Source organism: Psychrobacter sp. N25K4-3-2 (assembly GCF_015351755.1).
In the GTDB taxonomy this organism is placed as follows: domain Bacteria; phylum Pseudomonadota; class Gammaproteobacteria; order Pseudomonadales; family Moraxellaceae; genus Psychrobacter; species Psychrobacter glaciei.
The window spans coordinates 403,701-461,371 of record NZ_JADKLX010000001.1 but is presented as its reverse complement, the minus strand read 5'-3'; the positions used below and the strand labels follow the sequence as shown (position 1 = coordinate 461,371).

Here is a 57,671-nt window from a genome sequence, read left to right as displayed (position 1 = left end):
ATGCCGATGTATTTTTATATTTTCAATAAGTGGAAAGCCATCATCTGCATTCATCTTTTACGTAAATGATTGCTTCAGTGCTACACGGTTAAAGTATAGTCAGTGAAAAGTAATATCGATATATCAGCAGTATCGTAGCGTTGTTGAGGTATTTTGACTATAGTTTAAAGTGAGCACAAGGCAACTGAGCATAGGTAGATTGCTGATAGACAACGCACGCAAATAAAAATAGCGCACTCAGGTGATGAGTACGCTATTGGTTTGTCAGTCAGATATAAGCTAAAGTCATACTAAGCTGTATTTATCTTGAGATTAGTATGCGCCTTCGCTATAGATAAGCTCATAGCTGTGGCTATAAATCTCAACGATGTTGCCAAACGGGTCTTCCATATAAATCATGCGATATGGCTTTTCACCAGGGTAGTAGTAGCGTGGTTTTTCCATACGTTTCTTACCGCCTGCTGCAACCATACGCTCAGCCAACTCTTCAACATTTGGATCTTGAACGCAGAAGTGGAAGATACCAGTTTTCCAGTATTCAAAGTTATTTTCAGGGTCTTCTTGATTTTTGAATTCAAAAATCTCGACGCCGATACGGTCACCAGTAGATAGATGAGCGATACGAAAGCTGCCCCAACCAGCACCAAATACTTCGGTACACATTTCACCAATGGCACTGTCATCTTCGACAATCTCAGTAGGTTCCATGATGGTGTACCAACCCATTACTTCAGTATAAAATTTTACGGCGGCATCTAGGTCAGGGACTGAAAGACCGATGTGCGAAAAGCTTCTTGGATAAACGTTGTTCATATTATGCTCCTGTTTGATGTGCATTTTCTTTAACGTGGAGCCAGTATACAAATGCACCGTCATTATGTAAAATTATCAAATATTATATAAATAATTATGAAACGTAATGATAAATATCACATGGTTACGCACCTTTTGCACGCTTGCTGAAGTTGGGCACTTTACTCGTACGGCTGAACGTCTATATATGACGCAGTCCGGTGTCAGCCAACACATAAGTAAGCTAGAGGAGCAGCTAGAGATTGACTTGCTGATTCGACAAGGAAAGCAGTTCTCATTGACCAATGCAGGTGAGCAGCTCTATAAAGAAGCAGGCGAGATATTGCAGCGCTTATCAAATCTAGAGCAGCGTATCGGTGAGGATCCACCTTATGAAGGGTTAGTGCGACTGATGTCACCGGGTAGCGTGGGGCTTAAGCTGTATCCGCAGCTGTTGACACTACAGCAGCAGCATCCGAATCTAGTGATTGATTATCGCTTTGCACCCAATGCTGATATCGAACGAGCACTGGCAAATCACGAGATTGATATTGGTTTTATGACGGATATCTCAGGGGATGAGACAGTTAGTTGTAAGCCAGTGGCTCAAGAAGCATTAATACTAGTAACACCTGCGGCTACAGTAGAGCCAAGTTGGGAGCAGCTCATCGAGCTTGGATTTATTGATCATCCAGATGGTGCACATCATGCAGGCATGCTACTGACTGCTAACTATGAGCAATTCCAACATATTAATGACTTTAAGAAAAAAGGCTTTTCTAATCAAATAGGTCTGATTTTAGAGCCAGTCAGTAGGGGAATAGGCTTTACCGTGCTGCCTGCACACGCAGTGGCTGCTTATCCAAAGCCTGGGCTTATTCACAGTCATTATTTGCCCGTTGCTGTTAGCGAGACGCTATATCTTGCCATAAGACGACAGCAGGCACTCTCTAATAGAATGCATACTGTCATTGATGAAGTAAAAAAATGGTTATAGAAATAGAGCAAGGTCAACATAGTATTAATGGATACATGCGCTGACTATAAATCTGCATTATGCCATTGACTGACCTAATTTGATGGCTGCCGCAACATTGGCTGCTGTCGTTTCCATATTGTCATAAGCCTGACTCAGCACATTATCGAGAGTATCTATCTTTTGTATACTGGGCATGATGACATCGAATTGGCTGGTTTGCGCAGGTTTTAGACCGTCTACACTACCGCAGATGGCGATGACAGGCGTATTATTGGCTTTAGCGATATGACTGATACCGCCTGCCACTTTACCCATGGCAGTCTGCACGTCTAGTTTGCCTTCACCTGTGATGACCAGATCAGCCTCAGCGATATGCTCTGACAAATGAGCCACTTCGGCGACGGTGTTAAACCCTGATTTTAACTGCGCGTTAAAAAACGTCATCATCGCATAGCCAAGACCACCAGCGGCTCCTGCGCCTTCGACATTTTGACACTCATCATAGCCTTGCTGGTCGCACACAGCCGCAAAGTGACTGAGTGCCTTATCCAGTTCGTTGACTTGCTCTGGATAAGCGCCTTTTTGCGGCCCGAACACGGCGCTCGCGCCCAATAGTCCGCATAATGGGTTGGTCACATCACAAGCGACCTCAAATACCGTATCGAGAACCTTTAAATTAAGATGACGATTATCAATCCTGTGCAGCTGGGCAAGTGCGCCACCACCATGAGTGAGCAAGCTGTCATTGACATCATGAAATGTCATACCCAATGCCATGAGCATACCAAGCCCTGCGTCATTGGTTCCGCTACCACCCAGACCGATAATAATACGCTTGGCGCCTTCGTCCAAAGCATCCGCAATTAATTCACCAACACCATAACTACTGGTAGTAACAGGATTACGTTCTGTTGCCTTTAACAAATGTAATCCGCAAGCTTGAGCAATCTCGATAACGGCAGTATTATCCGGTAATAGCAAGTATTTAGCCGTAATCGGTCGCATTAAAGGATCATGTACTCTAACGTCTTTCCAGCGTCCGCCCAATACATAAGACAATACCGCAGAGGTGCCTTCACCGCCATCTGCCATCGGCAATAACGTATAGTCAGCATCAGGATATACCTGACTAAAACCAGCTTGAATGGCGCGGCAAACATCCAGTGCTTCTAAGCTTTCTTTGAACGAGTCGGGGGCGATTAAAATCTTCATGAATGTCTCTCTGGGTATTTTTGAACGTCTTTTTGGGTATTTCAGCTAATGCGTTAAATGAACACTGTTAAATAAATACTAAGGTTAACAGCCAGATAAACACAATGCTGGTCACACCTTGAATACCCGTCGCCATTGAATGGGCTTTATATGCTTGTGATACACTCATACGGCTAAACTGACTGACAATCCAAAAGAAGCTGTCGTTGGCGTGTGAGATAGTCATAGCACCTGCACCAATGGCCATCACACAAAATACGCGACCCAGTTCACTGTCTAGACCAATTTGATCCAATAACGGTGCAACCATCGCAGAGGTAGTGACTAGCGCTACGGTGGTCGAGCCTTGCGCAGTCTTTAGTGCAGCAGAGACGATGAATGGCATAAAGATACCAAGTCCTAATGCAGACAATGTCGTACCTAAATAGTCACCGATTGGTGTCACTTTTAACATGGCACCAAACGCACCACCAGCGCCAGTGATCAATAAGATAGGAGCGGCTACGACCAGACCTTGAGAGATGCTGTCACTGATCTGCTGTGTTTTTTGCTCGGTATTGATGAGTAAGAATGATAGAAAAAGACCAATGAGCAGTGCCGTTAGTGGATTACCAATGAATACTAAGATATCTGTCAACGTACCACTACCAAACGGTGCGCTTGGGAAGTTGGCAACAGACGATAAGCAAATTAATACGATAGGTACGATAATAGGTAAGAATGCCATCGTTGCTGACGGCATATTGTTATAGTCGTCACGTGTTTTCATGTTTTCAGGCAATGTCGCGGCTGGTGCATCCAGCGCATCTATATTGTCAGGCGTCACATTTAGAAAACGATTAGACCACCACCAGCCAGCCAATACAGCAACGGCTGTCACGACCACACCGACCATGATGACCAAACCTAGATTAGATTCTAATCCCAAGTTGCCTGCCGCTGCAATCGGACCTGGTGTGGGTGGTACGAAAGTATGTGTTGCGTACAAGCCCGTGGCTAAGGCAATACTCATCGCCACACTAGATACTTTTAAACGCTCGGCCAATGTCTCTTTTAAAGAGTTTAAGATGATGTAGCCTGAGTCACAAAATACAGGTACTGACACGACTGCACCGACGATAGACATGGTCAGAGTAGGGAAGCGTGGCCCCAAAACTTTGATAACGGTTTCTGCCATCACAATAGCCGCACCAGTTTTTTCAAGGATCAAGCCGATAATGGTACCGAATACAATCACTAGACCGATATAACCTAAGATACCACCAAAGCCATCAGAGATCGTTTTGGCGACAGTATTAAGCGGTACTTGGTAAAAAAGTGCAACCAAGAAAGCGGACAAAATCAACACTAAAAAAGGATGCCACTTTAGTTTTGCGGTCGCGAAAATAATAAAAAGAATGGTCAGCACAAGCCAAAATACAATCATCACTGTCTCAATATGGTTTATATCTTAATTGATTACCAATGCAGATACAGTCAACCCTGTATAAATTAGATACAGCGTCAGGCTCGCTTAGCCTACTAGTTGTAGCACTATTACTCGCCTTTCTTGTCTCTAAGTTATTTTGAGCCAACTATGTGCATCAATAACGATACGAATTTTTAAAGGGGCACATTCTATAGTAAAATAGACGTTACTAGGAAATAAATTTTAGGAAGAGAAACGGTCATTGGTCATTTTCCAAGAGTATCTGACGCTCTATGTGAGATCATTCTATATTCTACGTTATTATTTCTATCACTCTTAAACCAAAAAAACTGGCCATTTTAAATGACCAGTCGTTGTGCACAGCATGTTCAAAGCAGTATTTAGTTGGTACTTATGCGATTTTATCGAATCGTGCTTTGTCACCTTCTGCTACTATCGAGTCGAAACTCACACAGATACCTTCTTTATCCAATGTTGCGTACCAATGATCATCGTTGCTACCGGTTAGCAACTGAAAATACTTATTGTTAACGATTCTACCTACAGTATAGACTTCGCCTTCTAAATAAAAGTCATTACCTTGTGTGCAGAGTAATTTATCGTCAGTGCTTATCATATAGTTCTATCTCATTTATAAAAAGATAAAATGATAATACCAACTTAATTAGTAATAATAAAGAGGCTTTAATAAGGAGTATCTTATTGTTAAGTATATGTTTTTTAGCTTATTTGTTGCTGAAACATATCATTATGAAATTGGGTGCAATAGTAAGTGATTGAGCATACACACTTAAGCATATAGGGGTCTCTATGCTATCTGATTTTTAATAGTAAACGATTGGTTTTCATAAATAAAAGTTGTCTACACCGCAAATTTTTTCGCGCCGAGCACACAAGCTAATGCTCCCAATGTACTTATTACCATGCCAAGACTAACGGTCTCATGTAGTAATCCTGCCGCTAGCATAAGACCCATAAAAGGCTGTAGCAACTGTAATTGCCCAACAGCAGCAATACCCCCTAATGCCAGTCCACGATACCAAAACAAAAATCCGATAAACATGCTGCATAACCTAGAGCACAAGCGATGACAGCGCCTAGCATTAGTAAGCCTCCCAACAAAGGCGTATGACTACTGCTCATAGCCGCGTAACCAGCGACAAAGGTGCTACCTAACAGGGCAAATAACCAAAATAAAGCGGGTGGGCGTTTATCACCGCGCCAAACGGCAAATATAGCAGTAAATAGCGGTAATATTCCTAAAAATACAATGGCGTGTGCCGAGGTGACATGCTGTAAAGCCAACGCGCTTAACAAAGGAAAGCCAATGACCACACCTAGAGCGACAACACTTAGAGCGGGTAGGTCAGCCTTGGTTGGTGGGTGCTGTTTGAATATTACTAAGACTACGATAGCGAGCAACACGGCTAACGTCGCACGCGTTCCAGTCAAAAATAGAGGATCAAAATCCATGACTGCTAAGCGGGTAGCTGGTAAAGAGCCTGCAAAGATAACGACACCGATAAATCCATTCATCCAACCTTGAGTTGTGTTTTTCATAAACCTACCACTGTATTTTTGATACGTTGATTAAAGCAAATGTTTGGGAGGTTATCTACGTACAATACAGTACAATTATACTGAACTGTTTGGTGTCAATGGCCCATACAGTATGAAGCGTATTTACTAAAGGTAGGCTGGTATTACTATGTTTCATCATTGAAACCAGATAAATGCTATTTTAGATTTATCTGACTTTGAGCCAACTCATGGTAGCCAAGCATAATAAATTTTTCGGCGAAGCATGACTTGGTAAAGCATAAATAATGGTATGGTAAGGAATAGAGAATTATGAAAATTGGATCGACTCGTATTGAGATGGTAATAGCGGATGTAAAAGCAAAGATTACTACTGTCATCTACATGCCCGGTACACGTTTACCCTCAGTACGCGCTGCTGCTAAAAATCACGGTTTTTCACCGTCGACAGTCGTAGAAGCTTATGAGCGGTTGCAAGCTGATGGGATTATATACTCGCGTCCAGGTGCTGGCTTTTACGTTGCCGAGTCTACGCCACCACTATCCTTGGCAGATATTGCTCCAAAGCTTGATCGAGCCGTAGATCCGTTATGGGTGTCGAGGCAATCGCTTGAAACTTCTGATAATGCTTTGAAGCCAGGATGTGGCTGGTTACCGCCTGACTGGCTATATGAAGAAGGTATGCGTCGCGGATTGCGTAGTGTGGCAAAGGGCAGTGCGAGTGTGATGAGCGAGTATGCCACGCCATTGGGATTATTAGAATTGCGCCAACTACTTACTAGGCGTATGGTAGGTTTGGGGATAAACGCGGAACCGTCGCAGGTCATGTTGACCGAATCTGGTACACAGGCAATAGATTTGATTTGTCGTTTTTTATTGACACCAGGTGATACTGTAGTCGTAGATGATCCTTGTTACTTTAATTTTCATGCGTTATTAAAAGCACATCGGGTAAAGGTGGTAGGAGTATCTTACACCTCTACTGGGCCGGATGTTGATGTATTCGCTGCAGTATTAGATGAGCATAAGCCGCGCCTTTATATAACCAATGCCGCTATACATAACCCTACGGGCGCTACATTGTCACCAGCCACAGCCTATAAAGTGTTGCAACTGGCACAATCCGCTGGGTTATATATCATTGAAGATGACATTTTTGCTGACTTTGAGATTACTCCAGCAACTAGGTTGGCAGCATTAGATGGTTTATCGCAAGTATTCTATATCGGTAGCTTTTCTAAAACCTTATCTGCATCATTGCGCTGCGGTTATATTGCGGCACCAACTGCTTGGGTAGAGAGCTTATTAGACTTAAAAATAGCCACAGGTTTCGGTGGTGGGCAGTTGGCGGCAGCAGTGGTTCTATCTGCACTGACAGATAGTGGTTACCGAAAACATATGAATACTATTCATCTACGCTTGGCAAAAGCACGCTCGCAAACGTTACCACGCTTGGCTAAATTGGGTATAGCGCCCTGTCTATTACCACAAGCTGGCATGTTTCTTTGGTGTCAGCTACCTGATGGCAACAACGCGGCTGAATTAGCAAACGCTTGCTTAGCAAAGGGCGTGTTATTGGCTCCGGGTAATGTCTTTAGTCAAGCTCAGAACGCTGAGCATTTTATGCGTTTCAATGTCGCACAAGCATCAGATGCTAGGATCTATGAAGTGTTGGCTGAGTCATTGGATTGACTGGTTATATATATGTATTAGAGATGGCGGGAGTTGAACCTGCATTCAGGAAACAAAGAAAGCCAGCAACACAAGGTTGCTGGCTTTTTATAGACTGAGTCTAACTATTCTAAAGATTACTCTTCAGAATAATCGTCATTCTCGTCTGTAGCTTCTTCTTCAGCTGTATCTTGGTCATCGCCATCTTCAGATAGGATAGTGACTAAGATGCTAGCAGTAACGTCATGATGTAGTTGAATATCAACATTATATTCGCCCACTTGACGTAGTGTGCCTTCAGGTAGCTTGATTTCAGCACGGTCTACTTCTAGACCTGAGTTAGTCAATGCTTCAGCGATATCGCGAGTACCGATAGAGCCGAATAGCTTGCCTTCGTCACCTGATTTAGCGCGCATGATAACATTAACGTCAGTCAATGCATCAGCACGTTCTTGAGCAACAGCTACTTCTTTCGCTTCTTCAGCTTCAAGTTCGGCACGACGTGTTTCGAACTTTTCAATGTTAGCTTTATTAGCAGGTAGAGCTTTGCCCAATGGGATAAGAAAGTTACGTCCGTAACCTGGTTTTACATCGACAGTTTCACCGAGTTTACCAAGGTTGACGATACGCTGTAACAAAATAATTTGCATGAGTCATTCCTAGTTAACGGTTAACCCTGATGGTTATCAGTGTATGGAAGTAGCGATAAATAACGAGCTTGCTTAATAGCAGTAGCTAGTTGACGCTGATATTTAGTAGATGTACCGGTAATGCGGCTTGGTACGATTTTACCATTATCACTGATATACTGTTTTAGCAATTCAACATCTTTATAATCGATGTGAGTGATGCCTTCAGCAGTGAAACGGCAGAATTTGCGACGGCGATAGAAACGTGCCATGAGTATTCTCCTTTAATTAGTCTTCACTGTTGTCGTTGTCGTCATTATCGTTTTCACGACTGTCTGGACGACGAGTAGTTGCTTTGCGTGCGCGTTTTTCATCGGCATTCTTGGCTAACTGCGACTCTTCAGTGACAGCGTCGTCACGGCGCATAACTAGACTACGAATGATCGCGTCGTTATAACGGAATAATTCTTCAAGCTCAGCTAAAGTCTCACCGTCAGTTTCAATGTTGAAAAGAACGTAATGAGCTTTGTGAATCTTGTTGATTGGGTAAGCCAGTTGACGACGGCCCCAATCTTCTAAACGATGAATAACACCGTTGTTGTCTTGAACTAACTTGATATAGCGTTCAACCATGCCGACCACTTGGTCGCTTTGGTCTGGGTGTACAATTAACACCAGTTCGTAATGTCGCATTATGACTCCTTACGGATTAGTAGCTATTAACCCTATGTTAATAGCAAGGAGATTTATAAGGTAAGCTGTATTCCCATCAAATATAACAAAATATAATAGGAAAAAAGCTTAGTTTATAAAGCGCCGTATTATAACAGTACGCAACGATTAACACAAAGGTTAATCGTTGCGTAGCTGCCAATAAAAACATGAAAACAGTAAATTTCTCTGTATCAATTATCTGTATTAATAAAAAGCCACGATGAAACGCTACTTTTTTAACATCATCTAAGACTTAGTTTTGATAAAACGCTCAAAACGTTGCTATTTTACTTTGGGCTGTTTTACCAATTGACTGCTATCTGCTTTTACCACCAATGTTTTGGCAAGCTTGTCATGCCAGCCGATATTTTGCGGGCTTTTTGAGGCCATATAATAATGAATGGCGACAATCACAAAACCTAAAAAGCTGGTGAATGAAAACAGTAAGTTGTAGATAATGAACAATAGCAAAGTACGTGTGCCGATAAGCTTAATAAAAGAAGGCAGACGATGCGTGGTTTGATCCACGACGCGAATACCTGTAATCAGCTTGCCCAGTGATTGACCACGCATGGTGATAAATACTAACTGTAAAGCAAACAAGCCAAAAACCATGACTTGCGATATCATCAATGTGCTACTTGGAAGGCTCTCCATCAGCGTCATTGAATATTGATAAGCGGCGTCCATGTCTTGGATATTTTGAAACTTGCTATAGTCCACATCCATTTTGGTTAACGCTAATCCAAGTGGAAAGATGGCTAGCAAGTACAATAAGCCATTGAGCGCAGTTGCCAATATGCGTGACATGATCGGGGCTAGTACTACATCGCCAACGACTTTATCTTTGGCTGTGATATTCTTATTAGCAGCCGTTTTATTTAATGACACATTATTATGCGGTGTGTGATGACGGTTGCTGGTCATATCTGTTTTGGCATTGTCTTTTGGACGTTCAGGCTTACCATATAGTCTGTCTAACGACACGCTTTTTCCGTCTTTAGTGCTACTGGTTTCAGTATCTTCGGGGAACACGGTGACATTATTGACAATAGAGTCATTAACCTCAGGGCTGCTAATGCTAGTAGGTCGATAAACCCCTTGATTGTTCGTCAAGTTACCAACTCGCTGCCATTGGTCTAAGCCGTCGTGCCAGATCAAATCATCCAGTAAAACTTCACCAGACGTCAGCATAATATTGAGCTGATCCAAATTATATGGACCGGCTTGTACGTTATTTCGAGCTAAGAAAATCTGCATAATTGCCTGCATAGTTAGTCATATATTAAGTCGCTACTGTAAGACATAGTATTAGGGTCTATTCAAGATTTTTCAAATAGACCCTAATGGTTGTATCTTCAATGACTGTGTGAATTACCGCTGTGACTTAAATTACGGCTTACTTTGCTTCTTCACCAGCTAAGAAGAACCACGTATCTAGTACTGAGTCAGGGTTCAATGACACTGAACTGATACCTTGCTCCATGAGCCAGAACGCAAGATCTGGATGGTCTGAAGGACCTTGACCACAGATACCGACATACTTGCCCGCTTTGCGGCAAGCATCAATCGCCATAGACAGTAACTTCTTAACAGCAGGGTCACGCTCATCAAATAGATGTGAGACGATACCTGAGTCACGGTCAAGACCAAGCGTTAGCTGAGTCAAATCGTTAGAGCCGATAGAGAAGCCATCGAAGTGTTCTAAGAACTCTTCTGCTAATAGCGCGTTGGTTGGTAGCTCACACATCATGATGATGCGTAGGCCGTTCTCACCACGTTTGAGACCGTTTTTCTCGAGTAACTCAATCACTTGAGCGGCTTCGTCAACGGTACGGACGAATGGAATCATAATTTCGACGTTGGTCAGACCCATCTCATCACGTACGCGCTTTAGGGCTTTACACTCAAGCTCGAAGCAATCACGGAAATTATCAGAGACATAACGACTGGCACCACGGAAGCCCAACATTGGGTTTTCTTCTGACGGCTCGTATAATTTACCACCAAGCAAGTTAGCGTATTCGTTTGATTTAAAATCTGACATACGAACGATAACTGGCTGATCCATAAAGGCAACCGCTAGTGTTGAGATGCCTTCGACCAATTTATCAACATAAAAGTCAACAGGTGAAGCATAACCAGCGATACGCTCTTGGATTGCTTGTGATATCTCACGTGGCAAGCTGTTCATGTTTAGCAAGGCTTTTGGATGCACACCGATCATACGGTTGATGATGAATTCAAGACGTGCAAGACCAATACCTTCGTTCGGCATTTGGGTGAAAGAGAAGGCGCGATCTGGATTACCAACATTCATCATAATCTTGAAGGCAAGATCTGGCATAGATTCAACAGAGTTGGTCTGTATTTCAAAGTCAATTTGGCTTTCATAAATGAAACCAGTATCACCTTCGGCACAAGAAACAGTGACATCTTGACCATCAACCAACAGCTCAGTGGCATTACCACAACCGACGATAGCCGGTACGCCAAGCTCACGGGCAATAATAGCTGCATGACAGGTACGACCACCACGGTTAGTGATGATGGCAGAGGCACGCTTCATGACTGGTTCCCAATCAGGATCGGTCATGTCTGATACGAGGACGTCGCCGTCTTGTACTTTGTCCATCTCGTTTAGGTTGCTAACGATACGTACTTTACCCGCACCAATGCGTTGACCAATTGAGCGGCCTTCGCACAAGATTTTTGCATCAGTTGTATTGATGATATAACGTTCCATGACATTGCTGTCTTGGCGGCTTTTTACGGTTTCTGGACGGGCTTGAACGATAAATATTTCATTGGTGTCGCCGTCTTTTGCCCATTCGATATCCATCGCTTGACCGTAATGCTTCTCAATGGTCATCGCTTGCTTGGCAAGTGAGGTCAGCTCTTCGGTAGATAGCGAGAACTGCATGCGATCTTGTTTTTCGACATCAACAGTTTTGACAGACTTAGTCGTGCTGCCTTCATCACCGTAGATCATTTTCTTATGCTTGCTGCCTAGGTTACGGCGAATAACCGAAGGCTTGCCATTGGCTAGCAATTGCTTAGAGATATAGAATTCATCTGGGTTAACCGCACCCTGTACGACCATTTCACCTAGGCCATAGCTTGAGGTGATGAAAACCACTTGATCAAAACCACTTTCGGTATCTAGCGTGAACATCACACCAGCAGCACCCGTCTCTGAGCGTACCATGCGCTGTACAGCAGCAGACAATGCAACGCCTTCGTGCTCAAAACCTTTGTGTACACGATAAGAGATAGCACGGTCGTTATAAAGAGAGGCAAATACTTCTTTAATGGCAATCAGAACGTTATCAATACCGCGAATGTTTAGGAAAGTCTCTTGCTGACCGGCAAATGATGCATCTGGCAAATCTTCGGCAGTCGCAGAAGAACGGACAGCAACCGCGATGTCATCGCCGCCACTCATGGTTTCAAATGACTGACGCACTTCTTGCTCTAGATCGCTTGGCAGCTCTTGCTCAATAATCCACGTACGAATTTTTTTACCCGTTTCTGCAAGTTTTTTTACATCATTAACATCTAATGTTTTTAGCTCGCTGTTGATTTTGTCAAGCAAGCCAGTTTCGTTCAAAAAACGGTTAAATGCATTTGAAGTGGTGGCAAATCCGCCTGGAACACTAACACCCAAATCAGACAAATGGCTGATCATTTCACCTAATGAGGCGTTCTTACCGCCGACCATCTCAATGTCGTCTTTTCCTAGCTGATCAAGATTGATTACAAGTGCTGTAGATTGCGCTGCCATGATAACTCCAGAAAATAAGGTTATTTAGTAAAGATTATAACGGTCAATTATACCCCTATATTTGGATAATTTCGAGACCTAGAACCAAAAAATTCGTCAAAAAGATACAAATTGTCGGGTTTGCTACATAATTTACGTCAGCTGCCTGACGGTTTTACTTTTAAGACCGAGCCAAAATGTCAATGCTACCGAAATAACAGGGTGCCATAATTGTCATCAAAACCCCTAAATATGAGTAAAATCTGTCCAAAAATACTCCTAGGATTTTTACTACTATATATAGAACATAATATTGGGACTTATATTGGGGACTTATTATGGATACTTATATAGTCAATAAAACGAAATTGTGCAGGACAATATCGACAGAAAGAGCCGGGTGTTTGTGGTCGCTTGTCGACAACATTGATTTCTATTGAGCTTCTATTATGCGTATAATGAAAAGTGAAACGCCCTGCGCGAATAATTGAATCAACCATTAAAATATGATGACTGATCAAAAGACAGTCAAAAAAATAAGCCAGTCACAGGCCAATATTAGGGTTTCAACCGAGGTATCAAAGTTATGTACTCAAGCAATCTATCTGAACAAAATAAGCCGACGATACAAAATCATGATGCGTTGAACTTAGACAATTCGCAAACTATAAGAAGTGCATTTTTTATCTCTGATGGTACGGCTATTACGGCTGAGACTCTTGGACGTGCTATTTTAAGTCAGTTTGCTTCCGTTCCTTTTGAGACGCGCGTACTGCCTTATGTCGATAGTTTAGAGCGCGCCGAAGACGCTGTTGAGCAAATTAACATGGCTTATCAACGCGATGGTGTGTTGCCTTTGGTATTCGATACCATTGTTAACTCTGAAATTCGCGAAAAAATCAACTCAGCGACCAGCTGTAACTTAGATATGTACGAGGGTTTGATTGGTCGTGTTGCCGAAGAGACTGGGGTGGAGCCAGACGGACACTCAGGTCATGCACACGATGATGTCGATTCCGAAACCTATAAGGAACGTATTGACGCGGTTCATTTTGCCTTGGACAATGACGATGGCGCACGCACACGTCATTATGACGCGGCCGATATTATTCTGGTTGGAGTCTCACGCTCGGGCAAAACCCCAACGTCATTATATCTAGCCTTACAATTCGGTATCCGTGCGGCCAACTATCCTTTGACCGAAGATGATTTGTACGACAATCAGTTACCAAAAGCGTTGCGTGAGCACAAAGACAAATTGTTTGGCTTGCTCATTGATACCGATCGCTTGGTCAAAATTCGTCAAGAACGCCGTGCAGGCAGTCGTTATTCAAGCTATCAGCAATGCCAGCAAGAGCAGCGGGCGATACAAGGTATTTATATCACGCACGGTATTCCTAGCTTAGACGTCTCAGAGATGTCGGTTGAAGAAATTGCCACACGTATCTTACAGATGACGGGTCTTAAACGCCGTATTGGTTAATGCTAGTGGCTAATAAGACGTTAGCGTTGACAAAAATAATTTGTACCATTTTATATAGAACAATTTCACTTAAAACAATGCCTTTACCATATAGAGAATATTATGAGTTCATCTTATAAGTCTAGAAAGACACCTTTATTACTTACTAGCCTGTTATTAAGCGCGGCGACTTTGCTTAGTGCTTGTCAGACGTCGCCATTTGCACGTGAGCCGGTACCTGAGCCCCGTTATGTTCCAACAATTGTGTTGGGTGAAGCGCAAACGCTTACTGTGATGCCAAATCGTGTGGCGTGCGCTTCAGCGTTACCGATGCAGTGCTTGTTGGCCAAATCGAGCAAAGATGGCAGCGTGTTTCAGATTCCTTATGATTGGATCGATGACTTTAAACCGAGCCTTGGCACCGAGTATATAATTAGTGCACGTCCACAAATAGATGAAGGCAAACAAAGTTTGACAGGGTATTGGACATTGCAAAACATCCTATCACAACGTATGGTGGGCACTCCTTAGCAGCATGACCCTGACGCATCTTTGCATTGATTCATTCATAGCCTAAAGACAGACAAACAAAGAAATAAAGAGGACACAATGGGAAGCAAAAATACTAGCGATGCTACCAATGACACTGGTGAAGACATTCATACCGAAGTATCTAATAAAAAAAGCGGCGCCGCGCCAAATCCTGAACATACGGAAGACAAAAATAAAAAAGAAAAAATCGAACAAACACATGAGCAAGTCACCGACGACATCATGCACCACCCTGACTTGGTCAATCCGCTAGATGATACACGTATTGATGTAAAGTCAGGATTTACTAGAGACTCTGAGCGTATCAAGGGTGACAAGCATCAGTTTGAATATGATGCGGTGGTGTTGGGCGCGGGTCCCGCTGGTGAAGCGGCCGCCATGAAGCTTGCTAAATCAGGCAAGAAAGTCGTGGTTATCGATCCGCGTGAGCAAGTCGGGGGCAACTCTACTCATGTCGGCACGATTCCGAGTAAAGCGTTACGCCAATCGGTATTTAACTTGATTAACTTTCGCCGTGATCCTATGTTTACCAAGGCGATGGAGTATCACCAAGTACCACTAAACAAGGTGCTTGCGAATGCTCGTAAAGTGATACGCAATCAAGTTAGCACCCATACTCGCTTTTATGAGCGCAATCAGATTGAAGTGATTCATGGCTGGGCAAGCTTTACCGATGCGCATACCATTCGTGTTGAGCTTGATGAAAATGTCTTTGAAACCGTTACCTTTAACAAAGCCATCATCACTGTTGGTAGCCGCCCTTATCGTCCTGAGATTTTAGACTTTAATCATCCGCGCGTTTTTGATTCGGATAAAATTCTGCAAATGGATTATGTGGTCAAAAAAATCATCATTTATGGTGCTGGGGTGATTGGCTGCGAGTACGCCTCTATCTTTACTGGTCTGGGCTATAAAGTCGACTTGATCAACAATCAGGGTAAGCTGCTCAGCTACTTAGATAGTGAAATCAGTGATGCGCTAGCGCATGACTTTAGACAGTTTGGCGTCCTTATCCGCAATAACGAAGAGATTGATCATCTTGAGACTCATGATGACTGTGTGATTTTGCATTTAAAGAGTGGTAAAAAAATCAAGTCTGATGCGATTCTTTGGTCTAATGGTCGCTCAGGTAATACGGAAGGCTTAAACTTGGAGGCCATCGGCTTAGAAGCCAATAGTCGTGGTCAACTGAAAGTGGATGATACCTACCGTACTGATATCGAAAATATCTATGCAGCTGGCGATGTGATTGGCTGGCCATCTTTGGCTTCTGCTGCTTATGACCAAGGTCGCTGTGCAGCAGCCTTTATGGTTGGTGATAGCGACGCAGAGCCAGTATCGAGCGTTCCTACAGGTATTTATACCATTCCAGAAATCTCCAGTATCGGTAAGACCGAGCAGGAGCTAACGGATGAACAAGTACCTTATGAAGTGGGACAAGCCTTCTTTAAGCATCTCGCTCGCGCCCAGATCATCGGTGAGCGTACAGGGGTATTAAAGATATTATTCCACCGTGAGACGCTTGAGATATTGGGGATTCATTGCTACGGCAACCATGCCTCAGAGATTATTCATATTGGACAAGCGGTCATGAAGTGTAACAATACGCTTGAGTACTTCGTAAATACGACCTTTAATTATCCAACGATGGCAGAAGCCTATCGCGTTGCGGCGCTAAATGGTCTTAACCGCGTATTTTAAACGGTTGTAAATATTGAAATAATAAAAAAGCGCCTAACGATATCGTTAGGCGCTTTTTTATTGTGTATTCCATCCTAAAATGAATTCACCAAAAAGTTTTTTTAACTCTGTTTTAGAACGAGACTAAAAAACAATCACTTAAAAAATCACTCAGAAAACAATCACTTAAACAGTCTGAGTTTTAATAGTCTCAAGATAGCTTCTGATATTGCTAACGTAGTGCATCGCTTGCCCATAACGGCTGTTGGACGCTCTGTTTTCAGCAAGGTAAGCATAGATATTTGCCCAGCTTTTGTCATCAATACCCTGAGCTCTCAGTTTACGTTGAATGCTTTTTACGGCATTCGGACCCATATTATAGCCAGCAAGGGCAAACCAAATACGGTCAGTTTTGGGTACATCGGCAAAGTCTGACTTCATTTGCTCTAAATAACGTGCGCCACCACCAATGCTTTGATAAGGGTCGACGCGATCTGAGACGCCCATGGCTTTTGCTGTATTGTTGGTCAGCATCATTAGCCCGCGTACACCTGTTGGCGATACCGCATTGGCGTCCAAATGTGACTCTTGATAACCCATGGCCACCAGCAATTCCCAGTCGTGATTGTAGTTGCGCGCTTGCTCTTCAAACGAAGATTGATAATCAGGCAGTTTTTCCGTAAGCGTTCTTTGGAAGTGATCCTGACTATAAGCATCTTTTAGCAAGTTTTGATTATAAAAAGCCGCTAGCTTTTGGGTGTTTTCAAGCTTGATACTGTCGCATAAAAAGTAACTGGCTTTTTGCGATAGCGGATCATTGGCTGAATTGAAAGTCCAGCTGACCTTGGGATGTAGACCATTTTTGGTCAAGCTGGCATCATAACCGCAGCTGACATTGACAGAAGACAAATTTAGCTGGCTTTTGAGTTGGGTGCTGGCGGTCGTCAACGCCATATCAGCATTACCTGATTTCACCGCTCTGAGAGCAGCTTTTTCACTGGCATAGGCTTTTAGATTGACATCTACGCCTAGCTCATCAGCATAGGTACGTACCAAGTCATAACCGAAGCCGTGCTGAAAACCATCCGTCGCAAAATAAGTGCTATCTCCAGGGACAGCGGCGATGGTTAAGGTATTCTCCAGCATGACATGATCATAAGTTGGCACTTGTGAATCCATGGTAGTAAAACTCTCAGCTGGTAAAGAGAGCAGGGCAATACTAGAAACTTGTGCCAGTTTTTTGGTTCTGGCAAAACGACTTGAAGTAACAGGGTTAACGGATGTAACGAGGTTACTTTTAGTGTTCAGTAGGCGTTTAGATGGACGCAGTAAATATGAGATACGGCGTTTGGCCCCTTGCGCAGATACTTTTACACGATAAGTAATACGCTGCATGGATGTCTCCTAGTTTTAGCCATCCTTCTTACCGCAAAAACACGTACAAATATATGACCATAATATTGACATATATCGATATCGCATCTTAAATAAAGTCGCACCTTTTAATAGGAAAAATGCCACTCTATCTTGTTGGACTATAGCGCCACTAGCGTACTCTCTCTAAGAGTTAGTGGGGTAGTTTGTCGTCAGCCAGCTATCGGTGCGTTATAAAAGCGTTCTAAAATAATGTTTTTATATTAATTTTAAAAACTGGACGCACAACGACGCGAAGGATATAAATCAGATGATTCCTTCATCGATAACTAAATATGGCTAGTGGCCAAACAACTATATGTCAAACACAGGTAAGGTCATGATTAAGTCATTGAGACAAAGACATCGTGCAAAATCTTGATGTAATCATTTGCTAATTAAGCAAATACATTCATCTGTTTTTACGATGCTAACTTTAATGGCTGGCTATACCTTGACTCACTAGTAATAGGATAGCTGGCTGCTAAAGTTTTTTGTCCAGCAATAAGGGTAAGTAAAATAACCAAGCTTGATAGTTTGTGTCGCTTTTTATCAAACAGGTGATTTAATACCATCATCGCGACACTAAAAATAAAAAAATACCATGTTGCTAAAACATATAGTGCAAACATAGTATTTCAATAGATAGCAGTCTAAAGCCTTATCACTTATGTAGCATGATAAAGTCTCAAATGACTACCAGCATTATTTTAGTGCCATAACCGGAAGCTGTAATAAATGGGAAGTTTCATGACAAAACGTTCTTTCTTCAAGTACTAATATGCGGTTATATAGTGGATTATTCAAGTTAAGTTAAGAAAAGAGCGATAAAACTTAACAATTGGACTATAGACGGTAAGAAATGCCCTCATTATTGCTACATTGGCTAAAACTTGATTAATATTATGGGCTTTCTTACACTATATGTTTCAGTTACTACTGAGGTGGTTTCATGATGACTAAGTTTAATAACTAATTTAATGGTTAGGCTGGGTTATCGATGTCAATGAAAGTCACTGGCAAACCAAATTTCTGGGCAACTATCTCACCTAGCGCTTGAATACCGCCACGTTCGGTTGCATGATGACCACAGGCAAAGTAATCAATACCAAGCTCGCGCGCGATATGCGTGGTACGTTCTGATATCTCACCAGAGATAAACGCATCGCAGCCCATCGTGGCAGCTTGTTCAATCATATCTTGCGCGCCGCCTGTACAAATACCGACACGTTTGATAAGCCTTTTATTCTCTGCCTCTTTACTAGAATTATACTCGGCGGCGATATGTAGCGGTGTACGCCCTAATGCTTGCGTAATCTTTGCTATCAGGTCATCGGCACTTTGCGGTGTACAAGTAGCGATATTGCCAACAGGATGTGACTCAGCAGGATAGAGCGCACCAGTGATCGTCATATCCAACATGTCAGCGAGTTTTGCGTTGTTACCAGTGACAGGATGCGCATCAAGGGGCAAATGATAGCCAATCATAGAGATACCGTGCTGCATCAATTTGCGAACGCGTCGACCTTTCATACCAGTGAGAGGGGCAGGTTCGCCTTTCCAAAAATAACCATGATGTACCATGATGGCATCGGCATTGGCAGCGATGGCAGCGTCAATCAAGGCCTCACAAGCCGTTACACCGGTTACGATACGCTGGATCGGACGTCCACCATCGACTTGTAGGCCATTTGGCGCATAGTCTTTAAACACACTAGCGGATAAGTAGTCGTCACAGAATTGTGTCAACGTCTGAGCGCTGATGTTTTGATTATTCGATTCAGCTGTCGTATGATTTGCAGTCATTAGGTTTTCCTATCGTCAATGAAATATGTGCAGTAAAGTGCAGTCGATCAAGTGAGCAAAAATTATGAGTTATTTGTAAGGGCTGTTTTTTAGTTTGATCCTTTATTAGAGTTATTTTAGCATGCTGGTGTAAGCAAACAGATAAGCTGGATAACTGAAATGGTACACGATACGTTACTATTTAATAGTATTGCGGTTATAATTTATACATGTGAGTCTGCCTAGCTGATGGAGCAATTGATTACACGATTAATGGGTCAATAGCAGTCCAGCAATTACCATTGGCTCACTTCGTTTTTCACTGTCTGTTTGCATTAAATTTATAGAGGTTTTATATGTCGTCATCCCGGAACACCAATAACAAGGCGTCTTTATTAAAATGGTTACCTTGGGTCTTATTGCTGCTAGTATTGGCAGCGTTTATCTGGTTGTTCACGAGTATGAATTCGACGTCGGAGGCCACGTGGGAGCCACCAAGAACCCCACCTGCGGAGCAGCAAGCGTCAGAACCAGTGGCAGATACGCCAGCACCTATTTCTTCTTATCATAATGCGGTTGCCCGTGCCTCGCAATCCGTGGTCAATATCTATACCACCCAGACGATGGCAGAGCATCCGTATATGGATGATCCTATACTGCGTCGGTTCTTTGAAGATCATAGTGGGCCTTCCCAAGACCAAGGGTCAACCAACTTAGGTTCAGGCGTGATCGTATCAGAAGATGGTTATATCGTGACCAATGCTCATGTGATCGAAAAGGCAGATGAGATTACAGTCGCGTTTAACGATGGTCGTAAGAGCCGTGCCAGAGTCATCGGTACCGACCCTGATAGCGATTTGGCAGTGATCAAGGTCGATATGACAGGATTGACCCCACTTGGCTTCCGCGAAGATCCTATTCGCGTGGGTGATTTGGCACTGGCGATTGGTAACCCGTTTGGTGTCGGTCAGACCGTGACCCAAGGCATTATCTCAGCGACTGGACGTACGGGGTTGGGTGTCAATAAGTTCGAAGATTTCATTCAAACCGATGCCGCGATTAACCCAGGTAATTCAGGTGGTGCGCTGGTCGATGCTCGCGGCGAGTTGGTGGGCATCAATACGGTTATATTCTCGCGCTCTGGTGGCTCGATGGGCATTGGTTTTGCCATTCCAACAGCGCTGGTTGAGCAAGTAATGAATGCTTTGATTAAAGATGGTAAGGTCAGTCGCGGCTGGCTAGGTATCGAGATCCAATCGCAGCTACGTGATCCAACGCAGCTTGAGACCTCAACAGGCGTAGAAGTGCTAAACGTCATCGATCAAAGTCCAGCGGCAAAGAGTGGTCTACGTGTCGGTGATATCGTCCTGACAATCGACGGTGTGGAAATGACAGATGCCAATACTTTGATTCAGTACGTTGCTCGCAAAGCGCCAGATACTGAGCTTGATGCACAGATACTACGCCAAGGTAAGAATGCGCAAGTAAAAATAATGCTAGAAGAGCGCCCAGCACAAGAGCCTATCGAGCGTCCTGTCGTCCTACAAGAGGGAAGCATAGGCGGAATGGAAGAGGGCGAGATGCCCGAGCGAAGTATTCAGAACGATGAAGAAGCGCCCATGATGTCAAAGGCTGAGCGTGATCGTATGCGTGAAGAGCTGATGAAGCTGTTTGAACAAGACACCGCAGCACAGTAATTTGTCATAACGATGTGCTGATTCATAATGTGTTTATGAGACAGCATATTCATTTAGCTAATAGACTAAAAAAGCGCGCTATCTTATATAGATAGCGCGCTTTTTTTGTGCTTACTTTCTCTACTTTACGATAGGCTCATGATTGATATAGATGACGCCTTGCACACGGCAGCAGCAGGGCAGGATTTCATCTTCGTCAATCATCGCGAGTGGCTCAAACGGATAATCAATGGTGTGTGAGCTGGCAATCCGCTTGACTCGGCAACTGCCACAGTAGCCTTCCTTACATTGATAATTGACTGCATGTCCAGTGCGCAGCAGTCCATCGAGCAGACTTTCATCATCATGCAAGTAAAATTGCTTCTTACTCGTCATTACCCAAGTCATAGTTTTATCCTATCTTTTTATAATATGGTCAATCCTAAATAAAATAAGTACAATTATTATAACGTGCTACTGGAATAAATTTTACTTGCTTGCTGTGCCTACGCAGACAGAGGCTGCGCAAAACTTATCCCAGCAGCACTACACTTATTCTATGATGAATTGACTATATTAAAAGCTCAATCTTGAAAAACTATCTTCTACAACTCAAAGTCATCAAAATCACTGTCTGACAAATCAGAATCAATCTGACCAACCAAGTACGAGCTGATTTCTGTCTCTTGCGGCGCGACTTGCACATTGTCAGACGACAACCAAGTATTGATCCATGGAATCGGGTTTGATTTAGAGTTCGGGAATACAGATGGCAAGCCAACGGCTTCCATACGTAAGTTGGTAATAAATTCGATATATTGGCACAGAATGTCTTTATTCAGACCAATCATCGAACCATCTTTGAACAGATAGCCTGCCCATTCTTTTTCTTGCTCGGCAGCTTTGCGGAAGATTTCAATGCTTTCTTCATAACACTCTGCGGCAATCTCGACCATTTCAGGATCGTCACGACCATTGCGCATGAGATTAAGCATATGCTGCGTACCCGTCAGATGTAGCGCTTCATCACGAGCGATTAGCTTGATGATTTTGGCATTGCCTTCCATTAGCTTACGCTCAGCAAAGGCAAACGAGCAGGCAAATGACACATAAAAGCGAATGGCTTCTAAGACGTTGACCGCGACGATACACAGATACATCTGCTTTTTCAGTGATCGCAAATCGACAGTCACTTCCTCGCCATTAACATTATGCGTACCAGCACCGTACAAGCTATATAGCTGCGAGTTGCGGTACAGATCATCGTAATATTGGGCAATGTCAGAGGCACGCTCTAAGATATGCTCGTTTTGCATAATGTCATCAAAGATGATGTTTGGATCATTGACGATATTACGAATGATATGAGTATAGCTGCGCGAGTGAATGGTCTCAGAGAATGACCATGTCTCAATCCACGTCTCTAGCTCAGGAATCGAAACCAATGGCAATAGCACCACGTTTGGGCTACGACCTTGGATAGAGTCGAGTAGGGTCTGGTATTTGAGGTTACTCAAAAATATATGCTGCTCATGCGAAGACAGGTTGCCAAAGTCCATACGATCTTTTGACACATCAACTTCTTCTGGACGCCAAAAGAACGACAGTTGCTTTTCAATCAATTGCTCAAAGATTGGGTGCTTTTGTTGATCGTAACGCGCCACGTTGACCGGATTACCAAAAAACATCGGCTCTTTTAGCGCATTGTTTGGCGTTTGAGAAAAAATCGAGTAAGTCATGGGACTGCCTTTATAATTGATACGGTTATTGATTTATATAGTTGTGACTGGCTTTCATTTGATTGTATTACAAGTTTTCTAACGATATCTGTGACGACTCTTGTCCATCGTTCATATAGGCTTTGAATATCTCACTCAGCTCGCTATCGTCCAATCCCTCTAGCTCATCGACGGCACTCTGGCGCAGCGTATCCAAATCCATGTCTTCTGCTGGTTTTTTTGAGTCTTTTTTGGTTGGTCTTGCCGTTGGCTTTTTGGCTGCTTTTGCGATGCTTTTTTTGGCGACGGCTGTCTTTGATGCTTCACTGCTACTTAACTGCTGACGCACCTCTGCAATATCAACCTCGACTTGTACGATATGCGAGCCACCATCGTTTAGGTCTGAAAATACGTTTGGGATAAACAAACCACCGTCTTTGATGATTGCGGTATATTGCACATGACCTCCGTCGTTTTAGTTCTGTCTAGGTTTTGATTATGGCAGTAGCCAATCCCGCCTACCGCTTGTATCTGCCTAGCCGCTGGTGTGCAGTCTATTGTGTCTGGTAGCGTTCCAACGTTCGAGCGACCACTCCCAGACTGAGACTGCATCGCCATCAGCGTTGGCAGGATACCGCTATAGTCGGGGCTAAACGACCTCTTTGAAGCAAAGTTGGTCAATTCTTTTAAAAATATTTAAAGTTCTTTATCGATCTCTTCACCAATAACATCAAGATAAGCTTGCAAATCAATAGCTGGAATAGTTCCTATAGCTTGCTGAAGATATTGAGTTAATTGCATAAAGAAAGTAATTAAGGAGTTTTCAGGTCGACTAAAATGTAATTCTTTAAATTCTCTTTTTTCATAGTACTCATTTATTCGTTTAATAAAATCAAGTTCTTCAGTGTTTTCCTCACCATTATAATCAACAAAGAAGCTGCCATAATCAACAACGCAGCCTAAATCTATACCTTGAAGATCTTTCAAGCTTTTAATATGCCTCTCAATTGTTTTATTATTACGATTATCATAAGTATTAGTAGTAGCTAAGATACCACCTAGAATTTTAGTTAGTGGTCTAGGAGGAAAAGTTCTTCCCGAATTAATCATTGATGTAGAGGTACGAGTCAAGCGTCGAACACTTTCTATCTTCTCACCTGCGTAAGTTATATAATTCCCAGAACCTTTAACACTTCCTTGAATATCCGGTTTAACTTCAAATACTGCATACACACCCTCAGCAGGAACATAGTGGAAACCATTTTGCGTAAAGATAAATGGGGTAAAGTAATTATCGTAAATAACTACATCAATTTGATGACTAGTGTTTCCTAAGTGGTCTATAACTATAGCTTTATCAATACTATAACGATTTGGCAAATAACTTCTTAACCACTCGATCCATGCATTCTCTAATGAATCACCTTTTGAACCAGGATGATGTATGAAAGCTCTATTAGTACTTAGTTGAGCAGACATTTGCTGTTGCATGCTTGCAAACAACTCTGGTAGTGCAATCTTATTCATATAGTTCTAACCTATTATTATTAAGAACAAAAAAATTAAAATCCTTCAAACTATCGCTAGTAATACTCAATATAAGTAAGATAGGATTATCAATTTTTACGCTTTTTTCGCGAGCAATACTAATCATGGCATTTAAATCTGTTGAGCTATAATATGCTTCACCATCTGGATGAGTATGCCACTCACCAATATAGTAGAGTCCTTTACTTATGAACAATTTTTCAAACTCTGTTTTTAAATAGCTGGACTCTCTAGTAAATTCAATTCGACTACTCTTAAAAATATCTGCTGTGATTGATTGTTTAATATACAAGGTTGTAAAATCATCAGAATATTTGCCAATCAAAAAGCCACCATACTCTTTAGGGTAGTGTCCACAGCTTGACTGATAAATACTTTTTAACAAGCTATCTTCGACTACTAATTTCAAATTCTTGTAGTGTTTGGTAATAGTCAAAACTTACTCACTTTCAAAGACTCATAATTATTATCTTGATTAATTACAAAGCTATTCAGCTGTTTGTTACTAACCATGATATTGATATGTTTTAGAGCAAAATGTATAAGTGTGGAAATATCGTTATAAGAAGCCTTGAAAGTAGGACTCCAGCAGCCTAAAGGATTATATAAATCTTCAACGTCATTTTCTAAAATATTATCAAACTGATGTCTAACGAACTTATAAGTATTTGGTGATACACCACAGACGAGTGATTGAGCGTGATTAGTAATAGATAAGTTAATGATAATGGATGTAATATCAATTTTATCTAAAATATGCATTAAATCATCATCTGTAGAACAGTCAAATATATAATCATAGTTTGATAATTCTGCTCTGATATTATCAGCAAAAAGTTCGACGTAAGAATCGGATTTCAAATACTCTGTAAAAAGACTATCACTAGCTATAATATCGATAAAAGGTGATATTTTATAAAGTAAAGAGCGTAACTCATCTACCTTATTAGCATAAGCATATATAAACTCATATTCAGAACGACAAATATTTTCGGGTTTTTTAATATCATAATCAACTAATGATATGTCTCTGCAGCCACACCTCGTTAGAGTTTTAGCAACATTACTTCCAACTGCACCCACACCAATAACCAGTATCTTTGCATTAGTTAAAGCTTTGTTGAATGCCCCACGTCCAAAAAAATAAGAGTAAGATGAGTTATTTGTTACTGCCCATGTAATATCCTTATTTTTCAGTTTATAAATATACTTACCGTTTATATCAGTTGAACCTTCAAAGATACTCTCGTCGATATTAATCAATGCTACTTGCCAATGTACATTTTTATCTTTCGTATGAAAACCTATAAATAAAGGTATTGGTAATCTGCGATTATATGTGCTTCTTACACTAATCACGTATCTGGAGAGATACTGTAGAAAATCTTGGCTAACTAAACTTTCGAAACTTTTCCAGTTATCAAGAGAAAATCGCTGGTTAACAGCTGGAGTATCTTCAATAAAGACATACAGTCCTTGCTCACTCTGATTAGCACTCATGTAGTGAGAGTTCCAGTCACAATTTTTAACCGTAAAATTTGAATGGTCAATAAAACTTTGAGCTAAATAATTGCTCATACGACTTTTATAGTATGGCGAGCTAGTTAATGGTTTGAGAGAAACCGTCCCAAACTCTCCCTTTTTAAAGCTTTCTTTTATATCAGTAAACTGATAAGAGTAATGGCTACCTTCGAAAGCATCGTTATTGACGATTAGATGCTCATAATGACTATCTTTTTCCTCTTTAACTATATATTTAGTAATCCAGCTTTTAATTGCATCGAAATCCTGTATTAACTTCTGTCTGAAATCAATACAATGTTGGTTATGGAAACATACTGAGCCATCACTCATTACATGACTGTATTCAATCAGATCAAGATTATTAAAGCTTATGGTTTCAGAACCACTAAATTTAAATGGATATTGAGAACTGATTGTCACTTCAAAAGTTATTTCTTTATTAAGACCCTCAAAGTCAAAAGCTATATTGAAACTTACGAGATTGTTATCGAAGTTAAAATCTCGTAAGTTAGTTACGTAGCTTATGCTACCAATAGTATCTAATAGCTCTTCTTTAGAGAATCTCATATCTAACCAAAACGCTGTGTAGATGAAGGCGTAGAAACTGGGCTAGCTCCAGCAACACCATAGCTCAAACTATTATTGTTAGATTCTTCAGAAAACTCCTCGTTTTTCTCAAAATAGTATTCAATTTGTTTTTCGTTGTTTCCAATGTTAGTTAGCATCAACTCAAAATCACTTCTTAGCGAGTTTTTTTGATATGGTTCTAACGTATTTATTAAGTCATTAGCGCCATTGCCTGGATCAGGAAGCTTGAATGTATCGTTCTCAATATTGTCTACGACATATTGGAGAACAGCCTTAAATTGCTCCCATAAATTACCCGTAGGCGAGGTATAGCCATAAGCTTTAATAACTAAAAGTTCAAAAAAGAAAGATTTATATTTTTTAGAGTGCTGAAACTTCCAAATCTTTAGTAGTCTAATAATTTTTCTTTCATTTTCTTTTCCGCTTATATGATCAATTTGATTTTTAATATTTGTTTTTAGATACCCAGTTTCTGATGGATCTAAAGAGTTAATATGAAGATTTAAATTTCTTGTCTCAGTATAACCATCTACTCGTGTTTCTCGAGCAGGTACGATATCTATTTCAATATCATCTTCTTCAAAAGCTAGCCCAATAGAAACACCTTGCTTTCGAACAGTAGTTCTATCATTAAACTTATCATTTAACTTTTCATAAATATCGTTGAACATATCTTCTAGTGTATTGAAGCTTTTATATTTGAAAGGTACAACTGCGTCCAAGTCAAATTTTGTATTAACAGCAGTGTGCTTACTGTAAGATCCTGAATCGAAAGGACTGTAAATTTTGTTACCATATTCGCTATTCAAGAAATCTTTAATTTCATTGCGTCTATCTCTATACTTATCGAAAACATCTTTTATGTGTTTCATTTTATGTGTTTCAAGCACTTCTTGTAGATAGTTACTTTTATAGTCAGCCATTAGCTTAGTCCTCTAAATAATATTTATAAGTTAGAACTGTATTTACACAGATTCAATCAACCTAAATCTTACAAGCCCCACCAGCACAATCATCTTCCATATCCGCTTGGGCGTCGTTCGCACCATCACGAGTGTTATGGTAGTACAACGTCTTCACACCCATTTTATAAGCGTTTAGCAAGTCTTTTAGCAATATCTTCATCGGTACACGGCCACCTGCATAACGAACGGGATCGTAGTTGGTATTGGCAGAGATACTTTGATCGACGAACTTCTGCATGACAGCGACCAGCTTTAGGTAACCGTCATTGTTTGGCATTTGCCATAGTAGCTCGTACTGATCTTTTAGCTTATCAATTTCAGGCACGACTTGTTTTAGTATGCCATCTTTTGACGCTTTGATAGAGACCAGACCACGTGGTGGCTCGATACCGTTGGTCGCGTTGGCGATCTGACTAGAGGTCTCAGACGGCATCAAGGCGGTTAGGGTAGAGTTGCGTAGACCGTGCTCAGTGATCTCGCCACGTAGCGTTTCCCAATCGAGATGTAGCGGCTCTTGGCAGATTTTGTCCAAGTCAGCTTTGTACGTATCAATCGGTAAGATACCTTGTGAATATGTAGTCTCATTGAACGCAGGGCAAGCGCCTTGCTCTTTTGCCAATTTGTTTGAGGCTTTCAAGAGATAGAATTGCAATGCTTCAAACGTTTGATGCGTCAGACCAAGCGCGCTGTCGTCTGAATAGCGCACGCCATTCTTGGCAAGGTAATAAGCATAGTTGATCACGCCCACACCGAGCGTACGGCGACGCATGCTGCCGTTTTGAGCGGCTTTGACTGGATAGTCTTGATAATCGAGCAAGGCATCAAGCGCACGAACGATTAGCTCAGCTGGCTCTTCGATATCGCTGACGTTTTCGACTTTACCCAAGTTGACCGCTGATAGCGTACAAAGGGCGATTTCGCCTTCTTCGTCATTGATGTTATCAAGTGGCTTGGTTGGTAGAGCGATTTCCATACATAGGTTTGACTGGCGAATTGGCGCAACCGTTGGGTCAAATGGGCTATGGGTGTTGCAATGGTCGACGTTTTGGATATAGATACGACCAGTACTCGCGCGCTCTTGCATCATTAGGCTGAACAAGTCTGCTGCTGGGATTTGACGGCTACGAATAGCAGGGTCGTTCTCGTACTTGGTGTATAGCTCTTCGAATTTGTCTTGATCTTCAAAGAATGCATCATACAAGCCAGGAGTATCGCCTGGTGAGAATAGCGAGATGTCTTGACCTTTGATTAGGCGCGTGTACATTGTTTTGTTCAACTGTACACCGTAATCCATATGACGGACACGGTTGTCTTCGACACCGCGGTTGTTTTTCAGTACCAGTAATGACTCCACTTCCAAATGCCATAGTGGGTAGAATAATGTCGCAGCACCACCACGGACGCCGCCTTGTGAGCAGCATTTAACAGCTGTCTGGAACAATTTATAGAATGGGATACAGCCAGTATGCTGCGCTTCGCCGCCACGGATAGGGCTACCAAGGGCGCGGATACGACCTGCGTTGATACCAATACCAGCACGCTGTGATACATAGCGTACGATGGCGCTGGTGGTCGCATTGATAGAGTCTAGGCTATCACCACATTCGATCAGTACGCACGAGCTAAACTGGCGCGATGGCGTACGCACACCTGACATGATAGGTGTTGGTAGTGAGATTTTGAATTGTGAGGTTGCATCATAGAAGCGCTTCACATAGTTCATGCGTTCTGATTTTTCGTAACGGCTGAACAAGCACATACCGACCAGCATGTACAAAAACTGCGGGCTCTCGAAAACGGTTTTGCTCACGCGATCTTGTACCAAGTATTTACCTGCCATTTGCTCAACAGCAGCATAAGCAAGGTTCATATCGCGCCAGTGATCGAGATACTCTTCTAACTCGTCAAATTCAGCACGGCTATAGTCAGCTAGGATATGCTCATCATATTTACCAGCATTGGTCAGCGTTGTAACGTGATCGAATAGATGTGGCGGCGTGAATCTATTGTAAGCAATCTTACGCAGATGGAAAATGGCCAAACGCGCCGCTAGATATTGATAATCAGGCGTCGTTTCAGAGATCAGGTCGGCGGCAGATTTGATGATGGTTTCGTGAATGTCACGAGTCTTGATACCTTCATAAAACTGGATGTGCGACTTTAGCTCAACTTGCGACACAGACACGTTGTCCAAGCCGTGAGCGGCCCACGCTATCACCTTGTGAATTTTGTCTAAATCAATAGGCTCTAAACGTCCATCACGTTTGGTTACTTGGATTTTGTCAATATGTGTCATGCTGGCCTCTATTTTGATTGCTTATTGTGATGCTGCGCGCTGAATCGGCGGCAGACATTCTTTATAACGCTACGATGCTGGGTTGCGATAGCCAGTTTTTTTAGGCAAAAAACTACCGCTACTCATAATGATGATTAAAATCACTGAGTACTACATATAGCGTGTTTGTTAATTGGTAGGCACAATATAGCGGGAAAATTTTGAAAATACTATATTGATTTTAGACTAAAACTATGTTGCTGCGAGGTTGTGAGCTGTCCATATTATGGCAAAGGACGATGGGATAAGGGTTAGACGCAAATGCGCTCATCATAAATTTTTTGTAAAAATATCGTGGCGATTTGATTTTTATTTTATCGGTTATTGTCGACTGATAATAGTGATCAGAGCGGCAATAATGCGGGCGCAGATTGTACACCAAACCATAAAAAATCGCCACCCGTATGTTATCAATAGTGAGTGACGATTTCGACGGAAAAGGGGTTGTTTTTTTCTAAACACCCATTACCTGTTTATACGACCATGCGAACCGTTTTTGCATCGTCAAGTGACGCATAAAGCGTATTCACTTGATCGGCTGCTGTGAGGTATAAATTGACACGCGCTGAATGAAAGCGACCCGTTTTCGACGGTTTGACTTCTATAGAGGCCAAATCAAAATCAGGGAACTGGCTACCGAGGATCAGCTTCACTTCATTAAGCAAGCTTTCATGCTCGCCTTCATGACCAATGATGCTCAAAGGGTAGTTCATTGGAAAATCCCACAGCTCTGGATTTTGAATGTCGGTTTTTTTGCCTTTTAAGACACCTTCATTGGGTGTCAGATCCGTCATGGTGACGTCTTTGGTGTTTTGGTTGCTGCTTTGATTAGTGTTTTGATTATCAGTATCTTTTGAATCATCACTCATGATGTTTGCCTCGTTTTTTTAGATATGAGCTATAGTTGAATTCAAATAATTTCGATACAAGGAAACCGAGCGCAAGTTATACATTAGTATGCTTAGCGAGGATGACGATGTAGCGGATTTATATGGATTTGGCTATATTTGGATAAGAGCTTTATTGCCCATTTATAGTGGCACTAAGCCTATTATTCAAGTCCTGCGATAGCGACTACAGTACATTAGGGTATGTCGAACCTTCGGCTACGGTACGGATAGGGTATGGACAGCGACCGCTTATATTTTATAACCACAAACCGCCACATAATCCCCACGGTCATAACCTTCGATGACCTCTTGTACCTTATCATTGGCATACATTGGATGGGTCAATAAGGTCTGCGCATACTCAAAATCGACGAAACCATTGGCTTGCATCAGCGCGATTTTTTCATCTGAGGTGCGCCAATTGGCTGACTTTACCAGTTCAATAGGATAAGGGTCAGCAGGGGAGATGTGCGCAAGTAGCGGATGCTCCCAAGTGCCTAACGAGCTGGCCAAATTGTATAAGCTGGCAAAGCCACTCTCTTTTGGTACATCGATGAGGATAAGCTTGCCGCCAGTTTTTAGAGCGTTAAAGGCCTTTTTAATACAGGCATCCAAATCGCTGATATAGCTGACACTGCCGTTGAACATAATGATATCAAACTTATTGGGCTCAATCTCACAAGTTTCAGCAGGGCTGATATCTACTTGCAATCCGCGCTTTTCGGCGACGGCTGCCATGTCCTTAGAAGGCTCAATGCCATATTTGATATGAATATCATAATCTTTTGCTAGTAGTGATTCAAATAATCCGCTACCACAACCGATAGACAATATCTCACTGTCTTTATCTAAGAAATGGGCAACCAATTTTAGCTCACTGGTCAGTAAGTTTTGATTGTCAAAAAACCAGCTATCGTACGCGCTTGCGTGTTCATCAAATGCTGCCATGATATCTCTCCTTGAGTATTTTTTGTTGTATCGTTAATCCACTATAAAAGAGTGACAGCGTTAACCTCGCTTAAAGTATTACCCATACATCTGCACTCGGTTGCCTTGTCACTCTTTTAAATTGAATCAGCATTGAATAGTACGTGAAGTTAAATTTGCTATAAAAATACGAGTTATGACAGATCTAATGCTTGCTGCCAAAAATTCACTTCCATTCGTGCGGCGGTGTTAAATAACTGTTGGAACTTGTCTGCTTGAGCAGGGCTAGCGTGTGCCAGTAGTTCATTGATCTGCGCTTCGTTCTGCGCAGTAATCGCTTGAAACGCATCACTAGAAAATACATCAATCCATGGTTGATAGGGATTGCCCGTGATAAACCCTTCGGCTTTGATGCATTTGCCAATTTCACCATAACCCATCAAGCAAGGGGCAATAGCAGCATAAAGCTCAGCCAGTGAGCCTGACAGGGCAGCGTCTAATATATAGCGGCTATAGGCGATAGTTACAGTAGATTCAGGCGCATTCTCGACAGTTTCAAGCGCTATGCCCCATTGGTGACAGAAGCCCAAATACATGCCAATTTCCATATCGAGCATGGCATTGATGCCTGCTTGACCGACGCGCATTTGCGCCAGCGTGTCGCTTTTGTACACGCTCAACGCCATCACGCGGGTATAGTGGATCAAATACAAGTAGTCTTGGACGAGGTAGTGGCGGAAGCTGTCAGGGGCGAGCGTACCTGCTGCTAGCTGCTTGACAAAGTCGTGCTGAATATAATCATCCCAAGTTGGGCAATGGTGACGTAGCGTTTGGTAATTCATAGTATTCACTTACTTTTATCAATGCGAGTAAGCAGATGGTAGACGAACTCATGCATTATTAGCAAGGAATGCACCAAGTATAATGGCATCATACATTTGGACAGCTAAGTTTTCAATTGCTGATGCGACTTACGGTAAGTAGCCATTGATAGGCGCGATATCAGGCGGGATATCCGTGTCTCCTAATGCTTCTCGCAGATTGATCTCGATAGTGCGTGACAGTGCGGTCAGTGGCAACTGATTCGCCGCCAAGCCAAAAGGCTCTTCTAGCTCTTCACTAAGGGCATCCAAACCAAAAAAGGTATAAGCAATCACAGCAGAAATCAACGGAGTGGCCCAACCGAGTGAGGCCACCAAGCCAAAAGGCAACAGGATGCAATACAGATAGGTCGTGCGATGTACCAGCAGCATATAAGCAAATGGCAGCGGCGTATTATGAATGCGCTCGCAAGCCGCCAATACAATCGTCATGGATGTCAGGCGCTCGTCCATGTTTTGGATGACTTGCTCAGACACCAGCCCTTGCCGCCGAATGTCACCGAGCTGCTTACCCATGAGGCGCATTATATAATCAGGTACGTTTTTCGCTTGGCGCATACGGTCATGGTGTATCGCTGCGACAAAAGGCTCGATATCTGCCCAAGGTGACGTACCACGCAATCGATGGCGTACAGCATGGGCAAAAGCAATGGTTAGATATACCATCGCTCGTTGAGTATCACGCCCAGCATCGGTGTCATCATCTATAAAAGACAGCACTTGACGCGTTAAGCTGCGGGAATCATATACCAGCTGACCCCACAGTCCCCGAGCTTCCCACCAACGCTGATAACTGGCATTGTTCCGAAACCCAAGAAACAACGATAACGCGATTCCGAGCAAGGTAAACATCGCCATACCATAATAAGGAAAAGAGTCAGGAAGCCAGTGCTGAATGATCGTTATGAGTGTACTAAGAATAGTAATCAGCAAAATTTGCCGATAGACTTTTGGAATGATGGAGCCGCGCAGGGTAAAAAATATCTTGAGGGCATTGGGGGTTTGGCGGACAATCATGTCAGCTTCCTAGCGATGGGGTATGCTGTTAAGTATTGAAGCCGTGTATTATACAATAGCGTTATTAAAATTTGAGCATTTTTGTTTTTGATTGCCAATCGGACACTGTGCAAAAAAAGTGAAGCATAGCGTGCAAACTATATGGCTAAACGACTTAACAGCTCCTTACATTTTTCTCTTAAGGTGTCTCTGAGCAGTCTGACCGCAGGGGTTATCGATTGCCTACTTGGGCAGATGAGCCAAAGCTCGCTTGGCTTTGCTTGATAGTCGGTCATGATATGAATCAGCTTGCCTTCTGATATGTCACTCGAAACATCTAAGCAGGACTTTACAGCAAGTCCTTTTCCTTCCACACACCAGCGCCTGACCAAATCGCCATCGTTAGAGGCTCGGTTGCCACTCATTTTTATTTTATAAACTTGCTTGTTCTTGGTGAATTCCCACACATCGTGAGTGATATCGTACAGCTGATAAAACAACCCATTGTGCGTCGGTAGCTCATGCGGATGCTGGGGTATGCCGTGACGTGTTATATACTCTGGCGATGCACAAAGCAACCCTGGGACATCACAAATCTTAAAGCCGTAAAGACTGGCATCTTTTGGCGAACCATAGCGTAATGCCATGTCTACAGAGTCACGATAAAAGTCTATATGACTATCGCTTAGATCGGTTCTCAAGCTCATGTTTGGGTGATGATCTAGTAACTCATCAAGCCATGGTGTAACGATGTTGCGGCCCAAATCAGAAGGCAGTGCAATGCGTAGCTCACCATCGACAATATCGAGATCTTCTTTGATATTTTGCCTAGCTTGCTCAAGTAATAAGAGTGCTTTTTCACATTCCGGAATGTAGCGCTCTCCGGCACTCGATAGACGTAATTGACGCGTGGTACGAATGAATATTTCAGCGCCCAATGTTTTTTCTACCCGTTTGAGCGCAGCACTGGCAGTTGCCACACGCATGTCTAAATGCGCTGCCGCTGCCGTGATATTGCGATGTTCAGCGATTTTTAGAATAACTTCGAGATCAGATAACAGCATATTCTCAATTCTTATTTGATAATGTATCAAATATTACCCTGTTTATCTTGTCATAAGCCAGCGTTATGATGGCAGCCACTTAACAAACCGGAGCAGCATGATGAAAGCCATTGGATTTATACAGTCTTTACCCATCACTCACACGGACTCATTGCAAGATATCGAATTGCCACAACCTATCGCAGAAGGCTCTGATTTATTGGTCAAAATCAGCTCTATCGCGGTCAATCCTGTCGATTATAAAGTCCGCCAAAACATGCCATCCGAGGACGGTAGCCACAAAGTCATTGGTTGGGACGCAGTCGGTGAAGTGGTCGCCATTGGTGAGAAGGCGACACGCTTTGCAGTTGGCGATAGGGTTTATTATGCAGGCGAGCTCGATCGCCAAGGCAGTAATGCAGAGTATCAATTGGTAGATGAGCGTATCGTTGGTATGAAACCAAAAAGTCTGTCGAATAATGAAGCGGCAGCATTGCCGTTGACCACTATCACGGCATGGGAGATATTGTTTGAGCATTTAACCATTAAACAGCAGCCAATCACTGATAATAGCAAGTCTAATGAGGTTATCTTAGTCGTTGGTGCTGCAGGTGGGGTGGGCTCTATTTTGCTACAACTGGCAGCGACATTAACGGGCGCTACCATTATCGCGACAGCCTCACGTGAGCGCTCAAAGCAGTGGGTACAGACACTTGGGGCAGATTATGTGATTGATCATAGCCAGCCATTAGCAGCACAAATCGAAGCGTTGGGCATTGGCCCTGTGACCCATGTCGCCGGCCTTCAGAGCACTGAAAGCTATTTCGATACTTATATAGATATCTTGACGCCTTTTGGGAAAATAGCGATAATCGATGATCCTGAACAGTTAGACATCACCAAAATTAAGTTTAAAAGCCTCTCATTTCATTGGGAGTTTATGTTTGCCCGCTCACTGTTCAAAGCCTCGGACATGGCAGCACAAGGTCAGCTATTAAACCGTGTCGCTGACTTGATTGATCAGGGTTATATCCAGACCACGGTTGGCGAAAACATGGGTGTCATCAATGCGACCAATCTACGAGCGGCTCATCAAGCGCTAGAGTCGGGTACAACGATTGGTAAAATAGTATTGGAAGGTTTTTAATATTCAACAGAGCCTAATAAAGGATGTCCTCGTTTTTATCACTATTTTTAAAATGAGTACACGGCCCAATCAAAAATAAGAGACAGATATGCAACTAGAAATCAATGTTATCGATGCTTTTACTAATACCGTTTTTAAAGGCAACTCAGCAGCCGTTATTATCACCGATAGCTGGCTCACTGATGATCTAATGCAATCGATTGCTTTTGAAAACAATTTGTCTGAGACGGCATTTTTGGTTTTAGATGAGAGTGATGGTAAAGATATCTATCATATCCGCTGGTTTTCACCGCTTACTGAGATTGCCTTTTGCGGTCATGCAACCTTGGCATCTGCTTTTGTGTTGTTCAAGAAAAATCCTAATTTAGCCTTTATTAAATTTTCAGCCGACGCCGTTGGTATATTGACTATCGTGCAAACAGACGCTGGCAAAATACAAATGGACTTTCCCAATACTGAACCTGAAAAAGTCGATAATGTCCCTGATAGTTTGCTTGCAGGATTGTCTATTGCACCAGCTGAAGTCTATAAAAACACCCAAGCCTATTTCGTTATTTATAATTCTGAAAGCGATGTATTAAACGTAGAGCGTGATAACGAGCAGCTAAAACAGCTCGCACCTTTAGATGTGGTGGTGACATGCCAAGCTAAGTCTACTGAGTACAAAGACTACGATTTTATGTCACGTTATTTTTGGCCAGCTAATGGTGGTGATGAAGACCCAGTGACTGGATCAGCGCACACAGGACTTGCGCCATTATGGGCTGAGCGTTTGGGTAAAAATGAATTGGTCGCTTATCAGGCGTCAAATAGAGGCGGGGTGCTAGACTGTGTTGTCGCAAAAGATAGGGTGCTTGTTTCCGGCAATGCCGTGCAGTATTTGACAGGATTTATCACGGTCGAGGAGTAGCAGGTTTTGACAGAATTAAAGACACTAGGGCTTTTTGCACTGACTGCATTAGCAGAGATTATAGGTTGTTACCTACCTTATTTATGGCTGCGAGAAGGTAAGTCTATCTGGCTTCTTGTTCCCAGCGTGCTGAGTCTGGCGGCCTTTGTTTGGTTGCTGACATTACATCCAACCGCTGTAGGCAGAGTCTATGCAGCTTACGGTGGGGTATATGTTGTGATGGCGATTTTATGGTTGTGGACGGTGAACGGTATCAGGCCGACCACATGGGATATCGTAGGGTCTGCGGTTGCATTGTTAGGCATGGCAATTATTATGTTTGCACCGCGCAGTACTTAGTATGAATGCAGCGCTTAACACAAAAAAATGCCAATCAAACCGTGAGGTTCAATTGGCATAGCTTTAATCAGCGTAGTGATGCATTGAATATTAATGTTTGCCTAAGATACTGCCACTGTCATCTTTCTTAGATTGCTTGGCGGCTTTCTTTTCTTTTGCCGTCAATAGCGGTTTCTTTTTCACATTTTTCTTACTATCTTGACCTTTACTCATGATTTTTTCCTCTTTAGGTAGCTTATACAGCCATAAGCCAGATTGGCTGACTAGCGGGCGGAATGGCTACAATTGACGCAGATGCTGCGTACTAGATTGAGTATAGCTCTAAGCCTGTGCAATAGATAGCGATAGCACAATTTCCCTACGCTTCAATGCGGTCATTCTATTTGGCTAAATATTATTCAACGCCTCTTTTATATTGAAATTCAGAATATCTCAGTCAGATTTTCGGCTGATGATATGTTCAAACGATGCGTTTGATCAATACCAGTATTCGTAAGTGCTTACTTACGGATACATCACGATTTGCTATAATGAGCCACAAGCCGATGAGTCGTCGCGGCAAACTTTTATAATATTCCTATTTAGCACAAAGATGCTTACTGTTTTGGTTGATTGTTATGCGTATCCGTAAACTTTTTAAATTTGAAAATGCACATATTGTGCGTAATTGCAGCTCTGAGCGCTGCAAACACTCTATCCATGGCCATAGCTATCAGATTGAACTGATTCTTGAGGCTAAGCGCTTGGATCATGGGCAAATGGTCTATGATTTTGGACTATTAAAGTCGTCTATCAAGGATATTATCGACAGTTTTGATCATGCGATTTGCTTTTGGAATAAAGACGATCCTGAATATATCGCTGCTTGCAAAAAATTCAGCGCGCGCTGGATAAGCTTGCCGGTATCGCCATCGGCAGAGCAATTCTCTAGAGTCATCTTCTTTTGGGCGCAAGAAATTCTCAAACAAACCCAAATGCAAAACGGTGAGTCTGATGTCAGCGTCTACTCGGTGATTGCGCACGAAACCGCAACGGGTTATGCCCAGTGTTTTGCTGATGATGTGGCTAATGAGCAAATGGGTCAGCTTAATTTAGAAGCGTTTGAGTTTAGCGACCAAGTCAGTGCCGAATGGCATGACACCGATCTGTATGCCAAATTGATTCGCGGTGAAAGTTTTACTAATCCAACGGTAACTATGCAAGTACAGACGCAAGTACAGGCAGGTATGCCTGATGCCTAATAGTACAACAGAAGACAAAAACGTCAAAACATTGACACTGTACTCTGAAGACGATACTCAGCGTTTGGCTGCGCAATTAGCAGCGTTGCCATTGACAGGTAGTGTATGGTTGGCTGGCGATTTAGGCGCGGGTAAAACTACTCTGACTCGCTACTGGTTACAGGCGCTAGGGCATACAGGAGCTGTCAAAAGCCCAACTTATACCTTGGTCGAGCCTTATAGCATCGAGCAAAGCAGCATCGAGCAAAACAGTATCGAGCAAAACAGTATCGAGCAAAAAGACGGCTCAATCAAGCCCGTCTACCACGCTGATTTGTATCGTCTGCAAGACCCAGAAGAATTGTCCTTTATAGGCTTCGATGAGTATCTGGATGAGCCAAATGCGCTGGTCATTATTGAATGGGCAAGCCGTGCGGACAGCTATTTACCACCGCCGATTTTGTTTATCGATATGACGCAGGCTAACAGCGGTGATAAAAATCAAGAGTCTCGTCACGTTGAGCTGCGACTATCGAAGGCAGGACAAGCGCAAGGTTTGGATCTATCATCCTTTAAGATTTAGTTATACCTTCAGTATAAGTCATCAATATTCGCCAGCATTACTTATCACTACGCAAATTATCACTACGCAAAATAAAGATACCTCTTAATGCCGCAAATGCCAGACAATCATTTTAATACCCGCATCAAAAAACTATCGCCGCTGCTCATCAATCAATTGGCAGCTGGTGAGGTCGTGACGCGTCCCGCTGCGGTGGTCAAAGAGCTGCTAGAGAATGCCATTGACGCTGATGCCACCAATATTGAGATATATATTACCCAAGGCGGCATGGGTATGATTGAGGTGATCGACAATGGCGTTGGAATTCATCCTGATGATATGGTCATGGCAATTACCCGTCATGCGACCAGCAAAGTCGCGGATGTGGCTAATTTGCATGGTATTACGACGTTGGGTTTTCGCGGGGAAGCATTGGCTGCAACAGCGGCAGTTTCTCGGCTGACGCTAACCAGTAGCCATGATGACAGTGGCATCGGTCGCCAGTTGCAGGTCGCGGGTGTGTTAGATGACATACCAAAAATGACACCAGTTGTGCATCATCGTGGCACGACCATTACGGTTAAGGATTTATACTTTAACGTACCAGCCCGTCGCGGCAATTTGAAATCTATTGCGACCGAGTTTGGTCATATCGAAACGATCGTGCGCGAAGTGGCTTTGGCGCGAGCAGATGTAGCGCTTAGTCTCTTTCATGACAATAAAAAACGTCTGTCACTGTCTTCAAATGCACGTGTGCTATTGGCAAATTCGATGCCTGCAAGCGACGGATCTATCAGTGCTAATGCAGGCAACAGTGCCAATCCTTTACCGTTGTCACGGCTGGAGCAAGCCACGAGTGCAGAGCTCACAGTGAACGCACTTGAGATAATGATTGATTTGTCCAGTTTGTGGCAGCCGTCTACAGAATACACGGATAGTACAAGCTCTAGTAGTCAGGCAGGTATCTATGGTTGGTTGTGGCCTATTAATAAGCAGGCGCAACAGCAGGACAGCTTACCAAAGCTACTGTACATCAATGGTCGCTTGGTCAAAGAGCCGATCATCAGCAATCAGCTTCGTCAACTCGCGCAGAGTGCTCATTTAGATGGCATCGGTTATGCCCTTTATTTTGATTTGCCGACTCAATGGCTTAATATCAATGTCCATCCGTCCAAACAGCGTATCAAGATCAGTCCATTAAATAATGTCATGGCACATTTAAGCCATGCCATTCATGCAAAACTGAAAACCATTACTACGATGGATACGGTCACATCCACCAGTTATGATAGACAGGCGCTAGACTATAACAATTCTCCAAGCCAGTCTTTTACTACGATACCGCGCAACGCATCGCCTACGACCCATTCAAGACAAAGCCAGCAAGTACAAGCGCCTAAACAGTTATACCAACTGTCGGTAAGTGCTCCTATTCTAAGCAATCCTTTTTTGCAACGCTCAAAACAGTCCTATTCAGAAATGTCTTATCGTGATGAATCGTCAGCACAGAGCCTCAAATCGCGCAGCACAATGTCAATTACCAATAGTGCTGAGACTTTAAATAGCTCATCAATAGCAAGTAAGCCTTTGCCCGTCTGCTTAGATATTATTACCCACTTAAATGACATAGCAACCGAATCTGCTAATGCTAAGGACATCGATAGTAAATCGCTGCCTTGGCTACTATTTTACCACCAAGCACAATGTCTGCTGATTAGTGCGGTAGATTGGCAGTCAAAGCTAAGTTCGTTATCTGAGTCGCAGGTACTGAGTAATAACGTATCCAAAAAAGACGAAACACTAAAGAGCCCAGCATATATCAATCAACAACTCGCTACCGTAAGCTCGCAAATGTCTGCGCAAGACTTGATCGTTTTTATAGAAGATATTGATTCTTTAATCACTGACAATGCAATCAAAATCATAGACAGTCATCAATTAGTAGCGGCAATGTTCTCACCTTTGAACAAACAATAGCGCCAAATTATATTTTTGCTACCCACCACCTCATTAGTAAAGGCAATCCTATGCGACATTCGTCTGACAGCTTATCTTATAGCTTGAGTCCCAATTTAGCGGATAATAGCGTGGTTTGCTTGATGGCGCCAACCGCGAGTGGTAAGACAGCACTGGCCTATGAGCTATATGATACAGGTCGTTATGAGCTTATCTCAGTAGACTCGGCGCTGATATATCGTGATATGAATATCGGTACGGCAAAGCCTACGTCTGATGAGCTGGCGCGTTATCCTCATCACTTAGTGGATATGATTGACCCTATGCAGAGCTATAGTGTCGCTGAGTTCGTCAGCGATGTCGCCCGTTTGATTGATAGCTGTCATCAGAACGGCAAAATACCGTTGCTAGTAGGCGGTACCATGATGTATTACATGGCGTTACTGGATGGACTATCCCCTGTACCTGATAGCGATGACGGTATTCGCGCGCAAGTAGAGCAATGGCGACAGGACGAGGGTATTAGCGCGCTATATGAGTATTTGGGTAAGGTTGATCCGATAAGTCACCAGCGTCTTAATGCCACTGATACTCAGCGTATTACTCGCGCTATTGAGGTATATCTACAAACGGATATTTCTATAAGTGAGTGGCAACGCAAACCCAAACAAGCATTAGCAAATAACCCCAATCAAAATTGGCACGTATTGGCAGTGATGCCTGATCGTCCGTGGTTGCATGAGCGTATCGCCCAGCGTCTAGACATCATGTGGAGTGAAGGTCTGGTGGCTGAAGTAATTGGACTGCTTGAAGAGTATCCATTGACACCGAACTTACCTTCTATGCGCTGCGTTGGTTATCGGCAAGTACTAGAGTACCTTGTACATACTCATCATCCAATATTTGAGCAACCGCATTTAGATAAGGCACTTTTCTATGAGGCTTTTGGTGGATTAGATGAGTCAATAAATCAAAAAACAAAGCAGGACAAATCGTCTCAGCCTTTGATTGCATCAAGTTTGTCCGATAGCCAAACCGAGGTGCTTGCTTGTCAGCAAATGCAAAATAAGGCATTATATGCGACAAGGCAGTTGGCAAAGCGACAATATACTTGGCTGCGTAAAGTAATACAATTGCCTGATAATGCAATAGACACGGCAACAAAATCTGACTCATTTAACGATGCGAATGACCTCACAAACCATGCATTAGAGATGAAGATATGCACAACGATGGCACAGGCAAGAGACTATTTGTTTTAGCCTATATAGATGGCCATCGATTGAATTGAGGATATGGCCTAGTAAGTTTATTGGCTTGTTTTTACACTATCTTCTTAGAAATACAACACAGTAGTAACGCTTCATAAGTACATGAGAAAGTAATGACAATTAGTTTCAAAGTATAACGTGAATAACTGCTATAATTTAATACCAGAAAAGTGGTGGATTTTGTAGAATCACCATGACTTTACCAATAATTATTGTCTAACGTTTGTTGGTAAAAACAGTTTATGAAACAAGTGGTTACTTAATTTTTTTACAATAATAATGTATTCGCGATAAAGTGGAATCACTTAAGAAGAACCGATGTTTATTTAGATACGTTTTATAAAGAAAAATTATTATTGTATCTACTCTTTGCCATTATAATTCAAGCAACACTTAAAATAATTGGCGCTTAAAACATAATTATATAATATTTAGGAGAGATTTCATGTCAAAAGGACAAACTTTACAAGATCCGTTCTTGAACTCGCTGCGCAAAGATCGCATTCCTGTCTCTATTTTTTTAGTCAATGGTATCAAATTGCAAGGTCAGATCGAGTCATTCGATCAGTATGTCGTATTGCTCAAAAATACAGTGAGTCAAATGGTATACAAACATGCCATCTCGACGGTTGTACCAGCACGTAATCCACGTAGCAGCACAACGACAACGACCAGTGCCCAGCCTCAAAGTGCAGCGCCAGCCGCTTATCAAGGTGGAGGTTTTGAACGTGGTAGCAACCCTGCTAGCACCGGTGGTTTTGAAGAGCGTGGTTTTGCCTCGAACCGTAGTGGCTTTAACCGTGGCGGTTTTAGCCAAGGTCAAGATCGTGGCTTTGAGCGTGGTAGCTTTGGACAGGGTCAAGAGCGTGGGTTTGAGCGTGGCGGATTTGGTCAAGACCGTGGATTTGAGCCACCAGCAGAGAATGCGAACTTTGAAAACAAGCCAAGTGACGAATCTGATGATAACAACTAAGTTGATAATAAATAACCAATCATAGATAAATGGACAAGAAGTATTTTGCCTATTTACCTATAGATAGATGCGTTATCTCGACTTGATATATTTAATCAAAACCTGCTGCTATAGTGGGTTTTTTTTGTATAAATATACGTATAATAACTAGGGTCTGTTGAACATTCAAATGTGGAACTGGCAGTATCTATTTTTTAGACAATACGCAGTGAAATTTTTGACGCCTAGTCATTCTAGGTTAGACAATTTTGCCATGTATTGGCAAAAAATAGTCCTGCCCTGAAAGGCTGATGCTAAAATCACCTCAAACGTTGTTGCAAACCTAGCTAAGGTCTCGACATTATCGTCGGTTTACGCCTAGTTTGTGGTAATTTTAGCAATCAGCAGTCCTAATATTTGGATGTTCAACAGACCCCACTTAGCATTGATATCGATTCGACGTTAATGCTGGGTTTTACAGGACATTACTAATATCGCCCAGAGTATAGTAAAATATCTTATTGATTCATTATAAACATAGAGCTGATGCATGAGTAATAGTCAAAGCAATCTGACCCATGAGCAATATATTAGTACCGCTATTGAAGCGATCAATACCGAGATATCGGCGTTAGCACTACTGACAGAGCAGATAGACGACAGATTTGCGCAGGCTTGCGATATTATTTTGGCTTGTAAGGGTCGAGTAGTAGTCACTGGCATGGGTAAGTCGGGATTGATAGGGCGCAAAATCGCAGCGACCTTTGCTTCTACTGGCACGCCCGCTTTTTTTATGCATCCTGGTGAGGCTGGGCATGGCGACCTAGGTATGCTGGTGAAAGGCGATGTGTTGCTTGCCATCTCTAACTCTGGTGAGTCAGACGAGATTAAAATGCTGCTGCCCGTGGTTAAGCATTTAAACATTCCGTTGATTAGTATCAGTCGTGATAAGCGTGGCATGTTACCGCGTGCAGCTGATATTGTATTGACCCTAGGCAAATCGCAAGAGGCGTGTCCGCTAAATCTTGCGCCTACCTCTAGCACCACAGCTACATTGGCGCTAGGTGATGCGTTAGCAGTGGCTTTAGTACATGCGCGTAATTTCACTTCAGAAGATTTTGCTCTATCGCATCCAGCCGGAGCGCTAGGTCGTCAACTGCTCACTCGCGTCGAAGATTTGATGCATACTAAGTCAGAAGATTTGCCACTTATCAATCAACAAGCACCATTGCAAGAGGCGCTCTTTACCATGTCTGCTGGGCGCTTAGGGATGACAGTAGTCACTGACGATAATGATAAGGTTGTTGGGGTATTTACAGACGGTGACTTACGCCGCGGTTTAGAAAAAGGCATCGATCTACAAACCCCGATGCGCGATGTGATGGTTAACGATCCACGCCGAATCAGCAAAACCATGCGGGCATCAGACGCTCTGAGTGTCATGAATGAGAATGGTATCAGTCAGCTGTTGATTATCGATGAGAAAGATCGATTAGAAGCGATTATTACGGTTCATGATTTACTACAAGCGGGTGTTAAGTAAGCATTATCTATAGTCAGGTCAATATAAAAAAGACACAGCGTGCTTGATATAAATTTTTTGTAGCCTCTGTCTGCGTAGGCACAGCAAGCAAGAAAAATTTGTACCAGTCACGCATTATAGAGCCAAAAAGTCTTTAAGAAAGGATAACTTATGCAAGACTTAATAAAAAAAGCCGGACAAGTTAAGCTATTGGTATTAGATGTTGATGGTATTTTGTCAAATGGTCAAATTATCTATGACGCCAATGGTGTTGAGACCAAAGAATTTTCAGTGCACGATGGTGTTGGCATTAAGTCATTAGCACGTTATGGCATTTTGACTGCTATTATTACGGGTCGTAGCAGCCCCATGGTGGATAAGCGCGCCATTGAAATAGGTGTGGATTATGTGGTGCAAGGTCGTGATGACAAGCTGATTGCCTTAAATGAGCTGCTATCTACCCTTGATCCTGCGCTCAATATCACAGCGGCTGATTGTGCTTATATGGGCGATGATTTGCCAGATATTAAGGCAATGCAAACTGTGGGATTTGCGGCAACAGTGCCCAATGCCCATGCCGAAGTAATTAAGCGCAGCGATATGGTGACTACACGTGCAGGCGGTACTGGCGCCGTACGTGAAATATGTGATCTTATCTTAAAAGGTCATGGCCATTATAAAGACTTTATCGCGCATTATACGCTTGATGAGGCACCAACTCAGGATACCTTATCGTGAATACTCGTGTTTTAATCGTTTTAGCGTTGATTATTGCTGGTATAGCTGGCTGGTTTTTTCAGCAGCAAGGAGACATATCACCGCCAGTTAGCATGGAAGCGACTGATGTTGATTATGAAGCGACTGATATTAAGGCGGTGCAAACCAATGAGCAAGGCGACACTGAATATGAGCTTACTGCTGAATCATTGACGCACAATCCGGCAACTAACGAAGATGAGATGTCAGGCATCACAATGAATTGGGAGCCCTCAGATGAGCAGCGCTATCGTATCGAAGCGGGTAGCGCTGCCATCAGTCAGCAGACTGGTGAATTGAGCTTGTCTGGTGGCTTTACCTTAGTTAGTGAAGACAAAGCCGATGGCGCATCAGATATTGAACCCATTAAAGTGACGGGCAGCACGCTCAAAGGTAACACCAAGTCAGGCCAAGTATATAGTGATGAAATGGTCAAGATTGAACAAGGGATGAATCGATTTGAAGCATCGAGTATGAAAGCCAATCTGGAGACTGGTGAATATGAGTTCGGTCAAGTGGCGGTGAATTTTTCTCCTGCTGATCGCAAAGACAAGGCATTATTCTAATTGAAATGATCTTTGCCCAAAGAGATATTCAAAACCATATAGTCAGTGAAAGTTAGTCTGACGCCCTATGGGATTGACTATAGTTAGCATGAAGTCTGCAAATCCTACTACTAATAATAAAACGAGTAATGTTTATGAAATCTAAGTTTTTGCCTACTCTGCGCTCATTATCGACTCGCTCGATGCAAGTCTCTTCTAGCCTGCGCACGCTACCAGTCGTCATGTTGCTAGCGTTACCACTATATAGTCATGCGCTGCCATCAGACGCCAATCAGCAGATTAAACTGTTGGCAGATAAAGCTACTTATAGTGAGCGTACCGGTGTCACCAGTTATTCGGGTGGTGTGGTTATTACTCAAGGTACGTTTAAGATGACCGCTGATAATATCACGGTCAATTTATCACAGGGTCGTAGTATCAACTCTGCAATAGCGACTGGGCGACCAGCCACCATGCAGCAAGTGGTCACGCAAGAGAAAGGTCTGGCAAAAGGTCAGGCCAATAAGATCGACTACAATGCGATTACTGGTATTATTACTTTGACGGGTAATGCAAAGCTGGTACAAAATGGCGCCAGTTTTGCGGGCAATGTCATTCGTTATAGCTTAAAGGCAGGTGATGTAGAAGCGACTGCTGGTGGCAACCAGCGCGTGGAGCTAGTCTTCCCACCCAGCAGCAATAACAGCCAGAGCGGCGTACGCTAAGTGATAGCAGCAATTGCGTAGCAGCACCTAAATTTCGACAACACTATGCGTAAGTTATGAGTAAATTATGAGTGATAACCAAAGTTTTGACGCTTTAGCCCCCACTAACAATGCTAAGCCTGTCGAGCGCTTGAGTATGAAAAACTTGGGTAAGCGTTATGGCAAACGTTGGGTCGTCAAAGATGTCTCATTTTCTGTTGATCAAGGTCAAGTGGTTGGCTTGTTAGGACCAAACGGTGCGGGTAAAACCACCAGTTTTTATATGGTAGTAGGTCTGGTCAACATGGACAGAGGCAGCGTCAGCTTAGGCAACATGGATTTATCCAAATACGCTATGCATGAACGCGCTCGTGCTGGCATTGGCTATTTACCGCAAGAAGCGTCAATCTTTCGTAAATTATCTATCGAAGACAATATCTTAGCTATTTTGCAAACTCGTACAGAATTGACTGCTAGTGAGCAGCGCCAAGAGCTTGAAAAATTGATTGGTGAATTCAATTTAGGACATGTGCGCAAATCTTTAGGGATGAGTGTGTCAGGCGGTGAGCGTCGCCGTTGCGAGATTGCCCGTGCCTTGGCTGCTGACCCGAAGTTTATCTTGCTAGACGAGCCTTTTGCGGGCGTTGATCCTATCTCTGTTGGTGACATTAAAGACGTGATATTGACGCTAAAAAATCGTGGTATTGGCGTGTTAATCACGGATCATAATGTTCGCGACACGCTCGCTATTTGTGAAAAAGCTTATATCGTCTCAGAAGGCGCTATTATTGCTGAAGGCACAGCGTCTGACGTCTTAGATAATGAGTTGGTAAAATCTGTTTATTTAGGTAAAGATTTTCAGGTATAAACCGGTCAGTTAATCGCTGTTTTCGTTCGTTTATACTCTCTATAGGTTGGCATAAAGTTTCTGCTATTTTTTATGCCAACGACCACGATTTATATCGTATTCATTATCATTTCTGCTACACAGCCTATAGTCAGGTCAATATAAAAAAGAGACAGCGTGGCGGGTATAAATTTTTTGTCGCCTCTGTCTGCGTAGGCACAGCAAGCAAGAAAAATTTGTACCAGTCACGCATTATAATGTCGTGTATCCATTTTATTTAGTATCGACTATATCATCTAAGCGGCTTCTTCCTTATAAAACTATTCTTATATAAACACTTATACAAAAGCATTCTGATATTTTATTATTGATCGTCTGAATAAGGCTCATACATTATGGCAAAAAATAAAAGCAGCTATGTCTGTCAACATTGCGGTGCGCATTTTGGCAAATGGGCAGGACAGTGTACGGATTGCGGGGAATGGAACAGCTTGGTCGAAGCGCCTAATGTCAGTATGCCGCATCATAATAAGAGTACTGCTAAGCCTAATGCTGGTCGAGCAGCGCCTCGTAACACAGGCAGCAGTGCCACACCTACAGGGAACTATTCTGGTACCCATAGTGCGGTCATGCCGCTTAATGCTGTCAGCGTCGGCCTAGATACGCGCTTGCCCACTGGCATTAGTGAGTTTGATCGTGTGCTCGGCGGTGGATTAGTCGCCGGTTCTGTTGTACTGATAGGCGGCGACCCCGGTATTGGTAAATCCACTATTTTATTACAAACAGCGACCAATATGGCTCGTGCTGATTCGCTGGCAGGTAGTGCGCTTTATGTGACTGGCGAGGAGTCACTGGCTCAGGTTGCTATGCGTGCCAAGCGTTTAGATTTGCCAGCGGACAGACTTCGGGTATTAGCCGAAACCAATGTCGAGACTATTTGTGCGGCTTTAACTCAAGAGCAGCCAGCCATCGCTATTATCGACTCTATCCAGACTATTTATACAGATGCTATCAATTCTGCGCCGGGCGGCGTCAGTCAAATTCGAGAATCTGCCGCTATTTTGACACGCTACGCTAAGCAAACGGGCACTGCGCTGTTTTTAGTGGGGCATGTGACCAAAGAAGGTACGTTAGCAGGCCCACGCGTGCTTGAGCATATGGTCGATACGGTATTGTATTTTGAGGGACAGTCGGACTCCCGATTTCGGATGATTCGCGCGGTTAAAAACCGTTTTGGTGCGGTTAACGAGCTGGGTATTTTTGGTATGACCGATATGGGACTGAAAGAAGTCGCCAATCCGTCAGCGATATTTTTGAGCCGTTATGATAAGCCCGTGGCTGGGTCGGTCGTTATGGTCAGTCGTGAAGGTACGAGACCGCTATTGGTCGAGGTACAGGCCTTGGTTGATGACTCGCAAGGGCAGCCCAGACGCATGGCATTAGGCCTTGATTTTCAACGCTTATCCATGCTGCTAGCCGTCATGCACCGACACGGTGGTATTCATACCAGCGGACAAGACGTGTATGTCAACGTAGTCGGCGGCGTCAAGGTCATAGAGACAGGGTCTGATTTGGCTGTATTGTTGGCTTGTGCTTCTAGTATTAAAGAAAAACCTTTGCCCTCATCCTTAGCCGTATTCGGTGAAGTGGGCTTGTCTGGAGAGATACGCCCTGTACCTAACGGTCAAGAGCGATTGAAAGAAGCGATGAAGCATGGTTTTAAACATGCCATTATTCCTAAGGGCAATGCGCCTGCAAAGGATGCTCCTCAGTTTAAAGGCATCAATGTAATTGCCGTTGAACGTCTCGATGATGCTATCGAAAGCGCGTTTGAGTTATAAACAGATACTCTTCGGTGTTCGACTAAAAAAGATAAACTCAAACAAAAAACGCCTAACTCATCATGGTTAGGCGTTTTTTTTATTCTAATTAAGAAGGCTGTTGTTTTAGAACTATGGTCCTGAAACACGCTCAATCGAGACGTTACCAACCCCTTTGCTAGTGATACCTAGTTGCTTGGCAGCACCGTAAGACAAATCCATTACCCGATTACCGTGGAATGGACCGCGATCATTGACTTTTACAACGACGCTTTTGCCATTGGTTTTATTGGTGACTTTCACATAGCAATTTAATGGTAGTGAGCGGTGAGCCGCTGTTAGGGCATTCATATCAAAAGTATCACCGCTGGCCGTTTTGCGACCATGAAACTTACGTCCGTACCAAGATGCCAAACCGGTTTGCTTAAATTTGCTTACTGAGTTAGACGCGACTGCGGTTAAACGCTCTAACACATCTTCGTCATTGCTTACTTGGGCGGTATCGCTCGCTAATAGTGAGCTGCTAAGTGCTAATGAGGTAGGCTGACGGGCAGACTTAACCAAGCTTGAAGCACCATCATGTTGACGACTAAGCTCACCGAGTACACGGTCGATATGGGAGGCGTTATCTTGCGAAATCATTGCAAGGGTGGTTTTTGCTTCTACCGCATTGGCATTAGATGCGACTGCAGAGCCAGCAAATAGAAATACTGACATTGTAAGTAAACCAGATAAACGCTTATTCATAAATACCTCTATAACTTATACATTAAAACCTAACTCTAAAAATCTTAGATCGAGTGTGACAGACTTAGACCAATCTAATCGTGTCGCAAGCTCTAAAGCCTATGTATCAATCGGTCATTCTAATCAGGATTGATGCAAAAGATGGCTTTTATAGGGTCTAACATATGATAATTTTCATTTTGTCATCATAAATGCGTTGCAGTAGTAAATGACCGAAACGTTTACGATATGCTCAAATGATAGTTAACAATATTAATTAAGTACCGACTCTAATAGTTGGATAACTAAAGTTTAAATGGTCAGTACCGACATTTATCATATCCGATAAACAAACTTCCATGTATTGCTAAATTAATAAACGTTTTGAAGTGTATTACGTATTACTTTGTTATTAAAGCGTTAATTAAGTAGTCGATTTGAAAGCCTGAAATCTCGGATTCGCTAACTATACGGATGAGCTATAACTAAAATATAATTAAATGCTAAGTTTGTTAGTAGCTCTGTACGGGTTATGTAGCAAAACACAGTAAAACGAGGTTAACGCAATTATTTGTAAATAACAAGGATTAAAACCTATCAGTGTAGATTGACAATAAGCACGCTTTTGACGAAGAAAGACAGTGGTTTTATTTTTAATAATTCAATGATATCAAAAACTTATGATGGTTCACTGCTTAAGAGAAAAATGGATAATATCAAGAATATGTGTAGTATTAATTACAAATAAAGCCAGTTTTTGGTCATTAAAACTGACCCGCATTCTATTTTTTCATTTTTACCGTCAGAGTTATTAGATGATGGCGGTTAGTTAGATTTATGAGTATGAATGGACATCAGCAGCCCAAATCCCGCCATTAAAGTGACGATTGCGGTGCCGCCATAGCTAATGAAAGGTAGGGGTACACCAACGACAGGTAAAATGCCACCGACCATACCGACATTGACGAACACATAAACAAAAAATGACATGGCGACCGCGCCTGCTAATAACCTGCTATACACATCGGGATGGGTGAAAGCGATATATAAGGCACGGGTGAGTAAACAGGCATAAACGAACATCAACAACATCACGCCCAACAGACCAAATTCCTCAGAGAAAGCCGCGATGATAAAGTCGGTATGGCCTTCCGGTAAGAAGTGTAGGTGCGACTGTGTGCCCTCTAGATAGCCTTTCCCCGTCAGTCCACCTGCACCAATGGCCGTTTTGGACTGAATGATGTTCCAGCCAGCTCCTTGTACATCTGCTTCAGGATTGAGTAATGTCAATACTCGGGTACGCTGATAGTCGTGTAATAAAAAGTTCCAAGCAAAGGCGATAAATGGTATCGCTAAGACGGTCGCACCCGAAATTACCCGCCATGACAAACCGGCTAAAAAAAGCACGAAGATGCCACTGGCCGCAACTAACAGTGAAGTACCTAAATCAGGTTCTTTGGCAATCAATAGCACGGGAACGATGATCAAGGCTAAAGTGATGGCGATACTTGATGCTGATGGAGGTAGATCGCGCTTAGACAAAAACCAGGCACACATCATCGGCATACCAAGTTTCATAAACTCTGAAGGCTGCACGCTGCCAAATCCTGGCAGGTTAATCCAGCGCTGTGCCCCCATGCGCACCTCACCAATGATGTCTACCAGTACCAGTAGTACGAGTCCTAGTACATAAAAAACAGGCGTAAAGGTACGATAAATACTTGGCGGTATTTGTGCCATGGTAAACATCACGGTAAATGCCACGCCATAGCTGACCATTTGGCGTATGACCATGCTATTGTCTTGGGTCGAGGCGCTATATAGAATCGTTAAGCCAATGCAGCAAACTGTTAATAGAAGCAGGGTCAACCATGGATCGATATGGATACGTTGCCATAGCGTCGGCGCATGACCTTGACCGAAATGGTGGCTCTGACGTGAAAAACGATATTGCGGATTAGAAGACATAGGCAAAGTGTGACTGACAATTGGCGTAAAAGAGATGTCGAATTTGACATAAATGTGTGATAAATCAGTGATTACAAGAGGTTCATTCCAATAGGTGCCAGCAGATAAAGTAACACACTAGTAATAAAGTCACGTAACTATGAAAATTATGAGGATAAGTGTTAATTACGAATAGGTGGCTACGAATTAGAAGCGATAGTTTAGCCTGCTTGCCAAAAATTTGATAGTATCGATAAAACGTTTTTAGCGGTAGCTTCTTGCAATGATCAATAAAAAAAACCATGCCTATCGGCAGATTCATAAGCCTATTATCGCCCTATTGGTTTGTGCCAGTAGTATTAGCGTTCATGCGGCTATCGTGAGCGACAATAGTGAGCGTCGTATCGAAGTCCGTCAAGGAGGCAGTAGTGGCAATAGCAGCAGTAATGCTTATATCAGGCCTTCCACGAACGCGACAAGCTATAACTCAGGCGTTACCATGTTAAGTGGAGCAACAAGGTTAAGTGGAGCAAATGCGATAGTGGGCGATAGCATGCAAGGGCTAATTCAGCAAAAACAACGTGATTTCGATTTTGACGCCAGCTTATCCATCGAAGAAAACAAACGCGTCAATATCAATAGACGTACGCCTAGCTATAATACAACTTATCCTTCCACTTACAGCACCAGTAATAATACTTATAACAATTTTACCAGTATCGACTTTAACGGCTGGCTAAACAGCAATAGCTACCGTGCTAGCCAAGTCGCTGATTATCAACGCTATTTGAATGCACGAGTGGGTGCGCGTAATGTACCACCATTGTCTCAGCTGCTTACGACGGCACGTAGTTGGGATAAATGCGGCTATGAGCCTTATCAGCTGCCACCGCAAGAATTATGGGCCAATATAGTTCCCACACTACGACTGTATAGTGAGCTAAAGAATCAAGGTATCTTACCTGCCAGTAGTGAGATACGCTCAGTTTACCGTAGTCCTGGACTCAATGACTGTGCTGGCGGGGCAGGTAGCAGCAAACATATGACCGCGGGTGCTATAGATATTTGGGTGCCGGAGTACGAAGATAATTCATGGCTGCTTAGTACCATGCAAGATGGCCTATGTCAGTTTTGGCAATATCAGGGTCAGTCTCATAACTTTGGGCTAGGACTGTACTCCACGGGTGCTATTCATTTGGATACTGAGGGTTATCGCAAGTGGGGCTTTAATCATGCTAGCAGCAGTTCATCATGTCGTTATTGATAATTTTATCCGCATGGTCAAAACGACTATAGTTATCCTATTATACTTATACAAATCACTTTTTATCTCAGTAAACTATGCTGTATTATGTCAAAAAAATATAGCCTAGTTTATAGTAAGTGAAATTTATGAAAAAGTGGTACTTAAGAGTAGAAAGATCAAATCAATCAGAAAAACCGAAAAAAAGCACTTTGCGCTCAACTCAGATGTATGCAGGGTTATGTTGCTCGGTGATTCTGTCTCTTCTGTTTATTAGCGCCTGTAGCCCGAACACTGCTTCTGAAAATAGTTTGCCTAACGTAAATGCCTCGGATGCAAAAGACATCGAAGAAAACATTAAAAACTCTTATGCACGTCTCGCTGCCAAACGTCCTGATGTATGCCCAAAACTACTACAAAAAAACGTCGACGATGACACTATTGTCCGTACTGCGGAGGTCATGATATCGAATTATTGCGATTATTACTTATACCCAGAAAGGGGTCAAAGCATAAACATCGATATCAATACCGATCAAATCGAGACATTGCTAATTGTGCCAACCATGCATAACTTTGCCAATGGTTCTTATCAAGTCGAATCTTATGATAAGCATGTGATTCGTTTAAATTATGTCGGGGTGACTCATAAACCCGATCGCTTAAGCTATGACGTAAACATCACCATCACTAGCTAACTTGACTGAAGCTAATTACTTTACATAATAGCTAGAATTTATAACGTTATTCATTATTTTGTATTAGGGTGTATCCTCATTTTAAAAATGAGGACACGCCCTAATACAATTCTCAATGATTTTACTAAAAGCACTTTTATAAGTGCTTTTTTTGATCCTCACTGTTATTAATAAGCATTATTTATTAGTCTTCCAAGGATCCTCTTGTCCAACCGTGACAATCAAAAAATCATCCGGTTTGAGCGTATCGCGCATGGTTTTATTAACCTCTGGTAATTGTACTTGGTCAATACGACTCACATAATTGGTCAGATAATTCTTGGGCAACTGGTAAAAATTCATCATTCCCAATAAACTATTGATACCGGCATTGCTGGCAAAACCCATCGGAAAACTGTTCTTTAGATTGTCAGTCGTCAAACGCATCTCAGTGCTAGTAATACCGTTATCCAAAGTATCATTGATGACGTCTAAGCTGGCATCAATGGCAGCACGGGCTTTATCATTACGTGTCGAAAACCCAATCTGATAAGGGCCGCGCGCCAGCATCGGACTCATTGAGCCTGAAATACCATAGGTATAGCCAAGATTTTGTCTGATTTCGGTCATCAGCCGCGCATTGAAATCACCGCCTGCTAGCACTTCGTTACCCACGGCAAAGTTGGTTTGCTTCTGTTGTGCGATAGCATCGGTGGCGCGCTTATCGCCCAATTGTCCCATAAGTACGGTCGTTTGGGTGCTCGGAAAAGGAATGTGAATATGCTTCGCTTTTGTCAGTGGTTTGGGCTCAGGTAGTGTTGTCGCTGCTTGACCGACTGGCAAGTCAGCCGTGATATCGTCAGCAAGCTTTTTGGCTTGGGTTAAAGTCAAAGTACCCGTCATCGCGATAGAAGCATTTGCCGCCACCAAATAGCGATTTTTGAAGTCGAGCAATTCTTTTCTTTCAATACTTGGCACACTGTCGAGCGTACCAACGGAAGGGTGCGCGTAAGGATGGTCGCCATATAAGGCTTCGTTAAAAGCAATGCTCGCAAGGCTATTGGGGTCTTGTTTTTGCTGCTGCAAACCGACTAAGAGTCGCGCTTTGTTACGTGCTAGGATATCTGCATCAAACGCCGGTTCATTCAGCATTTGAGTCATCAAGTCGACGGCAGGCAGTAGATGTTCGTCATCGGATAAGCTGCGTAGCGAGACGATGAACATATCTTTATAGGCGCTACTGCTCAAATTCACTCCCAAGGTTTCAACAGCGCGGGTGAACTCATTTTCATTTAAGCTTTTAGAGCCTTGTTCCAACATAGTAGCAGTCATATTGGCGATGCCAAAGCCAGCTTTGCGTATGCTGCCATCACGAGCACTGCCTGCATTAAAGCGTAAATCAATATCAACAATGGGCAGGGCGGTGGTGCGTACAAAAAGCACAGGAACGCCAGCTTTGGTTTTGAACTGTTGAATGGTTGGCACTGTGACTTTTAATGGCTTGGCATCAGCGACACTTGTGAGTGTTGATAGTGCTGCTATCGGTGCATTTATATCAACGGCAGCTGATGGCGTGCGAAAGTCTTCGCTACCAGTGGTATCTGCCTGAGCGGTGGTCGTCAATATCGTCAAACCTAATAATATACTTAGGCTCAAGTAGGAACGCTGCTTAAACATAAGTTCGAAACGAGGTTCGAAATGAGGTTTAAATTTGCGCTTTACTAACGGCAATAAAGGGCTTTTTTTTGTATTCATGAGAAAAGTAGTCTGAGTCATGGCTTTCTTCTTATTAATAAGGTCTTTAGCATTGGCTTATCAGTGAAAAATATTGACAGCACGTTGTTATTATTTGTTTTTGCTTACCGTTTTTTGACTTATTTGCTTTGTAGGTGCCTTTTCTTTAGACGCTTGCTCTGTAGGCGTTATCACATGCATGACGGTCAAATTATCTTTGACCAAGTACTTTTTACTGGCTGCTTGAATATCAGAGATTTTGACACCATCAAGCTTGGCTGGTAATTCGGCAAGCAGCCTGTCATCGAGACCGATAGACTGTAGCGAGCCAATCATGCGTGCCTGACCTTCCATGCTGTCTTGCGCATAGACCAATCCAGTGACCGTATTGGTTTTGGCACGACTGATTTCGTCAGCAGCAATAGGATCAGTTTTGAGCTTTTCTATTTCAGAGAGTATGGCTTGCTGCGCTTGTTCTAAGCTAACACCTTCACGCGGTGTCGCTTGAACTAAGAACAATCCGTCGCCGCGATCAAGCAAGTCATAAGAGGTGCCAACTGTGGTGAGCAGGCCTTGTTCGCGTATCAGTCGGCTCTCTAAGCGAGCAGACAGACCACCATCCAATACGTCTTGTGCCAGCGATAACGCGTAAGCTTGTTTTTCATTGGCTGTGCCGGCAGTGACGAGACTGGGCACATTATAACCCATCAGCAAAATCGGTACTTGCACTGCTTGTTCAGACTCAACTTGCTGATAACCACGAAAGCCTTTTTGACTGACAGCAGGGCGTTTGGGCAGATTGCTTGGTTTGAGATCACCGAAGTAGCGTTTGACTTGCGTCAGTACTTCTGTTGGGTCGACATCGCCGACTATCACCAAGGTCGCATTGTTTGGTGCGTACCAAGTCTTGTACCACTCTTTTAGCTCGGGCAGCGTAATCGATTCAAGCTCGCTCATAGGGCCAATGACAGATTCACCTTTTGGGCTATCAGGCAGTGCCAACAATCGGAATGATTCATAAGCTTTGGCAAGTGGGTTGTCATCGGTACGTTGGCGTCGCTCCTCCATGACCACTTGGTGCTCTTTGGTAAATTCTTTGTCATCGAAGATTAAGTTTTTCATTCGATCGGCTTCGAGTTCTAGCGCTAGCGGCATGCGGTTGGCTGGGAATAGCTCGTAGTAACCCGTATAGTCATAACTGGTAAAGGCATTGTTAACGCCTCCAAATTTGGCGATCAAACGTTCATAATCGTCACTCGATACATTAGAGGTGCCTTTGAACATCATATGCTCTAGCAAATGCGAGAGTCCGCCTTTATCAAGCGGCTCGTCTGTCGACCCCACTCGATACCAAATCTGGGTCATGGCGACGGGTGCGCGGTGGTCTTCTTTTACCACGATCTTTAGACCGTTTTCTAACTGATACTCATGCCGACCTGACATATCCATGGACAGCGCTGACGACTGCTGATCGTCCTTACTGTCTGGATTTTGATTTACCTTGTTCTGCGCCGCACCTTGCATGGCTGGATTTTGGACAAGCGCGTTTCCATCCGCTGACGAAGGAGTGCCAACAGTATTGGTTTGACAGGCCGCAAGAGTAGTTGCTATAGCCAAAGCGCCAGCAACGCGTAAAACGTGTAGTGGTAAAGTCGAGGACATGGTATGTTCTGCTTATATAAAAAGATGACTGAATGTGTGCCTGCTAACTATAATAATCGCCAGCATTATAGCGATTTGTGCGCGCCAACCATTACGCTAGCCGTCGGTTTAAACTCTGATGTTGTGTTACAGCCAGTCGCTGACAATGCGATGGTAGCTATTAGCAGAGCTGCGCTGATAGAGGTTATTTTTTTATAGCAATTTAGTGACGATAGCATAGGTGGTTCCTAGTAGAAAGTTATTGAATAAAGTTCGCTAAGAGTAGGCGAAGTTGCACCTGCTAAGGGTCAGATTTTTGTGTCCAAACCTTAAGCTAAACTTTCTCAACCGTTTGACCTGTCTGATCACTTCTTACTATTTAGCGTTGGTCTGGTAGGGTAAAGGCTGAGCGCAACTTGAATTATGCTAAACTAGGCTAAA

At 42.9% G+C, this 57,671-nt stretch carries 52 protein-coding genes and 1 pseudogene; 23 read left to right on the top strand and 30 right to left on the bottom strand.

Features of this window, described 5'->3' with window-relative positions; genetic code table 11:
- Nucleotides 1–312: 312 nt before the first annotated feature.
- Nucleotides 313–813, bottom strand: coding sequence for a lactoylglutathione lyase family protein (locus IOD06_RS01815; RefSeq protein ID WP_114700921.1), 501 nt, complete (start codon nucleotides 811–813; stop codon nucleotides 313–315).
- Between the two features lie 106 nt (nucleotides 814–919).
- Here IOD06_RS01815 and IOD06_RS01810 point away from each other — a divergent pair, with 106 nt between their 5' ends.
- On the top strand, nucleotides 920–1,789 hold the full coding sequence (locus IOD06_RS01810) for a LysR family transcriptional regulator (protein WP_194618801.1): 870 nt from the start codon (nucleotides 920–922) through the stop codon (nucleotides 1,787–1,789).
- Between the two features lie 57 nt (nucleotides 1,790–1,846).
- Here IOD06_RS01810 and IOD06_RS01805 read toward each other — a convergent pair whose 3' ends face one another.
- From IOD06_RS01805 to IOD06_RS01790, 4 genes and pseudogenes are all read right to left on the bottom strand, one after another.
- Nucleotides 1,847–2,983 carry a glycerate kinase gene (locus IOD06_RS01805; RefSeq protein WP_194618800.1) on the bottom strand — a complete coding sequence of 379 codons (1,137 nt, stop codon included), beginning with the start codon at nucleotides 2,981–2,983 and terminating at the stop codon, nucleotides 1,847–1,849.
- A gap of 67 nt (nucleotides 2,984–3,050) precedes the next feature.
- Nucleotides 3,051–4,409, bottom strand: a complete 1,359-nt coding sequence (locus IOD06_RS01800; protein ID WP_227669840.1) for a GntP family permease — start codon at nucleotides 4,407–4,409, stop codon at nucleotides 3,051–3,053.
- 394 nt (nucleotides 4,410–4,803) lie between these two features.
- Complete coding sequence (locus IOD06_RS01795; RefSeq protein ID WP_194618798.1) at nucleotides 4,804–5,028, bottom strand: hypothetical protein; 225 nt, start codon at nucleotides 5,026–5,028, stop codon at nucleotides 4,804–4,806.
- Between the two features lie 246 nt (nucleotides 5,029–5,274).
- Nucleotides 5,275–5,972 (bottom strand): annotated as a pseudogene (locus IOD06_RS01790) (EamA family transporter).
- Nucleotides 5,973–6,263: 291 nt separating this feature from the next.
- Between IOD06_RS01790 and IOD06_RS01785 the strand changes: the two are divergent.
- Nucleotides 6,264–7,643: a PLP-dependent aminotransferase family protein gene (locus IOD06_RS01785; protein WP_194618796.1), complete on the top strand. Its 1,380-nt coding sequence runs from the start codon at nucleotides 6,264–6,266 to the stop codon at nucleotides 7,641–7,643.
- Nucleotides 7,644–7,759: 116 nt separating this feature from the next.
- Here the strand turns inward: IOD06_RS01785 and rplI are convergent, their stop codons facing one another.
- The 5 genes from rplI to ppsA all read right to left on the bottom strand — a co-directional run bounded on the left by rplI (nucleotide 7,760) and on the right by ppsA (nucleotide 12,749).
- Nucleotides 7,760–8,272 carry a 50S ribosomal protein L9 gene (rplI, locus tag IOD06_RS01780; protein WP_194618793.1) on the bottom strand — a complete coding sequence of 171 codons (513 nt, stop codon included), beginning with the start codon at nucleotides 8,270–8,272 and terminating at the stop codon, nucleotides 7,760–7,762.
- A 20-nt stretch (nucleotides 8,273–8,292) separates the two neighbouring features.
- On the bottom strand, nucleotides 8,293–8,523 hold the full coding sequence (rpsR, locus tag IOD06_RS01775; RefSeq protein WP_010198808.1) for a 30S ribosomal protein S18: 231 nt from the start codon (nucleotides 8,521–8,523) through the stop codon (nucleotides 8,293–8,295).
- Between the two features lie 16 nt (nucleotides 8,524–8,539).
- Entirely contained in the window at nucleotides 8,540–8,944 is a 405-nt protein-coding gene (gene rpsF / locus IOD06_RS01770) for a 30S ribosomal protein S6 (protein WP_010198801.1), read from the bottom strand.
- 303 nt (nucleotides 8,945–9,247) lie between these two features.
- Nucleotides 9,248–10,237: an RDD family protein gene (locus IOD06_RS01765; RefSeq protein ID WP_194618791.1), complete on the bottom strand. Its 990-nt coding sequence runs from the start codon at nucleotides 10,235–10,237 to the stop codon at nucleotides 9,248–9,250.
- Nucleotides 10,238–10,364: 127 nt separating this feature from the next.
- Complete coding sequence (gene ppsA / locus IOD06_RS01760) at nucleotides 10,365–12,749, bottom strand: phosphoenolpyruvate synthase (protein WP_189581369.1); 2,385 nt, start codon at nucleotides 12,747–12,749, stop codon at nucleotides 10,365–10,367.
- A 565-nt stretch (nucleotides 12,750–13,314) separates the two neighbouring features.
- Here ppsA and IOD06_RS01755 point away from each other — a divergent pair.
- The 3 genes from IOD06_RS01755 to sthA all read left to right on the top strand — a co-directional run bounded on the left by IOD06_RS01755 (nucleotide 13,315) and on the right by sthA (nucleotide 16,443).
- The gene (locus IOD06_RS01755) at nucleotides 13,315–14,211 is read left to right on the top strand and encodes a pyruvate, water dikinase regulatory protein (RefSeq protein WP_227669839.1); all 897 of its coding nucleotides are present in this window, start codon (nucleotides 13,315–13,317) and stop codon (nucleotides 14,209–14,211) included.
- Between the two features lie 102 nt (nucleotides 14,212–14,313).
- Nucleotides 14,314–14,721, top strand: coding sequence for a hypothetical protein (locus IOD06_RS01750; RefSeq protein ID WP_194618788.1), 408 nt, complete (start codon nucleotides 14,314–14,316; stop codon nucleotides 14,719–14,721).
- A gap of 78 nt (nucleotides 14,722–14,799) precedes the next feature.
- Nucleotides 14,800–16,443, top strand: coding sequence for a Si-specific NAD(P)(+) transhydrogenase (gene sthA / locus IOD06_RS01745; protein WP_227669838.1), 1,644 nt, complete (start codon nucleotides 14,800–14,802; stop codon nucleotides 16,441–16,443).
- A 165-nt stretch (nucleotides 16,444–16,608) separates the two neighbouring features.
- On the opposite strand, the gene IOD06_RS01740 is transcribed toward sthA, so the two are convergent.
- Together IOD06_RS01740 and IOD06_RS01735 are read right to left on the bottom strand one after the other, a co-directional pair.
- Entirely contained in the window at nucleotides 16,609–17,817 is a 1,209-nt protein-coding gene (locus IOD06_RS01740) for a transglycosylase SLT domain-containing protein (protein WP_189581371.1), read from the bottom strand.
- A 1,002-nt stretch (nucleotides 17,818–18,819) separates the two neighbouring features.
- Nucleotides 18,820–19,641, bottom strand: a complete 822-nt coding sequence (locus tag IOD06_RS01735; protein WP_194618786.1) for a Nif3-like dinuclear metal center hexameric protein — start codon at nucleotides 19,639–19,641, stop codon at nucleotides 18,820–18,822.
- A gap of 335 nt (nucleotides 19,642–19,976) precedes the next feature.
- Here IOD06_RS01735 and IOD06_RS01730 point away from each other — a divergent pair, with 335 nt between their 5' ends.
- Nucleotides 19,977–21,317: a S1C family serine protease gene (locus IOD06_RS01730; RefSeq protein ID WP_194618784.1), complete on the top strand. Its 1,341-nt coding sequence runs from the start codon at nucleotides 19,977–19,979 to the stop codon at nucleotides 21,315–21,317.
- Between the two features lie 120 nt (nucleotides 21,318–21,437).
- Here IOD06_RS01730 and yfaE read toward each other — a convergent pair whose 3' ends face one another.
- From yfaE to IOD06_RS01665, 13 genes are all read right to left on the bottom strand, one after another.
- The gene (gene yfaE, locus IOD06_RS01725; RefSeq protein WP_194618782.1) at nucleotides 21,438–21,704 is read right to left on the bottom strand and encodes a class I ribonucleotide reductase maintenance protein YfaE; all 267 of its coding nucleotides are present in this window, start codon (nucleotides 21,702–21,704) and stop codon (nucleotides 21,438–21,440) included.
- Nucleotides 21,705–21,901: 197 nt separating this feature from the next.
- The gene (nrdB, locus tag IOD06_RS01720; RefSeq protein ID WP_010198779.1) at nucleotides 21,902–23,035 is read right to left on the bottom strand and encodes a class Ia ribonucleoside-diphosphate reductase subunit beta; all 1,134 of its coding nucleotides are present in this window, start codon (nucleotides 23,033–23,035) and stop codon (nucleotides 21,902–21,904) included.
- A gap of 67 nt (nucleotides 23,036–23,102) precedes the next feature.
- Complete coding sequence (locus IOD06_RS01715; protein ID WP_194618780.1) at nucleotides 23,103–23,474, bottom strand: hypothetical protein; 372 nt, start codon at nucleotides 23,472–23,474, stop codon at nucleotides 23,103–23,105.
- A 236-nt stretch (nucleotides 23,475–23,710) separates the two neighbouring features.
- A complete protein-coding gene (locus IOD06_RS01710; RefSeq protein WP_194618778.1) occupies nucleotides 23,711–24,541 on the bottom strand; it encodes a DUF6602 domain-containing protein in 831 nt (276 codons plus the stop codon).
- Nucleotides 24,534–24,998 (bottom strand): Mov34/MPN/PAD-1 family protein, encoded by a 465-nt coding sequence (locus tag IOD06_RS01705; protein ID WP_227669837.1) that lies wholly within the window; start codon nucleotides 24,996–24,998, stop codon nucleotides 24,534–24,536. Before IOD06_RS01705 ends, IOD06_RS01710 begins: the two co-directional genes overlap by 8 nt.
- Nucleotides 24,995–26,653 carry a ThiF family adenylyltransferase gene (locus IOD06_RS01700; protein ID WP_194618776.1) on the bottom strand — a complete coding sequence of 553 codons (1,659 nt, stop codon included), beginning with the start codon at nucleotides 26,651–26,653 and terminating at the stop codon, nucleotides 24,995–24,997. The genes IOD06_RS01705 and IOD06_RS01700 overlap by 4 nt, the downstream gene beginning before the upstream one ends.
- Nucleotides 26,654–26,655: 2 nt before the next feature.
- On the bottom strand, nucleotides 26,656–27,597 hold the full coding sequence (locus tag IOD06_RS01695) for a nucleotidyltransferase (RefSeq protein ID WP_194618774.1): 942 nt from the start codon (nucleotides 27,595–27,597) through the stop codon (nucleotides 26,656–26,658).
- A gap of 61 nt (nucleotides 27,598–27,658) precedes the next feature.
- Nucleotides 27,659–29,935 carry a class 1a ribonucleoside-diphosphate reductase subunit alpha gene (gene nrdA / locus IOD06_RS01690; protein ID WP_194618772.1) on the bottom strand — a complete coding sequence of 759 codons (2,277 nt, stop codon included), beginning with the start codon at nucleotides 29,933–29,935 and terminating at the stop codon, nucleotides 27,659–27,661.
- Nucleotides 29,936–30,447: 512 nt separating this feature from the next.
- Nucleotides 30,448–30,768: a YbeD family protein gene (locus IOD06_RS01685; protein WP_051000722.1), complete on the bottom strand. Its 321-nt coding sequence runs from the start codon at nucleotides 30,766–30,768 to the stop codon at nucleotides 30,448–30,450.
- Nucleotides 30,769–31,113: 345 nt separating this feature from the next.
- On the bottom strand, nucleotides 31,114–31,812 hold the full coding sequence (locus IOD06_RS01680) for a class I SAM-dependent methyltransferase (protein ID WP_194618770.1): 699 nt from the start codon (nucleotides 31,810–31,812) through the stop codon (nucleotides 31,114–31,116).
- 173 nt (nucleotides 31,813–31,985) lie between these two features.
- Entirely contained in the window at nucleotides 31,986–32,633 is a 648-nt protein-coding gene (gene tenA / locus IOD06_RS01675) for a thiaminase II (RefSeq protein WP_194618768.1), read from the bottom strand.
- A gap of 129 nt (nucleotides 32,634–32,762) precedes the next feature.
- Nucleotides 32,763–33,689 (bottom strand): bestrophin family protein, encoded by a 927-nt coding sequence (locus tag IOD06_RS01670; protein ID WP_194618766.1) that lies wholly within the window; start codon nucleotides 33,687–33,689, stop codon nucleotides 32,763–32,765.
- 137 nt (nucleotides 33,690–33,826) lie between these two features.
- Nucleotides 33,827–34,732 (bottom strand): LysR family transcriptional regulator, encoded by a 906-nt coding sequence (locus IOD06_RS01665; protein ID WP_194618764.1) that lies wholly within the window; start codon nucleotides 34,730–34,732, stop codon nucleotides 33,827–33,829.
- A 100-nt stretch (nucleotides 34,733–34,832) separates the two neighbouring features.
- Here IOD06_RS01665 and IOD06_RS01660 point away from each other — a divergent pair, with 100 nt between their 5' ends.
- From IOD06_RS01660 to IOD06_RS01650, 3 genes are all read left to right on the top strand, one after another.
- Complete coding sequence (locus tag IOD06_RS01660) at nucleotides 34,833–35,858, top strand: zinc-binding alcohol dehydrogenase family protein (RefSeq protein ID WP_194619597.1); 1,026 nt, start codon at nucleotides 34,833–34,835, stop codon at nucleotides 35,856–35,858.
- A gap of 88 nt (nucleotides 35,859–35,946) precedes the next feature.
- Nucleotides 35,947–36,768, top strand: a complete 822-nt coding sequence (locus tag IOD06_RS01655; protein ID WP_194618762.1) for a PhzF family phenazine biosynthesis protein — start codon at nucleotides 35,947–35,949, stop codon at nucleotides 36,766–36,768.
- A gap of 6 nt (nucleotides 36,769–36,774) precedes the next feature.
- Nucleotides 36,775–37,107 (top strand): YnfA family protein, encoded by a 333-nt coding sequence (locus IOD06_RS01650; protein WP_194618760.1) that lies wholly within the window; start codon nucleotides 36,775–36,777, stop codon nucleotides 37,105–37,107.
- 90 nt (nucleotides 37,108–37,197) lie between these two features.
- Here the strand turns inward: IOD06_RS01650 and IOD06_RS13695 are convergent, their stop codons facing one another.
- Complete coding sequence (locus IOD06_RS13695) at nucleotides 37,198–37,320, bottom strand: hypothetical protein (RefSeq protein WP_264623036.1); 123 nt, start codon at nucleotides 37,318–37,320, stop codon at nucleotides 37,198–37,200.
- 404 nt (nucleotides 37,321–37,724) lie between these two features.
- Here IOD06_RS13695 and IOD06_RS01645 point away from each other — a divergent pair, with 404 nt between their 5' ends.
- The 11 genes from IOD06_RS01645 (at nucleotide 37,725) to radA (ending at nucleotide 49,283) form a co-directional block, all read left to right on the top strand.
- The gene (locus tag IOD06_RS01645) at nucleotides 37,725–38,348 is read left to right on the top strand and encodes a 6-carboxytetrahydropterin synthase (RefSeq protein WP_194618758.1); all 624 of its coding nucleotides are present in this window, start codon (nucleotides 37,725–37,727) and stop codon (nucleotides 38,346–38,348) included.
- A complete protein-coding gene (gene tsaE / locus IOD06_RS01640; protein ID WP_194618756.1) occupies nucleotides 38,341–38,910 on the top strand; it encodes a tRNA (adenosine(37)-N6)-threonylcarbamoyltransferase complex ATPase subunit type 1 TsaE in 570 nt (189 codons plus the stop codon). The genes IOD06_RS01645 and tsaE overlap by 8 nt, the downstream gene beginning before the upstream one ends.
- Before the next feature lie 87 nt (nucleotides 38,911–38,997).
- Complete coding sequence (gene mutL, locus IOD06_RS01635; protein WP_227669835.1) at nucleotides 38,998–40,866, top strand: DNA mismatch repair endonuclease MutL; 1,869 nt, start codon at nucleotides 38,998–39,000, stop codon at nucleotides 40,864–40,866.
- Nucleotides 40,867–40,916: 50 nt separating this feature from the next.
- On the top strand, nucleotides 40,917–42,107 hold the full coding sequence (miaA, locus tag IOD06_RS01630) for a tRNA (adenosine(37)-N6)-dimethylallyltransferase MiaA (protein ID WP_194618754.1): 1,191 nt from the start codon (nucleotides 40,917–40,919) through the stop codon (nucleotides 42,105–42,107).
- Between the two features lie 454 nt (nucleotides 42,108–42,561).
- Nucleotides 42,562–43,089, top strand: a complete 528-nt coding sequence (hfq, locus tag IOD06_RS01625; RefSeq protein WP_010198110.1) for an RNA chaperone Hfq — start codon at nucleotides 42,562–42,564, stop codon at nucleotides 43,087–43,089.
- Between the two features lie 529 nt (nucleotides 43,090–43,618).
- Nucleotides 43,619–44,611, top strand: a complete 993-nt coding sequence (locus IOD06_RS01620) for an SIS domain-containing protein (RefSeq protein WP_189581442.1) — start codon at nucleotides 43,619–43,621, stop codon at nucleotides 44,609–44,611.
- A 150-nt stretch (nucleotides 44,612–44,761) separates the two neighbouring features.
- Complete coding sequence (locus IOD06_RS01615; protein WP_189581445.1) at nucleotides 44,762–45,328, top strand: HAD family hydrolase; 567 nt, start codon at nucleotides 44,762–44,764, stop codon at nucleotides 45,326–45,328.
- Nucleotides 45,325–45,912 (top strand): LPS export ABC transporter periplasmic protein LptC, encoded by a 588-nt coding sequence (lptC, locus tag IOD06_RS01610; RefSeq protein WP_010198114.1) that lies wholly within the window; start codon nucleotides 45,325–45,327, stop codon nucleotides 45,910–45,912. Before IOD06_RS01615 ends, lptC begins: the two co-directional genes overlap by 4 nt.
- Before the next feature lie 182 nt (nucleotides 45,913–46,094).
- A complete protein-coding gene (gene lptA, locus IOD06_RS01605; RefSeq protein WP_194619592.1) occupies nucleotides 46,095–46,616 on the top strand; it encodes a lipopolysaccharide transport periplasmic protein LptA in 522 nt (173 codons plus the stop codon).
- A gap of 136 nt (nucleotides 46,617–46,752) precedes the next feature.
- Nucleotides 46,753–47,463 carry an LPS export ABC transporter ATP-binding protein gene (gene lptB, locus IOD06_RS01600; protein WP_192811737.1) on the top strand — a complete coding sequence of 237 codons (711 nt, stop codon included), beginning with the start codon at nucleotides 46,753–46,755 and terminating at the stop codon, nucleotides 47,461–47,463.
- 374 nt (nucleotides 47,464–47,837) lie between these two features.
- Entirely contained in the window at nucleotides 47,838–49,283 is a 1,446-nt protein-coding gene (gene radA, locus IOD06_RS01595) for a DNA repair protein RadA (RefSeq protein ID WP_194618752.1), read from the top strand.
- A 111-nt stretch (nucleotides 49,284–49,394) separates the two neighbouring features.
- On the opposite strand, the gene IOD06_RS01590 is transcribed toward radA, so the two are convergent.
- Together IOD06_RS01590 and rodA are read right to left on the bottom strand one after the other, a co-directional pair.
- Complete coding sequence (locus IOD06_RS01590; protein ID WP_010198121.1) at nucleotides 49,395–50,009, bottom strand: septal ring lytic transglycosylase RlpA family protein; 615 nt, start codon at nucleotides 50,007–50,009, stop codon at nucleotides 49,395–49,397.
- An 804-nt stretch (nucleotides 50,010–50,813) separates the two neighbouring features.
- On the bottom strand, nucleotides 50,814–51,956 hold the full coding sequence (gene rodA / locus IOD06_RS01585) for a rod shape-determining protein RodA (protein ID WP_194618750.1): 1,143 nt from the start codon (nucleotides 51,954–51,956) through the stop codon (nucleotides 50,814–50,816).
- Nucleotides 51,957–52,218: 262 nt separating this feature from the next.
- On the opposite strand from rodA, the gene IOD06_RS01580 reads away from it, so the two are divergent.
- Together IOD06_RS01580 and IOD06_RS01575 are read left to right on the top strand one after the other, a co-directional pair.
- The gene (locus IOD06_RS01580) at nucleotides 52,219–53,199 is read left to right on the top strand and encodes a D-Ala-D-Ala carboxypeptidase family metallohydrolase (protein ID WP_194618748.1); all 981 of its coding nucleotides are present in this window, start codon (nucleotides 52,219–52,221) and stop codon (nucleotides 53,197–53,199) included.
- Between the two features lie 128 nt (nucleotides 53,200–53,327).
- Complete coding sequence (locus IOD06_RS01575) at nucleotides 53,328–53,876, top strand: hypothetical protein (RefSeq protein WP_194618746.1); 549 nt, start codon at nucleotides 53,328–53,330, stop codon at nucleotides 53,874–53,876.
- A 177-nt stretch (nucleotides 53,877–54,053) separates the two neighbouring features.
- Here IOD06_RS01575 and IOD06_RS01570 read toward each other — a convergent pair whose 3' ends face one another.
- Together IOD06_RS01570 and IOD06_RS01565 are read right to left on the bottom strand one after the other, a co-directional pair.
- Nucleotides 54,054–55,478: a pitrilysin family protein gene (locus IOD06_RS01570; RefSeq protein ID WP_227669834.1), complete on the bottom strand. Its 1,425-nt coding sequence runs from the start codon at nucleotides 55,476–55,478 to the stop codon at nucleotides 54,054–54,056.
- A 222-nt stretch (nucleotides 55,479–55,700) separates the two neighbouring features.
- Nucleotides 55,701–57,251 (bottom strand): pitrilysin family protein, encoded by a 1,551-nt coding sequence (locus IOD06_RS01565; protein ID WP_194618742.1) that lies wholly within the window; start codon nucleotides 57,249–57,251, stop codon nucleotides 55,701–55,703.
- Between the two features lie 3 nt (nucleotides 57,252–57,254).
- Between IOD06_RS01565 and IOD06_RS01560 the strand changes: the two genes are divergently transcribed.
- Nucleotides 57,255–57,449 (top strand): hypothetical protein, encoded by a 195-nt coding sequence (locus tag IOD06_RS01560; RefSeq protein ID WP_194618740.1) that lies wholly within the window; start codon nucleotides 57,255–57,257, stop codon nucleotides 57,447–57,449.
- The last annotated feature ends 222 nt before the right edge of the window (nucleotides 57,450–57,671 follow it).

Coding starts and splice junctions, on each gene's coding strand:
- IOD06_RS01815 (WP_114700921.1), bottom strand. CDS start 813: ATGAACAACGTTTATCCAAGAAGCTTTTCGCACATCGGTCTTTCAGTC.
- IOD06_RS01810 (WP_194618801.1), top strand. CDS start 920: ATGATAAATATCACATGGTTACGCACCTTTTGCACGCTTGCTGAAGTT.
- IOD06_RS01805 (WP_194618800.1), bottom strand. CDS start 2,983: ATGAAGATTTTAATCGCCCCCGACTCGTTCAAAGAAAGCTTAGAAGCA.
- IOD06_RS01800 (WP_227669840.1), bottom strand. CDS start 4,409: ATGATTGTATTTTGGCTTGTGCTGACCATTCTTTTTATTATTTTCGCG.
- IOD06_RS01795 (WP_194618798.1), bottom strand. CDS start 5,028: ATGATAAGCACTGACGATAAATTACTCTGCACACAAGGTAATGACTTT.
- IOD06_RS01785 (WP_194618796.1), top strand. CDS start 6,264: ATGAAAATTGGATCGACTCGTATTGAGATGGTAATAGCGGATGTAAAA.
- rplI (WP_194618793.1), bottom strand. CDS start 8,272: ATGCAAATTATTTTGTTACAGCGTATCGTCAACCTTGGTAAACTCGGT.
- rpsR (WP_010198808.1), bottom strand. CDS start 8,523: ATGGCACGTTTCTATCGCCGTCGCAAATTCTGCCGTTTCACTGCTGAA.
- rpsF (WP_010198801.1), bottom strand. CDS start 8,944: ATGCGACATTACGAACTGGTGTTAATTGTACACCCAGACCAAAGCGAC.
- IOD06_RS01765 (WP_194618791.1), bottom strand. CDS start 10,237: ATGCAGGCAATTATGCAGATTTTCTTAGCTCGAAATAACGTACAAGCC.
- ppsA (WP_189581369.1), bottom strand. CDS start 12,749: ATGGCAGCGCAATCTACAGCACTTGTAATCAATCTTGATCAGCTAGGA.
- IOD06_RS01755 (WP_227669839.1), top strand. CDS start 13,315: ATGTACTCAAGCAATCTATCTGAACAAAATAAGCCGACGATACAAAAT.
- IOD06_RS01750 (WP_194618788.1), top strand. CDS start 14,314: ATGAGTTCATCTTATAAGTCTAGAAAGACACCTTTATTACTTACTAGC.
- sthA (WP_227669838.1), top strand. CDS start 14,800: ATGGGAAGCAAAAATACTAGCGATGCTACCAATGACACTGGTGAAGAC.
- IOD06_RS01740 (WP_189581371.1), bottom strand. CDS start 17,817: ATGCAGCGTATTACTTATCGTGTAAAAGTATCTGCGCAAGGGGCCAAA.
- IOD06_RS01735 (WP_194618786.1), bottom strand. CDS start 19,641: ATGACTGCAAATCATACGACAGCTGAATCGAATAATCAAAACATCAGC.
- IOD06_RS01730 (WP_194618784.1), top strand. CDS start 19,977: ATGTCGTCATCCCGGAACACCAATAACAAGGCGTCTTTATTAAAATGG.
- yfaE (WP_194618782.1), bottom strand. CDS start 21,704: ATGACTTGGGTAATGACGAGTAAGAAGCAATTTTACTTGCATGATGAT.
- nrdB (WP_010198779.1), bottom strand. CDS start 23,035: ATGACTTACTCGATTTTTTCTCAAACGCCAAACAATGCGCTAAAAGAG.
- IOD06_RS01710 (WP_194618778.1), bottom strand. CDS start 24,541: ATGAATAAGATTGCACTACCAGAGTTGTTTGCAAGCATGCAACAGCAA.
- IOD06_RS01700 (WP_194618776.1), bottom strand. CDS start 26,653: ATGAGATTCTCTAAAGAAGAGCTATTAGATACTATTGGTAGCATAAGC.
- IOD06_RS01695 (WP_194618774.1), bottom strand. CDS start 27,597: ATGGCTGACTATAAAAGTAACTATCTACAAGAAGTGCTTGAAACACAT.
- nrdA (WP_194618772.1), bottom strand. CDS start 29,935: ATGACACATATTGACAAAATCCAAGTAACCAAACGTGATGGACGTTTA.
- IOD06_RS01685 (WP_051000722.1), bottom strand. CDS start 30,768: ATGACGGATCTGACACCCAATGAAGGTGTCTTAAAAGGCAAAAAAACC.
- IOD06_RS01680 (WP_194618770.1), bottom strand. CDS start 31,812: ATGGCAGCATTTGATGAACACGCAAGCGCGTACGATAGCTGGTTTTTT.
- tenA (WP_194618768.1), bottom strand. CDS start 32,633: ATGAATTACCAAACGCTACGTCACCATTGCCCAACTTGGGATGATTAT.
- IOD06_RS01670 (WP_194618766.1), bottom strand. CDS start 33,689: ATGATTGTCCGCCAAACCCCCAATGCCCTCAAGATATTTTTTACCCTG.
- IOD06_RS01665 (WP_194618764.1), bottom strand. CDS start 34,732: ATGCTGTTATCTGATCTCGAAGTTATTCTAAAAATCGCTGAACATCGC.
- IOD06_RS01660 (WP_194619597.1), top strand. CDS start 34,833: ATGAAAGCCATTGGATTTATACAGTCTTTACCCATCACTCACACGGAC.
- IOD06_RS01655 (WP_194618762.1), top strand. CDS start 35,947: ATGCAACTAGAAATCAATGTTATCGATGCTTTTACTAATACCGTTTTT.
- IOD06_RS13695 (WP_264623036.1), bottom strand. CDS start 37,320: ATGAGTAAAGGTCAAGATAGTAAGAAAAATGTGAAAAAGAAACCGCTA.
- IOD06_RS01645 (WP_194618758.1), top strand. CDS start 37,725: ATGCGTATCCGTAAACTTTTTAAATTTGAAAATGCACATATTGTGCGT.
- tsaE (WP_194618756.1), top strand. CDS start 38,341: ATGCCTAATAGTACAACAGAAGACAAAAACGTCAAAACATTGACACTG.
- mutL (WP_227669835.1), top strand. CDS start 38,998: ATGCCGCAAATGCCAGACAATCATTTTAATACCCGCATCAAAAAACTA.
- miaA (WP_194618754.1), top strand. CDS start 40,917: ATGCGACATTCGTCTGACAGCTTATCTTATAGCTTGAGTCCCAATTTA.
- hfq (WP_010198110.1), top strand. CDS start 42,562: ATGTCAAAAGGACAAACTTTACAAGATCCGTTCTTGAACTCGCTGCGC.
- IOD06_RS01620 (WP_189581442.1), top strand. CDS start 43,619: ATGAGTAATAGTCAAAGCAATCTGACCCATGAGCAATATATTAGTACC.
- IOD06_RS01615 (WP_189581445.1), top strand. CDS start 44,762: ATGCAAGACTTAATAAAAAAAGCCGGACAAGTTAAGCTATTGGTATTA.
- lptA (WP_194619592.1), top strand. CDS start 46,095: ATGCAAGTCTCTTCTAGCCTGCGCACGCTACCAGTCGTCATGTTGCTA.
- lptB (WP_192811737.1), top strand. CDS start 46,753: ATGAAAAACTTGGGTAAGCGTTATGGCAAACGTTGGGTCGTCAAAGAT.
- radA (WP_194618752.1), top strand. CDS start 47,838: ATGGCAAAAAATAAAAGCAGCTATGTCTGTCAACATTGCGGTGCGCAT.
- IOD06_RS01590 (WP_010198121.1), bottom strand. CDS start 50,009: ATGAATAAGCGTTTATCTGGTTTACTTACAATGTCAGTATTTCTATTT.
- rodA (WP_194618750.1), bottom strand. CDS start 51,956: ATGTCTTCTAATCCGCAATATCGTTTTTCACGTCAGAGCCACCATTTC.
- IOD06_RS01580 (WP_194618748.1), top strand. CDS start 52,219: ATGATCAATAAAAAAAACCATGCCTATCGGCAGATTCATAAGCCTATT.
- IOD06_RS01575 (WP_194618746.1), top strand. CDS start 53,328: ATGAAAAAGTGGTACTTAAGAGTAGAAAGATCAAATCAATCAGAAAAA.
- IOD06_RS01565 (WP_194618742.1), bottom strand. CDS start 57,251: ATGTCCTCGACTTTACCACTACACGTTTTACGCGTTGCTGGCGCTTTG.
- IOD06_RS01560 (WP_194618740.1), top strand. CDS start 57,255: ATGTTCTGCTTATATAAAAAGATGACTGAATGTGTGCCTGCTAACTAT.